At 64.6% G+C, this 55,684-nt stretch carries 58 protein-coding genes (1 of these 58 only partly in view); 17 read left to right on the plus strand and 41 right to left on the minus strand.

The features are described 5' to 3' along the window. On the plus strand, nucleotides 1-958 hold the 3' portion of the coding sequence (locus LB545_RS04385) for a substrate-binding domain-containing protein (RefSeq protein ID WP_140491405.1). Its footprint begins 11 nt before the window's first position; only the last 958 of its 969 coding nucleotides appear in the window; its start codon lies beyond the left edge, outside the window; it ends in the stop codon at nucleotides 956-958. Nucleotides 959-1,196: 238 nt separating this feature from the next. On the opposite strand, the gene LB545_RS04390 is transcribed toward LB545_RS04385, so the two are convergent. From LB545_RS04390 to LB545_RS04415, 6 genes are read right to left on the minus strand one after another with little or no spacing between them, the layout of a single operon-like run. Further along, entirely contained in the window at nucleotides 1,197-1,658 is a 462-nt protein-coding gene (locus LB545_RS04390) for a MarR family winged helix-turn-helix transcriptional regulator (RefSeq protein ID WP_140493433.1), read from the minus strand. Beyond that, nucleotides 1,655-2,239, minus strand: coding sequence for an amino acid synthesis family protein (locus LB545_RS04395; RefSeq protein ID WP_224704494.1), 585 nt, complete (start codon nucleotides 2,237-2,239; stop codon nucleotides 1,655-1,657). The genes LB545_RS04390 and LB545_RS04395 overlap by 4 nt, the downstream gene beginning before the upstream one ends. Next, nucleotides 2,232-3,113, minus strand: coding sequence for a UPF0280 family protein (locus tag LB545_RS04400; protein WP_224704495.1), 882 nt, complete (start codon nucleotides 3,111-3,113; stop codon nucleotides 2,232-2,234). The genes LB545_RS04395 and LB545_RS04400 overlap by 8 nt, the downstream gene beginning before the upstream one ends. Nucleotides 3,114-3,115: 2 nt before the next feature. Next, nucleotides 3,116-4,657, minus strand: a complete 1,542-nt coding sequence (locus tag LB545_RS04405; RefSeq protein ID WP_224704496.1) for a 6-hydroxynicotinate reductase — start codon at nucleotides 4,655-4,657, stop codon at nucleotides 3,116-3,118. After that, on the minus strand, nucleotides 4,654-7,473 hold the full coding sequence (locus LB545_RS04410; protein ID WP_224704497.1) for a molybdopterin-dependent oxidoreductase: 2,820 nt from the start codon (nucleotides 7,471-7,473) through the stop codon (nucleotides 4,654-4,656). The genes LB545_RS04405 and LB545_RS04410 overlap by 4 nt, the downstream gene beginning before the upstream one ends. Next, entirely contained in the window at nucleotides 7,470-8,330 is an 861-nt protein-coding gene (locus LB545_RS04415) for an FAD binding domain-containing protein (protein ID WP_224704498.1), read from the minus strand. Before LB545_RS04415 ends, LB545_RS04410 begins: the two co-directional genes overlap by 4 nt. A gap of 331 nt (nucleotides 8,331-8,661) precedes the next feature. On the opposite strand from LB545_RS04415, the gene pncA reads away from it, so the two are divergent. Next, nucleotides 8,662-9,276 carry a bifunctional nicotinamidase/pyrazinamidase gene (gene pncA / locus LB545_RS04420; RefSeq protein ID WP_140514339.1) on the plus strand — a complete coding sequence of 205 codons (615 nt, stop codon included), beginning with the start codon at nucleotides 8,662-8,664 and terminating at the stop codon, nucleotides 9,274-9,276. Nucleotides 9,277-9,325: 49 nt separating this feature from the next. Then, nucleotides 9,326-10,735, plus strand: a complete 1,410-nt coding sequence (locus LB545_RS04425; protein ID WP_140662407.1) for a sodium:proton antiporter — start codon at nucleotides 9,326-9,328, stop codon at nucleotides 10,733-10,735. Nucleotides 10,736-10,784: 49 nt separating this feature from the next. Here LB545_RS04425 and LB545_RS04430 read toward each other — a convergent pair whose 3' ends face one another. From LB545_RS04430 to pncB, 7 genes are all read right to left on the minus strand, one after another. Beyond that, complete coding sequence (locus LB545_RS04430; protein WP_140582849.1) at nucleotides 10,785-11,507, minus strand: ABC transporter ATP-binding protein; 723 nt, start codon at nucleotides 11,505-11,507, stop codon at nucleotides 10,785-10,787. Beyond that, on the minus strand, nucleotides 11,504-12,229 hold the full coding sequence (locus LB545_RS04435) for an ABC transporter ATP-binding protein (protein ID WP_140582852.1): 726 nt from the start codon (nucleotides 12,227-12,229) through the stop codon (nucleotides 11,504-11,506). The genes LB545_RS04430 and LB545_RS04435 overlap by 4 nt, the downstream gene beginning before the upstream one ends. Next, nucleotides 12,226-13,188, minus strand: a complete 963-nt coding sequence (locus tag LB545_RS04440) for a branched-chain amino acid ABC transporter permease (protein WP_140582854.1) — start codon at nucleotides 13,186-13,188, stop codon at nucleotides 12,226-12,228. Before LB545_RS04440 ends, LB545_RS04435 begins: the two co-directional genes overlap by 4 nt. Further along, nucleotides 13,185-14,066 (minus strand): branched-chain amino acid ABC transporter permease, encoded by an 882-nt coding sequence (locus tag LB545_RS04445; protein ID WP_224704500.1) that lies wholly within the window; start codon nucleotides 14,064-14,066, stop codon nucleotides 13,185-13,187. The genes LB545_RS04440 and LB545_RS04445 overlap by 4 nt, the downstream gene beginning before the upstream one ends. Before the next feature lie 184 nt (nucleotides 14,067-14,250). Then, entirely contained in the window at nucleotides 14,251-15,555 is a 1,305-nt protein-coding gene (locus tag LB545_RS04450) for an ABC transporter substrate-binding protein (RefSeq protein WP_140514345.1), read from the minus strand. A 156-nt stretch (nucleotides 15,556-15,711) separates the two neighbouring features. After that, nucleotides 15,712-17,151 (minus strand): hypothetical protein, encoded by a 1,440-nt coding sequence (locus LB545_RS04455; protein WP_224704502.1) that lies wholly within the window; start codon nucleotides 17,149-17,151, stop codon nucleotides 15,712-15,714. A gap of 200 nt (nucleotides 17,152-17,351) precedes the next feature. Then, complete coding sequence (gene pncB, locus LB545_RS04460; RefSeq protein WP_224704504.1) at nucleotides 17,352-18,656, minus strand: nicotinate phosphoribosyltransferase; 1,305 nt, start codon at nucleotides 18,654-18,656, stop codon at nucleotides 17,352-17,354. Between the two features lie 194 nt (nucleotides 18,657-18,850). On the opposite strand from pncB, the gene speB reads away from it, so the two are divergent. Beyond that, entirely contained in the window at nucleotides 18,851-19,906 is a 1,056-nt protein-coding gene (gene speB, locus LB545_RS04465) for an agmatinase (RefSeq protein WP_224704506.1), read from the plus strand. Between the two features lie 48 nt (nucleotides 19,907-19,954). Here speB and LB545_RS04470 read toward each other — a convergent pair whose 3' ends face one another. Next, nucleotides 19,955-21,358, minus strand: a complete 1,404-nt coding sequence (locus LB545_RS04470; RefSeq protein WP_140524197.1) for an MATE family efflux transporter — start codon at nucleotides 21,356-21,358, stop codon at nucleotides 19,955-19,957. Nucleotides 21,359-21,638: 280 nt separating this feature from the next. On the opposite strand from LB545_RS04470, the gene LB545_RS04475 reads away from it, so the two are divergent. The 6 genes from LB545_RS04475 to LB545_RS04500 all read left to right on the plus strand — a co-directional run bounded on the left by LB545_RS04475 (nucleotide 21,639) and on the right by LB545_RS04500 (nucleotide 28,069). Continuing rightward, nucleotides 21,639-22,556, plus strand: a complete 918-nt coding sequence (locus tag LB545_RS04475) for an AraC family transcriptional regulator (protein WP_140524196.1) — start codon at nucleotides 21,639-21,641, stop codon at nucleotides 22,554-22,556. 242 nt (nucleotides 22,557-22,798) lie between these two features. Then, complete coding sequence (locus LB545_RS04480; RefSeq protein WP_140524194.1) at nucleotides 22,799-24,070, plus strand: ABC transporter substrate-binding protein; 1,272 nt, start codon at nucleotides 22,799-22,801, stop codon at nucleotides 24,068-24,070. A 155-nt stretch (nucleotides 24,071-24,225) separates the two neighbouring features. Then, nucleotides 24,226-25,092, plus strand: a complete 867-nt coding sequence (locus tag LB545_RS04485) for a carbohydrate ABC transporter permease (RefSeq protein WP_140524193.1) — start codon at nucleotides 24,226-24,228, stop codon at nucleotides 25,090-25,092. Between the two features lie 11 nt (nucleotides 25,093-25,103). Continuing rightward, complete coding sequence (locus tag LB545_RS04490; RefSeq protein WP_140491365.1) at nucleotides 25,104-25,916, plus strand: carbohydrate ABC transporter permease; 813 nt, start codon at nucleotides 25,104-25,106, stop codon at nucleotides 25,914-25,916. A gap of 15 nt (nucleotides 25,917-25,931) precedes the next feature. Next, on the plus strand, nucleotides 25,932-26,978 hold the full coding sequence (locus LB545_RS04495; protein WP_140524191.1) for an NAD(P)-dependent alcohol dehydrogenase: 1,047 nt from the start codon (nucleotides 25,932-25,934) through the stop codon (nucleotides 26,976-26,978). Nucleotides 26,979-26,980: 2 nt separating this feature from the next. Further along, nucleotides 26,981-28,069, plus strand: a complete 1,089-nt coding sequence (locus LB545_RS04500; RefSeq protein WP_140524189.1) for an ABC transporter ATP-binding protein — start codon at nucleotides 26,981-26,983, stop codon at nucleotides 28,067-28,069. 8 nt (nucleotides 28,070-28,077) lie between these two features. On the opposite strand, the gene LB545_RS04505 is transcribed toward LB545_RS04500, so the two are convergent. From LB545_RS04505 to gcvA, 9 genes are all read right to left on the minus strand, one after another. Then, on the minus strand, nucleotides 28,078-29,664 hold the full coding sequence (locus LB545_RS04505) for an FGGY-family carbohydrate kinase (RefSeq protein WP_140524187.1): 1,587 nt from the start codon (nucleotides 29,662-29,664) through the stop codon (nucleotides 28,078-28,080). Next, nucleotides 29,661-30,344 carry an HAD family hydrolase gene (locus LB545_RS04510; RefSeq protein ID WP_140491356.1) on the minus strand — a complete coding sequence of 228 codons (684 nt, stop codon included), beginning with the start codon at nucleotides 30,342-30,344 and terminating at the stop codon, nucleotides 29,661-29,663. The genes LB545_RS04505 and LB545_RS04510 overlap by 4 nt, the downstream gene beginning before the upstream one ends. 9 nt (nucleotides 30,345-30,353) lie before the next feature. Then, a complete protein-coding gene (locus LB545_RS04515; protein WP_140514366.1) occupies nucleotides 30,354-31,832 on the minus strand; it encodes a mannitol dehydrogenase family protein in 1,479 nt (492 codons plus the stop codon). A gap of 160 nt (nucleotides 31,833-31,992) precedes the next feature. Beyond that, entirely contained in the window at nucleotides 31,993-32,763 is a 771-nt protein-coding gene (locus LB545_RS04520) for an L-iditol 2-dehydrogenase (protein WP_140524185.1), read from the minus strand. After that, nucleotides 32,760-33,764: an ABC transporter ATP-binding protein gene (locus LB545_RS04525; RefSeq protein ID WP_140491350.1), complete on the minus strand. Its 1,005-nt coding sequence runs from the start codon at nucleotides 33,762-33,764 to the stop codon at nucleotides 32,760-32,762. The genes LB545_RS04520 and LB545_RS04525 overlap by 4 nt, the downstream gene beginning before the upstream one ends. A gap of 60 nt (nucleotides 33,765-33,824) precedes the next feature. Next, on the minus strand, nucleotides 33,825-34,649 hold the full coding sequence (locus tag LB545_RS04530) for a carbohydrate ABC transporter permease (protein ID WP_140491348.1): 825 nt from the start codon (nucleotides 34,647-34,649) through the stop codon (nucleotides 33,825-33,827). 11 nt (nucleotides 34,650-34,660) lie between these two features. Then, a complete protein-coding gene (locus LB545_RS04535) occupies nucleotides 34,661-35,533 on the minus strand; it encodes a carbohydrate ABC transporter permease (protein ID WP_140491346.1) in 873 nt (290 codons plus the stop codon). Nucleotides 35,534-35,658: 125 nt separating this feature from the next. Next, on the minus strand, nucleotides 35,659-36,969 hold the full coding sequence (locus tag LB545_RS04540) for an ABC transporter substrate-binding protein (protein ID WP_140491344.1): 1,311 nt from the start codon (nucleotides 36,967-36,969) through the stop codon (nucleotides 35,659-35,661). A 212-nt stretch (nucleotides 36,970-37,181) separates the two neighbouring features. Further along, entirely contained in the window at nucleotides 37,182-38,087 is a 906-nt protein-coding gene (gene gcvA, locus LB545_RS04545; RefSeq protein WP_140662386.1) for a transcriptional regulator GcvA, read from the minus strand. A gap of 110 nt (nucleotides 38,088-38,197) precedes the next feature. Between gcvA and LB545_RS04550 the strand changes: the two genes are divergently transcribed. Further along, complete coding sequence (locus LB545_RS04550; protein WP_224704579.1) at nucleotides 38,198-38,383, plus strand: hypothetical protein; 186 nt, start codon at nucleotides 38,198-38,200, stop codon at nucleotides 38,381-38,383. 47 nt (nucleotides 38,384-38,430) lie between these two features. Here the strand turns inward: LB545_RS04550 and LB545_RS04555 are convergent, their stop codons facing one another. Beyond that, nucleotides 38,431-39,390 (minus strand): sugar-binding transcriptional regulator, encoded by a 960-nt coding sequence (locus LB545_RS04555; protein WP_224704508.1) that lies wholly within the window; start codon nucleotides 39,388-39,390, stop codon nucleotides 38,431-38,433. Nucleotides 39,391-39,644: 254 nt separating this feature from the next. Between LB545_RS04555 and LB545_RS04560 the strand changes: the two genes are divergently transcribed. Next, a complete protein-coding gene (locus LB545_RS04560) occupies nucleotides 39,645-40,277 on the plus strand; it encodes an HAD family hydrolase (protein ID WP_224704510.1) in 633 nt (210 codons plus the stop codon). Nucleotides 40,278-40,280: 3 nt separating this feature from the next. Here LB545_RS04560 and LB545_RS04565 read toward each other — a convergent pair whose 3' ends face one another. From LB545_RS04565 to ureC, 9 genes are all read right to left on the minus strand, one after another. Next, a complete protein-coding gene (locus LB545_RS04565) occupies nucleotides 40,281-41,048 on the minus strand; it encodes a class II aldolase and adducin N-terminal domain-containing protein (RefSeq protein WP_224704512.1) in 768 nt (255 codons plus the stop codon). A 77-nt stretch (nucleotides 41,049-41,125) separates the two neighbouring features. Further along, nucleotides 41,126-41,767, minus strand: coding sequence for an urease accessory protein UreG (ureG, locus tag LB545_RS04570; RefSeq protein ID WP_140554600.1), 642 nt, complete (start codon nucleotides 41,765-41,767; stop codon nucleotides 41,126-41,128). After that, nucleotides 41,764-42,204, minus strand: a complete 441-nt coding sequence (locus LB545_RS04575) for a DUF3995 domain-containing protein (RefSeq protein ID WP_140491332.1) — start codon at nucleotides 42,202-42,204, stop codon at nucleotides 41,764-41,766. The genes ureG and LB545_RS04575 overlap by 4 nt, the downstream gene beginning before the upstream one ends. Continuing rightward, nucleotides 42,201-42,872, minus strand: a complete 672-nt coding sequence (locus tag LB545_RS04580; RefSeq protein WP_224704514.1) for an urease accessory protein UreF — start codon at nucleotides 42,870-42,872, stop codon at nucleotides 42,201-42,203. The genes LB545_RS04575 and LB545_RS04580 overlap by 4 nt, the downstream gene beginning before the upstream one ends. Next, nucleotides 42,865-43,446, minus strand: a complete 582-nt coding sequence (gene ureE, locus LB545_RS04585; protein ID WP_224704515.1) for an urease accessory protein UreE — start codon at nucleotides 43,444-43,446, stop codon at nucleotides 42,865-42,867. The genes LB545_RS04580 and ureE overlap by 8 nt, the downstream gene beginning before the upstream one ends. After that, nucleotides 43,443-44,048: a glutathione S-transferase family protein gene (locus LB545_RS04590; protein ID WP_224704516.1), complete on the minus strand. Its 606-nt coding sequence runs from the start codon at nucleotides 44,046-44,048 to the stop codon at nucleotides 43,443-43,445. The genes ureE and LB545_RS04590 overlap by 4 nt, the downstream gene beginning before the upstream one ends. A gap of 45 nt (nucleotides 44,049-44,093) precedes the next feature. Further along, nucleotides 44,094-44,687: a hypothetical protein gene (locus LB545_RS04595; protein WP_140563589.1), complete on the minus strand. Its 594-nt coding sequence runs from the start codon at nucleotides 44,685-44,687 to the stop codon at nucleotides 44,094-44,096. Between the two features lie 50 nt (nucleotides 44,688-44,737). Continuing rightward, nucleotides 44,738-45,226, minus strand: coding sequence for a DUF29 domain-containing protein (locus LB545_RS04600; RefSeq protein ID WP_140491324.1), 489 nt, complete (start codon nucleotides 45,224-45,226; stop codon nucleotides 44,738-44,740). Between the two features lie 126 nt (nucleotides 45,227-45,352). Further along, a complete protein-coding gene (gene ureC, locus LB545_RS04605; protein WP_411961460.1) occupies nucleotides 45,353-47,065 on the minus strand; it encodes an urease subunit alpha in 1,713 nt (570 codons plus the stop codon). 167 nt (nucleotides 47,066-47,232) lie between these two features. On the opposite strand from ureC, the gene LB545_RS04610 reads away from it, so the two are divergent. Next, a complete protein-coding gene (locus LB545_RS04610) occupies nucleotides 47,233-47,610 on the plus strand; it encodes a hypothetical protein (protein WP_140514392.1) in 378 nt (125 codons plus the stop codon). A 132-nt stretch (nucleotides 47,611-47,742) separates the two neighbouring features. Beyond that, the gene (locus LB545_RS04615; RefSeq protein WP_140514393.1) at nucleotides 47,743-48,231 is read left to right on the plus strand and encodes a hypothetical protein; all 489 of its coding nucleotides are present in this window, start codon (nucleotides 47,743-47,745) and stop codon (nucleotides 48,229-48,231) included. 80 nt (nucleotides 48,232-48,311) lie between these two features. Here the strand turns inward: LB545_RS04615 and LB545_RS04620 are convergent, their stop codons facing one another. The 5 genes from LB545_RS04620 to LB545_RS04640 are packed head-to-tail and all read right to left on the minus strand — an operon-like array spanning nucleotide 48,312 to nucleotide 50,681. Further along, nucleotides 48,312-48,617, minus strand: a complete 306-nt coding sequence (locus LB545_RS04620; RefSeq protein WP_140491317.1) for an urease subunit beta — start codon at nucleotides 48,615-48,617, stop codon at nucleotides 48,312-48,314. A gap of 6 nt (nucleotides 48,618-48,623) precedes the next feature. Further along, a complete protein-coding gene (locus LB545_RS04625) occupies nucleotides 48,624-49,211 on the minus strand; it encodes a HupE/UreJ family protein (protein ID WP_140816643.1) in 588 nt (195 codons plus the stop codon). Nucleotides 49,212-49,242: 31 nt separating this feature from the next. Next, on the minus strand, nucleotides 49,243-49,497 hold the full coding sequence (locus LB545_RS04630) for a DUF1272 domain-containing protein (RefSeq protein WP_140524172.1): 255 nt from the start codon (nucleotides 49,495-49,497) through the stop codon (nucleotides 49,243-49,245). A gap of 10 nt (nucleotides 49,498-49,507) precedes the next feature. Further along, a complete protein-coding gene (locus LB545_RS04635; RefSeq protein ID WP_140729614.1) occupies nucleotides 49,508-49,810 on the minus strand; it encodes an urease subunit gamma in 303 nt (100 codons plus the stop codon). 28 nt (nucleotides 49,811-49,838) lie between these two features. Beyond that, the gene (locus LB545_RS04640) at nucleotides 49,839-50,681 is read right to left on the minus strand and encodes an urease accessory protein UreD (protein ID WP_140493415.1); all 843 of its coding nucleotides are present in this window, start codon (nucleotides 50,679-50,681) and stop codon (nucleotides 49,839-49,841) included. A gap of 202 nt (nucleotides 50,682-50,883) precedes the next feature. On the opposite strand from LB545_RS04640, the gene LB545_RS04645 reads away from it, so the two are divergent. From LB545_RS04645 to LB545_RS04655, 3 genes are all read left to right on the plus strand, one after another. Continuing rightward, nucleotides 50,884-51,138, plus strand: coding sequence for an acyl carrier protein (locus LB545_RS04645; RefSeq protein WP_140491308.1), 255 nt, complete (start codon nucleotides 50,884-50,886; stop codon nucleotides 51,136-51,138). 4 nt (nucleotides 51,139-51,142) lie between these two features. Beyond that, nucleotides 51,143-52,351 (plus strand): beta-ketoacyl-[acyl-carrier-protein] synthase family protein, encoded by a 1,209-nt coding sequence (locus tag LB545_RS04650; RefSeq protein ID WP_140563585.1) that lies wholly within the window; start codon nucleotides 51,143-51,145, stop codon nucleotides 52,349-52,351. Between the two features lie 192 nt (nucleotides 52,352-52,543). Further along, a complete protein-coding gene (locus LB545_RS04655) occupies nucleotides 52,544-53,248 on the plus strand; it encodes a glutathione S-transferase family protein (protein ID WP_140879313.1) in 705 nt (234 codons plus the stop codon). A gap of 62 nt (nucleotides 53,249-53,310) precedes the next feature. Here the strand turns inward: LB545_RS04655 and LB545_RS04660 are convergent, their stop codons facing one another. The 3 genes from LB545_RS04660 to LB545_RS04670 form a co-directional block, all read right to left on the minus strand. Further along, nucleotides 53,311-53,628, minus strand: a complete 318-nt coding sequence (locus tag LB545_RS04660; RefSeq protein ID WP_140559001.1) for a hypothetical protein — start codon at nucleotides 53,626-53,628, stop codon at nucleotides 53,311-53,313. A 94-nt stretch (nucleotides 53,629-53,722) separates the two neighbouring features. Beyond that, nucleotides 53,723-54,334: a nucleoside triphosphate hydrolase gene (locus tag LB545_RS04665; RefSeq protein WP_140655359.1), complete on the minus strand. Its 612-nt coding sequence runs from the start codon at nucleotides 54,332-54,334 to the stop codon at nucleotides 53,723-53,725. Nucleotides 54,335-54,463: 129 nt separating this feature from the next. Then, entirely contained in the window at nucleotides 54,464-55,567 is a 1,104-nt protein-coding gene (locus LB545_RS04670; protein WP_224704517.1) for a hypothetical protein, read from the minus strand. Between the last annotated feature and the right edge of the window lie 117 nt (nucleotides 55,568-55,684).

Below are 55,684 nucleotides of genomic sequence, written 5' to 3' on the forward strand. Positions count from 1 at the left end.
TGACACGCTGAAGCTTGCCGCCCTTGGCGCGGCATTGCTGACCACCACCGCGCTGCTCTCCACCGGCCACGCCATGGCCCAGGACAAGAAGTGGAAGATCGGCTTCTCGCAGGTGACGACCATCGAGCCTTGGCGCGCGCAGTTCAACAAGGACATACTGGCTGAGGCCGCCAAGCACCCCGAGGTCGAGCTGATCATCACCGACGGCGAGGATAAGACCGAGAAGCAGGTTGCCGATGTCGAGAACCTGATCCGCCAGGAGGTCGATGCGCTCTTGGTGTCGCCGAAGGAATCGGCCGGCCTGACCGGCGTCGTGCAGCAGGCGATCGACGCCAAGATCCCGGTCTTCGTGCTCGACCGCAATGTCGACACCAAGGACTACACCCAGTTCGTCGGCGGCGACAACAAGCTGATCGGCCGCGCGGCCGGCGAATATGCCGTCGAGCTGCTCGGCGGCAAGGGCAAGGCATCGGGCAATGTCGTCGAGATCTGGGGCGGCATGGGCACCCAGCCGGCGCATGACCGCCATGACGGCTTCCATGAGTTCACCGACAAGGAGCCGGGCATCAAGTACCTGCTCGACCAGCAGTCGGGCGACTGGAAGCAGGACCAGGCCTATAATCTGATGGCCAACGCGCTGAAGAGCAACGAGAAGATCGATCTCGTCTACGGCCACAACGACCCGATGGCCTATGGCGCCTATCTTGCCGCCAAGGATGTCGGCCGCGAGAAGGACATCAAGTTCATCGGCATCGACGGCCTGCCCAACGAAGGCGTGCAGATGGTGAACAAGGGCGAGCTGACGGCGACCTTCACCTATGTCACCCCGGGCGCCGAGGGCCTTCGGCAGGCGATCAAGTTCCTCAATGGCGAGAAGGTCGAAAAGACCATCACCTTGCCGACGCAGAAGATCACCAAGGAAAACGCCGCCCAGGTGCTGAAGGACAACGGCCTCTGAGATTTCGCCGGAGATAAGCGCCGGCCCAAGGTCCAGGTTCTTCGTCCCAGGACAGCTTGGCGCCCACCTCTCCCCCGTCGATCGGGGGAGAGGTGTCGAGCGAAGCTCGACGGAGTGGGAGTCGACCCTTGGCGCGGTGCAGGAAGGTTCTTGCGCCCTAGTCCCCTTTCAATATCCGTCGGCGGCGGTGGCCAGGTGGTTCCCGTCCGGAGGGAGAGGAAAGGACCTCGTCGCCGGCCTACGCCAATTTCGCCAGCAGCTTCATGAAGGTGGCGATCTCCCTGGCCGTGAGCGGTGCCAAGGTTTCCTCGGTAATCTCGCGCGCCAGCGGGATCAGGCGTTCGATCGCCTCGCGCCCTTCGGCGGTCAAATTGACCAGCAGCCGCCGCTTGTCGCCCTCGTGCTTGGAGAGCTCGACAAGGCCGCGCGCCTTCAGCCTGTCGATCACGCCCTTCACCGTCGCCGCATCCATGGCGATCAGCGTGCCGAGCTGGTTCTGCGAAGTCTCGCCGACATCGCGCAGCTTGGCCAATGCCGCGAATTGCGGTGGCGTCAGGTCGCCGATATGGGCAGCGAAGATCGAGACGTGGCGCTGATGCGCCTTGCGCAGGATGAAGCCGACCTGCTCCTGCAGGTGGTAGTCCTGATCGTCCGCCTCCTCGACCTCGACCAGCTTCAGCAGATTGTCCTCGCCGCTCACCGCAGCCCGTCCCATGCCTTGATGTCGTCGGCGGCCAGGCCGCCCATGCGATTGTGCACGCGCGGACCGCAGGTCATGGCGAGGCAGAACAGGATCTCGTCGGGACGCGGTCCGTCGCTGACGCCGACTTCCATCGCATCGAAATGGCTGCGCACATAGGCGGCGTTGATGTGGCCGAGAGGCACATCCAGCCGCGAGCCGAAGGCGCCGACCTTCTTGGCCGACGGCACGATCGCCTTGGCGTCGCCGAGCCGCTCGCGCATGGCGTAGCCGCCCGGCACATGCCAAAGCGCGCCATGCTCGAGTTCGCCCGATATGCCGACGATGGCGCCTTTGCCATAGCCGTCGATCTGCTTCACGTCGCCACCCAATGCCGCTATCAGCCGGTCGGCGAGCAGCAGGCCAAGCGGCTTCAGATCGTCCATGGCGCTCTGCAACTCCTCGACATAGCGCCCGGCGAACGGGTTCTTCACCAGTGCCATGGCGGCGGCACGGCGGCGCGACACCTTGGTCGCCGGCCCGCCCTCATGAAAGATCTCTTCGGTCAGCACCACGATCTTGCGGAGCGGAAACTCAGGCATGGGCAACTTCCTTCCCTGGACTTTTGTCGGGCGCGGCAAGCGCCATTGAGCCCTCGATGCGGGTCTGGCCGGCGAGGAACAGCGCCGATGCGGCGACCAGTCCCCTGCGGTGGAAATCTTCGGCGACGGCAAGTCCCCTGTCCAGCGCCGTGGCAATCTCTTCGGCAGAAAGCGGCCCGACCTCCTGCGTCACCAGTCTGTCGCCAAGGTCGTTGTCCGGCGCCAGATCATGCGCGGGCACACGCCGAATAGCGGGATGGTTGGCCAAGTCGACGGCATTGGCGATCAGCGTCGCCGCAGCATCGGCCTCTGCGCCGGTGCTCGCCAGCACGGTGACGGCGTCGGCGATGCCCAGGGAAAACGAGCGCCCGCGCCAGCCACTGGTGGCAACGCCTTGCACGCCGTCCTCGGCGCTGATGACGATGCGGTCGGCAAGGCCATGGCCGGTGCCGGCAATGGCAAGAGTGATCGACTGGCCGGCACCGAGATGAAGCGCGCTGTCGCCACCGTTGTTGACATAGGCGCGATCGAGTTTTCGCCCAGCAATCAGTGCGGCAAGTATTTCGTCGGCTACTGAACCGGCGACGGCTGCCATCGGCGTGATGAAGTCGTCCGCCAATGGGCTAACTGCCGCTTCCATGCGCCGCGCCGTCGAGCCGGCGAAGGCGCGGGGGCGCAACGTGGCCGGCCGGCGCAACTCGGGCAATTCCTCCACCAGTTCCGGCAGGATGGTCTGGAATCGCGCCACGGCCTGCTCATAAGCTCGCCGGCATTCGCCTGGCGTCCCAAAGGCCTCGACGATCAGGTCGATCGGCCCGTGATTGAGGTGCAGCCGCCTGCCATCCCCGAGCCAATGCGCTTGCGGGCCGTTCATCGTCACGCGACCCCGTTCGCGGGCGCGCGCCGCAATTGCGCCAGCGGCGGCCATGGGTTGCCGGCCGACGCACCGTCGCCCCGACGCGCGTTCAGGTACTCGCCACCCTTGGCGACGACATCCTCGACGCTGCGGATCTCGGCTTCGTAGCCGCCGAGCCTGATATAATCGTCGCGGCGCAGCGTGAATTCGATCGGCGCCACCAGCGCCGGCGTCGGCACATAACCGAAGGCGCCTTCCGGCACGCGCGTCACATCCACCATCAGCGTGATGCCGCCGCCCGGCCAGACATAGACCGGCGCGCCGCCGACCGTCACATAGGTGGTCAGGCCCTGCACGGAACGCGTCAGGTTGACGGGATTCTCGGTGACGCCGGCGCGCAGCGAACCGCCGGCGCCGCCGATGAACAGCACGGTGCACAGCGCCGGTTCGCAATTATCCTCGATCAGCCCCACGGATTTCTGCAATCGTTCGGGGAATGGCTTTTCGACTGGCTTCAACTGGTCGTCGAGTTCGTAATAGGCGAACTGCTCGCCGGTGGTCGAAACCATCAGCAGCGACAGGCCGGGCCGCGCGCCCTTCTTGGCGTTCCATTCGCCCAGGATCGACAGCGGGTCGGATATGCTGGTGCCGCCCCAGCCGAGGCCGGGCTCGGAGACCTTGAAATAGCGCCCAGGCGTCGAGCGGCGGCCGATGATCTTTATCCCCGTGTCCTGCCAGCCCAGCACCTTGCCGGCCTGATGCTCCGAGACGACGCCGGTTATGTGGTCGTCGACCACCACCACCTCGTCGACCAGCCCGCGCCATTGGGTGGCGAACATGCCGATGGTCGCCGACCCGCAGCCGACCCGCATGCGGTGCTCCTGCTTGCCGTCGATGACGGGCGGTTTGCCGGCTTCGACTGTTACGGTGGCGCCGCCATCGATGGTCAGTTCCACCGGCTTGCGGTTGCACAGATCGAGCAGCGCATCGCAGGTGGCGCGGCCTTCGGCCTTGGAGCCGCCGGTCAGATGATGCACGCCGCCCAGCGACAGCATCTGCGAGCCATATTCGCCCGTCGTGACATGACCGATCGCCTCGCCTTGCGACCGCACGACAGCCGTTTCGGGTCCGATATGACGGTCGGTGTCGATCTTCACCTTGACGCCGCAATAGGAGAAGATGCCCTCCGTGACGACGGTGACGAGATCGACGCCCTCGACCTGCTGGCTGACGATGAAGGGCGCCGGCTTGTAGTCGGGATAGGTGGTTCCTGCCCCGATCGCCGTGACGAAGCGGAGGCCGGTGTTGACCAGTTCGCCGTCCCAGGCCTCGCCCTCGGCGACGAAGGGCACGACAGCGCCGCCGATCTCGGCGGTATGATCGAGAATGGTCAGCGGGTCCATGCGCACGATCCGGCCGCCGGCATTGCCGTAGCGGTCGCAAGCGCCGGTGCGGCCACCTGATATGTAGCACATCACAGGGCAGGCATCGCAGCGGATCTTCTCCGCCACCAGCTTCTCGCCGGGATCATGGGTTTCGAAGCGTTCGGCAAGCTCGCTCATCGGCATGCCTCCTTCTCGCGGATGGCGGCGCGGATCCGGGCCGGCGTCGCCGGAACTCTGGTGACCAGCACACCAGTGGCATGGCGGATGGCGTTGAGGATCGCCGGCGCCGTCGGGATCAGCACATGTTCGCCCAGGCCCTTGGCGCCGAATGGCCCTTCCGGGTCTGGCACCTCGATCAATATCGTCTCGATCGGCGGCACGTCGCCGATGGTCGGAATGAGATAATCGTGCAAATTCTCGGTGCGGCCGGGAATGTACTCTTCCATCAGCGCCATGCCGATGCCTTGCGCGATGCCGCCCTCGATCTGACCCTCGACCAGCAGCGGGTTGATCGCCTTGCCGACATCGTGCGCGGCTGTGATCTTGACCAGCTTGACCGTGCCGAGCTTGAGGTCGACCTCGAGCTCGGCGATCTGCGCGCCGTAACCATAGACCGCATAGGGCTTGCCCTGGCCCTTGGCGTCGAGCGGCAGCGTCGGCGGGTCGTAGGTCTCCTCGGCGCGGAAGACGAAGCCGTGGATATCCGCTTCGAGTGTGCCAAGATCGACACGGCGGACCGCCTCGCCCTCACGGATGACGATCGCCGGACCTTCGAGCTGAAGCGACGCTTTTTCCGAGACATTGGCAAAGCGCAGGATTTTTTCGCGCAAGGCGCGGCCGGCCTTCTCGGCCGCCTTGCCGGTGACGAAGGTCTGGCGCGAGGCCGAGGTCTTGCCGGCATCGGGAGTGATCGCGGTGTCGGCGTTTTTCAGCCGGAACCTTTCCAAGGGCAGGCCGAGCGCGTCGGCGCAGATTTGCGTGATGACGGTGTTGGAGCCCTGGCCGATGTCGACCGCGCCCTGGTGCAGGATGATCTCGCCTGAAGCCGCGATGCCGACCCGGATGGTCGATGGATTGGGCAGCGAGGTGTTGCCGCAGCCATACCAGCAGGAGGCGATGCCGACGCCGCGCTTTTTATCCACGTTGGCACTGTTGAAGGCATCCGCGTCAGCCACTGCACGCGCCCAATGCGGCCGCAGGGCATCGAGGCATTCGGCAATGCCGACGCCCGATTCCAGTCTCTGTCCGGTGACTGTTTCGGATCCGTTACGAAGGCAGTTTCTCAAGCGGAAGTCGAGCCGGTCGATGCCGAGCTTGCCGGCCAGCTCGTCGTACAAGGTCTCCTGCATGATCGTCGCCTGCGGCACGCCGAAGCCCCGGAAAGCGCCGGAAATCGGCCCATGCGTATGCACGGCGCGGCCTTCGGCGCGGTAGTTCGGGGTGGCATAGGGACCCGAGGCATGCACCGGCACGCGGTTGGCGACGGTCGGTCCCCAGCTCGCGTACGCCCCGGTGTTGAAATCGCCTGAGAAAATCATGCCCGTGACATGGCCCTCGGCGTCGGCGCCGATGGTCGCTTGCATCTGCGCCGGGTGGCGCTTGGTGGTCGACATCATCGATTCATTGCGCGTGTAGGCAAGCGCCGCCGGCCGCCCGGTCCTCATCGCCACCAGGCCGATCAGCGGTTGCAGGGACACGTCGAGTTTGGAACCAAAACCGCCGCCCGTCGCGGTCGGCACGATGCGCACCTTGTCGACGGGCAGGCCCAGCACCTTCGCCGTGTCGTCGCGGTCCATATAGGGCGCCTGCGTGCAGGCGACGACGACCAGCGTGTCGCCATCCATATAGGCATGGCCGGCTTCCGGCTCGATATAGGCATGCTCGACATAGGACGTCTCGATCGCACCGGTCACGGTGACAGCGGCATCGGCAAGCGCCGTCTCGGGATCGCCGCGTTCGACGAAGCCCTTGGTCAGAAGGTTGGCCGGACGGTTCGCATGGATCAGCGCCGCTCCTTCGGCCTGTGCCTCGCAAGGCTGCAACAGGTGTGGCAATTCGGTCCAGCGGATCGGGAAATCCGACAGGTCGAGATCGAGCATCGCCTCGCGCTCGCCGGCAACAAGCGCCACCGCCTCGCCGCGAAACCGCGCCAAGCCTTCGGCGAGAGCCGGCTGGTCGGCAAACGGACCGATGACGCCGAAACAGTTCTTTCCCGGGATATCGGCCGCCGTGAAGACGCCGGCGATGCCGGGACGAGCTTTTGCCCAGCCGTCGAGGTCGCCGAAGGCGAAGCTGGCATGGTAGTGCGGCGAGCGGATTACCAGCACCGCCAGCGCATCGGCTGGGAACGAATCGCCGCCGAATTTCTCACCGCCGGTCACCTTCGGCACGCCATCGAGCCGGATCGGGGAGGAGCCAATGGCGTGACCGGACCGAGGCAGACGGAAATCCAGGCTTGCAGCCTGGGCGGAGGCATCCATCACAGCAGCGACGATCTTCCGGTACCCGGTGCAACGGCAGAGGACACCACCAAGCGCGTCCTGCACTTCGATCTCGCTCGGCCTGGCTTTCTTCTCCAGCAGGGCCGTCGCCGCCACCAGCAGGCCCGGCGTGCAGATGCCGCACTGCGCCGCGCCATGCGCCAGGAAGGAGGCCTGTAGTGCCGACAGCCGGCCATTGGCGAGCCCTTCAACCGTCGTTACCGACGCTCCGGCGGCCGACGCCGCAGGCATCAGGCAGGCGCAGACCGGATCGCCATCGACCAGCACCGTGCAGGCGCCGCAGTCGCCGGCGTCGCAGCCGACCTTGGTCCCGGTCAGCAGCAATTCATCGCGCAGCACCGCAGACAGCCGGCGCAGCGGCGGCACGTTGACCGAGACGGCGGCGCCGTTGACCGCGAAGGTGATCTCCGCGCGTGCCAGGCCAACTGCATCACTGCCGGATAGGGCCACGCCGGGTCGAGCCTGGCTGATGTGAGGCTGAGCTTTGTTCATGCCGCCACCCTGTCACCGCTCATCGGCCCCGCCGCCGCAAGCACGGCGCGGACAACGATTTCGCGCGCCGCGTCCTGCCGGTATTCGGCGCTGCCGCGCACGTCGCCGATCGGCGACAGCTCTTCCATCGGCGCGGCGAGGACCGCTGTGGCCAGCCCATGATCCGCCGCCAGTCCGCGCAGGGCCGCCTCGACCCCGCCGAGCCGCTTTGCAACAGCCGAGCAGGAACCGACGGCGACCGCCGCTTGCTCGACGATGCCGTCCTGCACGACCAGGCGTGCCCCCACCATGGCGATCGAGATGACGAGATAGCGCCGCGCGCCGAGCTTGACGAAAGCCGACATACCCGCGCCGGCCGCTTTCGGCACGCGGATGGCGGTTACCATCTCGCCGGGCCGCAGGTCCGTGCGGCGATTGCCGAGGATGAATTCCCGGAGCGGCAGGTGGCGCACCGCTTGCGCCGAGCGCAGTTCTATCTCGGCGTCGAGCACCAGCAGCGCCGGCACGCCATCCGCGGCCGGCGAAGCGTTGCAGAGATTGCCGGCGATCGAGGCGACATTCTGGATCTGAACGGACCCGACCTCCCGCGCGGCCGCTTTCAGCGCATCGAAGGCCGGCGGCAAGGGATGGCGAACGATATCGGTCCAGCTGGTGCGCGCCCCGATCTGCCAGTGCGTTTCCGTTTCCGCAATGCCGCGCAGCGCGGCCAGCCCGTTGATGTCGAGCACATTGTCGCGGAAAGGCTTGTTGCCTTGCGCCGGGTAGAAGTCGGTGCCGCCGGCAAAGATGCGCCACGAAGCTTCGCCAAGCAGGGCGAGCGCCTCGTCGACCGTGGTGGGTTTCGCGTAACGGATCACGCTTTGCCTTCCCAGAAAAAGGGCCTTTCCGAGGGAACTTGCCGGCGTCCGGGCCCAGCTTAAATTCATTCGTATGCAAATGATATCAAGTCGGCGGAAATTGTCAAAGCCGGAGTTTGCGCAGCACCCGCACGGCTGCCGCCGCCACGCATTTGTTCTCCGCAAAATCTAGGTGCTGGGGCGCCCTTTGCGCGTTCGGGGTTGCGCCCGGCGCTCTAATGGTTGACGCGGCCCGCCATCTGGTCAAGTTTCTCCCTCCGGTCGCGCCAGCGGCTTTCTTTCGCCGGGATCCCCTGGGAGCCCGCGCCCGATACCGACAGGAAGGAACCCCATGGCCGAAGAAGCGCTTGTTGTCATCGACCTGCAGAACGACTTTTGCCCTGGCGGCGCGTTGGCTGTGACCGGCGGCGACGAGATCGTGCCGCTGGTCAACGACCTGATCCGGCGAACCGATCATGTCGTGCTGACGCAGGACTGGCATCCAGCCGGCCATTCGAGCTTTGCCTCAAGCCATCCAGGCGCCCAGCCTTTTGAAACCATCGAGATGCCCTACGGCCAGCAGACATTGTGGCCGGACCATTGTATCCAGGGCAGCCTCGGCTCGGATTTTCACTCGGGTCTTGCCTGGACCAAGGCCGAGCTCGTCATCCGCAAGGGATTTCGGCCTGATATCGACAGCTATTCGGCCTTCTTCGAGAACGACCACACGACGCCGACCGGCCTTGCCGGCTATCTCAGGGAGCGCGGCATCGACACTCTGACCCTGGTCGGCCTGGCGACCGATTTCTGCGTCGCCTTCTCGGCGCTCGACGCGGTCAAGCAGGGGTTCAGGACCACCGTCAGGCTCGATGCCTGCCGCGGGATCGACCTCAACGGTTCGGTCGAGACGATGCTGGCGAGGATGCGCCAAGCAGGCGTGACGCTCGAAGACCACGCGGCGGACTAATCGCATCGTGGGGAAAAAGAGGGGGTTCATACCGGTAGCGACGGCTTTGATGGCAAGCGCCGTGGTGGCTGTCGCGATGCTGTTGCCGGGAACGGCCTTCGCCGCGGAAGAGCACGGCCTGCCAGGCCGGACGATGTCGCTGTGGTGGGCACTGCCCTTTGCCGGGCTGTTGCTGTCGATCGCCACGGGACCGCTGCTTTTCAACCATGTCTGGGAGCATCATTACGGCAAGATTGCTGCATTTTGGGCGGCTCTCGTGGTGGTGCCGCTCGCATCGGCCTTCGGCACGACGGTGGCAACGGAAGCGGTGCTGCATGCGCTGCTCACCGAATACATGTCGTTCATCATTCTCCTGTTCGCGCTGTTCACCATTTCGGGCGGCATTCTCGTGGCCGGCAACATCCACGGCACGCCATTGGTCAATGCCGGGCTGCTGCTCATCGGCGCCCTGCTCGCTTCCGTCATCGGCACTACCGGCGCCTCGATGATCCTTATCCGGCCGCTCATCCGCGCCAATGACAACCGGCCGTTCAACGCCCATGTCATCATCTTCTTCATCTTCCTGGTGTCCAACATCGGCGGTTCGCTGACGCCGCTCGGCGACCCGCCGCTGTTCGTCGGCTTCCTGCGCGGCGTCGATTTCTTCTGGACCACCGCCAACCTCTGGCGCGAGACCCTGTTCGTCAGCGTCGTCGTGCTCGCCGTCTTCCTGGCGATCGACACCACGCTGCATCGCCGCGAAATGGGCGCGCCAAAGATCAAGGACCCGACGCCGGACACGAAAGTGCGCATCCGCGGCCTGCCCAACCTGCCGCTGCTGGCCGGCGTGATCGGCGCGATCCTGCTTTCGGCCACATGGAAGCCCGGCATCGGTCTTTCCATTCAGGGGGTGGACCTCGAGTTGCAGAACCTTGTGCGCGATGTCGTCATCCTGGCGCTTGCCTTCGTTTCGCTGGCCGTCTCGCGCAAGGAGTATCGGCAGGCGAACGGTTTCAACTGGGGGCCGATCGCGGAAGTGGCGAAACTGTTCGCCGGCATCTTCGTCTGCATCGTGCCCGTGGTCGCCATCCTGAGGGCCGGCCACGAAGGCGCGCTTGCGCCGCTGGTCGCGCTCGTCACGTCAGCGCAGGGCATGCCCAACGATCTCGCCTATTTCTGGCTGACCGGAGCGCTGTCGTCCTTCCTGGATAACGCTCCGACCTACCTGGTGTTCTTCGAGCTGGCCGGCGGCGCTCCCCGGCATCTGATGACGGAGCTCGCTTCGACCTTGGCGGCGATCTCGGCGGGTGCGGTGTTCATGGGCGCCAACACCTATATCGGCAACGCGCCGAACTTCATGGTCTACGCCATTGCCCGGCACCGCGGCGTGAACATGCCGGGTTTTTTCGGCTACATGGCATGGTCGGGCGCGGTGCTGATCCCCACGTTCTTGATGGCGGGCTTCCTGTTCTTCGGGTGAGCCGGCGAGGACGCCAGGCCCTTACCTTCCACAAGGGGAGGGCAAATCCTCAGCCTACGCCGACATAGCGCCTGACCGCCGACGGGTCGGCGCGCAACGCCTCTACGTCGACCGTCTCACGGTTGCGGCCATTCTCGATGAAGGCGACGCGGTCGGCGACCGACAGCACGGCATCGACCCGCTGCTCCACCAGGATGGTGGAAACGCCCAGTTCGCGCAGCTTGGCCACCGTCTCGCGGATTTTTGCGATCATCGACGGCATCAGCCCTTCGGTCGGCTCGTCGAGCAGTAGCACCTGCGGTTCCAGGCAGAGCGCGCGTGCCATGGCCAGCATCTGCTGCTCGCCGCCCGACAAGGTGCCCGAGCGCTGCCTGAGCCGCTGGCGCAGCACCGGGAACAGGTTGAGCACGTTTTCGCGCACGGCCTTCCCCTTGCCGCGCGCCATCAGCCCGATCTCGATGTTCTCCGCCACCGTCATTTCGGCGAACAGCCGCCTGCCTTGCGGCACATAGGCAATGCCGGCTTTAGGCACCTCGTGGGCGGCCAGACCGGTCAATTCCTGGCCTGCGAGGCTGATCGAACCGGCACTCGCCCGGACCAGCCCCATGATGGCTTTCAGCGTCGTCGTCTTGCCGGCGCCGTTGCGGCCGAACAGGCACAGCACCTCGCCCTTGTTCAGCGCCAGGTCGAGCCCATAGAGCACCTGAACCTCGCCATAGAAGCAGTCCAGTCCCGCGATCCGCAACGCTTGCGTCTTGCTCGTCTCGGTCATGGGGCGGTCCCGAGATAGGCTTCCTGCACCGCCGCATTTTCGCGGATCGCCTCCGGCGTGCCCTCTGCCAGGATCTTGCCGGCGTTGAAGACGGTGATGCGGTCGGCCAGTTGCATGACGACAGGCATGTTGTGTTCGATCAGCAGCACCGTGGCGCGGTCGGCGATGTCGCGCACGAGTGCGATGAAATTGTCGATCTCGCTGTCGGCCAGCCCCTGCGTCGGCTCGTCGAGGATCAGCAGGCGCGGCTTCAGCGCCAGGCCCATCGCCACCTCCAGCAGCCGCTGGTGGCCGTAGGACAACTGCCCGGCCTGCATATGGGCGCGGTCGGCCAGGCCGGTGCGTTCGAGCGCCGACATGACGCCTGCCTTGATCGCGCCCTTCGAAAGGCCGTCGCTCAGCGTGAGCTGCACCGGCAGCGCGACATTGTCGTAGACGCTGAGATTGGCGAAGACGCTGGTGATCTGGAACGTGTAGGCGATGCCCTGGCGGACCCTGACATAGGCCGGCAGGCCGGTGATGTCGGAGCCGTCGAAAACGATCGATCCGGACGAGGGCGGGATACGGCCGCTGATCAGGCTGACGAAAGTGGTCTTCCCGGCACCGTTGGGGCCGATGACGGCGCAGATTTCGCCCGGCACCAAGGTGAAATCGACGCTGTCGACGGCGCGCAGGCCGCCGAAATTGCGCGACAGGCCTTTGGTGGTCAGAAGCGGCGTCATGGCAGCCATCCGAGCCAGCGCTGCCGGATGCTGCCCAGAATGCCTTTCGGGAAGAACAGCACCAGCAGGATCAACGCGACGCCGACGATCAACAGGTAGGCGGAGGTGAAGCCGCTGGTGACGTCGATGACATAGTACATGAACAGCGTGCCGATCAGCGGTCCGAGCGTGGTGGCGGCGCCGCCGAGCAGCACCCACAGCAGCGGCAGGATCGAGTACTGTACCGAGGCGAAGCTCGAGCCGACATAGCCGAACAGCAGCGCATAGGCAGCGCCCGACGCCGCGCAGATGGCGCCGGAGACGACCACGGCGGCGAGCTTGTTGGAGAAGGTGTCGTACCCCAGCATTTTGGTCCGTTCCTCGTTCTCGCGGATGGCGACCAGCACGCGGCCGTATCGGGAGCGGACGACGGCCAGCGTGACCAGAAGCACGAGCGAGAACAGAGCCAGCGCGCTCATGTAGCGCACCGTCGGATTGGTGAGATCGAGCGACGTCGCGCCGAAATTCAGGACGCGTGCCGGCTGCGGCACCACCATGCCCTGGTCGCCGCCGGTCCACGCGGCAAAATAGAGGATGAGGAGGTAAAAGACCTGCGCGAACATCATGGTGACGATCATGAAGGCGACACCCGTGGTGCGCAGCGCCAGCAGCCCGATCACCAGTGCCAGCACCGCGCCGCAGGCGATACCGCTCAACAAAGCCGCCGGCACGCTCCAGCCAAGCTGGATGACGGCAAGGCCGGCGCCGTAGAGGCCGGCGGCAAAGAACATGGCATGCCCGAGACTGAGCAGTCCGACATAGCCGAACAGCATGTTGTAGCCCATGGCGAAGACCGTCAGCACCATGATACGAGCGACGAGGCCGTGATGATAATCCGGCAGCACGAAGCTCAGGACAAAAAGCAGCGCGATGACGCCGAGATGCAAGCCATAGGCTTTTGCCGGCGAGGTCTCGCTCATCGCGTCGTCGTCCCGAACAGGCCCTGCGGCCGGAACACCAGCACCATGGCGACCAGCAGCGTGGCGATGATCTTGGCCAGCGTCGGCGAGAAGAACATCGAGATGATGCCGTCGGACAGGCCGATCAGCACGGCGGCGATGACGGTTCCGCGCAACGAGCCGAGGCCGCCGATGATGACGACGATGAAGGACAGCAGCAGCGGGTCCTGCCCCATCAGGTAATGCGCCTGGCTGATCGGCACGATCAGCACCGCGGCGATGGCCGCGAGCATGGAGCCGAGCGCGAAGACGCCGCCATAGACTCGATCGACAGGGATGCCGAAGGCCTGCGCCGTCTCGCTGTCATACTGCGTGGCACGCATGACGAGGCCGACCCTGGTGCGCGTCAGCACCAGCCATGTCACCACGAGCAGAAGGACGGATGCCGCGATGATCGACAGCTTGTAGCCCGAATAGCCGAACCACGGCAGAAGGATGCGATAGCTGAAGGGCGGCTCTACCGGGCGCGCTTCCGGACCATAGAAGGTCAGCGCCAGCTGCTGGATGATGTAGAGCATGCCGATGGTGGCGACGATGGTGGCTTCCGGATTGTAGTTCAGCCGGCGCAGCACCAGCCGCTCGGCCACCAGTGCAAGGGCGCCGACGACCAGCGGTGCGATGATAAGTGCCGCCAGGAACCCGAGCGCCGGATGGCCTCCGATCGCAGTCGTGATCGCCCAGGCGAGCACGGCTCCCAGCATGAAGAACTCGCCATGCGCGACGTTGACCACGCGCATCACGCCGAACACCAGCGACAGGCCGAGCGCGGTCAGCGCCAGCACGGCGGATGTGACGAGCCCTTCGAGGGCGGCAAGGAGGAGGTGGGGTCCGAAATGCATGGGTTAGGCACTCACCGATAGCGCAATCGCGCCCCTTGAGGGGGGTGAGAAGTGGTCCGCGCAGCGGACGGAAAGCCAATTGCTTGGCTTTCCGAACGACGAACGCCCGGAGCGACAGCGAAGGGCCGGGTCCGGCAGGACAGAGGGGGGCGGCTTGGCGCTCACGCTTGTTAGATGGCTAAGCCTACAACGCCTGCGTCGTATAATCCCCCTCGGCCTCGTAAAGCCCGTCCTCGATCTTGGTCTTGTGCACCACCTTGAGCTTGCCGCCGTCGACCTTGGAGATGTTCTGGATGCCGAAGCACTGGTGGATCTTGCCGTTGAAGGTTTTTGGCCCCTGCGGATGCTCCGGACCTTCGGCGAATTCGGTCAGCGCCTCGGTCGCCTCGACCAGCTTGGCGCGGTCTTCCGGGCCCTTGTAGCCGGCGTCTTCCATCGCTTTCTTGACGACGTAGAGCGTCTCCCAGCAGCCGAACATGTGCGCGGCGGTGGAGACATCCTTGGGGTCGCCGACGGCCGCGCCATTGTCGTCGATGCCCACGGCGGCGCGATAGGTCTTCTGCGCCTCGGAATCGTCCGCCTGGGCATAACGCGGCGAGCCTTCCCAGAAATGACTGCCGTCCAGGAATTCGAGCCCGGGGCTGTTGATGTCGACGGCTTCGAGCGAATCGATGAAGCCGAACAGCTGCGGCCGGTTGGAGCCGTAGAACTCGCCAAGCTCCTTGACGAAGGTGAGCACCGCCGGGCCGACCATGACGTGGTAGATCACCTCGGTCTCGGCAGGGATCTGCGGGAAGTATTTGGTGAAGGAGCTCTCCGTCGGTGGAATGGCGATTTGCGCGATGACCTCTGCGCCCTGCGCCTTCAACGCCGGCGGGAGGTAGTCGCGGTGGTCGTAGCCGAAAGCAAAATCGGGGAAGATCTGTGTCACCTTCTTGCCGGCATTGGCCGCGATCCACGGCGCCATCGACTGGATCTGGCTCTTTACGTCGGTGATGCCGGGCTGGAAGACATAGCGGTTGAGCTTGGTCGAGGCGACATGGTGGCCTTCGCTGACGACGAAATAGGGCATCTTGGCTTCGCCGGCGGCGGGTGCCGAGCCGATGACGACATGCGAGAACAAGGTGCCGAAGACGATGTCGGTCTTGTGCTGGGTGGCGAACTTGCCGACCACCTCGGCACCGCGGCCGGGATCGGTGCCGTCATCCTCGATGATGACCTCGACCGGCCGGCCATTGATGCCGCCGGCCGCGTTGATCGCCTTGACCGCCGCGGCCGTGGTCTTCTCGTACCAGCGGCCATAGGCGGCGCCGATGCCGGTTCGGTGCGACTGGAAGCCGATCTTGATCGGGGCGGAGCTTTGCGCCTGGGAGTAGCGGACGAAACCGGGCGCGACCGCCAGGCCGGCGCCGGCGGCCAGACCCTTCAGCGCGGTGCGGCGGGTGAGACCGGCCTTGGAGAGATCGAAAAACCCATTCTTGTCAGTCACGGCAGTTCCCCTGTTTTTGAGTTTTGACCAATGGCTGGAATGTAGCAGACCGCGTCCTGCGGACGGCCGAAATTGCATGTGTACAAACTAAATCACCAAAGTCCGGACACGGCAATGCCGTTTCCCCAGGGGGATCCCGGTTTATTTCCACCGCGTCTAGCCAACGGTCGGCGTGGCGAGCAGCCAGAGGCCGAAGACGGTGTAGGCGATCATCAGCAAGGTGAGCGGAAACTGGCTGAGCGCGGCGCGGGCGGGAACCAGATGCAGGCGTGCGGCGAAGCCGTGGGCGACGAGCACGGCAAGCAGATGACCGAGAATGATGGCACCGGCCTGGATGTTCCACAGCCACCATGCCGAGCTCGCGCCGGCGACGATGCCGGCTTCGATCTGCATGTCGGCGGTGCCGAAAAGGTTCCAGCCGAGCGCAAACGGATCGGACAGTGCCGCAAGCGCATACTGGCCGTCGACCAGCAGCGCCGTCAGGTAGTGCGCGATGTGGTAGGCGAGCGCGATCGGCACGATCGACCAGACCAGCAGCCCCGTCGCCTCGCCAAGCCTGTGGCCTTCGCCGGCGAGCTTCTGGCCGACGACCACGGCAAGCAGGAAGACCACCGCAAGCAGCACGAATGTCAGGACGAGGCCGAAACTGCCGCTGCCGTTCACCGCCGTGCGGCCGGGGAATTCAAGCGGATTGATGCCGAACAGGCCCAGCCAGAAGAAGGTCTTCGACAGGCCGTCATAGGAAACCGAGGACAGGGCGAGCAGCAGGAAGGCCACGCCGCTTGCCGGCAAAGGCGCGGCGCTCAGCAGCTTGGCGCCCGGCCAGCATAGCGCAAGCCGGCCGCGCTCGTCGCGCACGAGCGGCGCGAAGCGTGCCACCATCGAGAAGAAGACGGTAAGGAACTCGCCGCTGCGGGCCCACGCCCCATAACCGAACGACAGCATCGCCAGCAAGGTGAACAACCAGTAGAGGCCGGCGGCCCGGGCCAGCCGTGTCGGATCGTCGGGCGCCGGATCGATGAGCTCGAACCAGGCAAAAGCGAAGAACAGGAGGACAGCCGGCCAGTATCCGAGCCATGATGGAAGGCGCCTGGCCGCTTCACCGCCCCTGCCGGCCAGGCGCGACAGGAGACGCACCGGCCCGTACCAGGGATTGAGCCAGGACCAGAGGTCGCCGAGGAAACCTTGCAGGAGCGTGAAGCCGGCCCACAGCAGTGTCCAGATCACCAGAGGCAGCGGGTTGGAGAGCGGATCGCGGCTGCCGAGAAAACCCGCGGCAATGAGACATGCAAAGCCGGCAAAGGATATCAGGCTGGCAGCGGTGCGGGCATCATCACCCAGTGTGAACAGTGGCAGGCGCCGCCGCCAGAAACGATCGAGCCGATGCGCCGGCAGCAGCGCCAGCACGAGGAAGCTGGCGGCCACGGCGAAAGCGCCGCCGACAAGATAATAGCCGGTCGGGAGAAGCAGGACGTGGCCGCGGTCCGAGGCGTGGGCGAAGGCTGGGGTGGGTGAGAGGAGCAATAGAGCGATAGGCAAAGATGCTAATGACCGACGACGGCACTCTACGGCGCCCCCCTCTGTCCTGCCGGACATCTCCCCCTCAAGGGGGGAGATTGGCGGTTTCTCTGTCGGCGCTTCCCTTGCAACGCCGGAGGTTCGCGAAGACGAAGATGACAGCATGATCTCCCCCCTTGAGGGGGAGATGTCCGGCAGGACAGAGGAGGGCGCCAAGGAACTCAGCCTATCCGACTTTGCCGTCTCGTATGGCGATGCCGGAAGCACCGGTGGTGCCCTCACACCTTGATCAACTGCTCCACCCGGTCCTTTTCACCGAAGATGCGCAGATACCGCTGGATCTCCTTGAGGTCGCCCGTCGCCTTGGCCGGATTGTCGGAGAGCTTGACCGCTGGCCGGCCGTTGGCCTCGGTCACCTTGCAGACCAGCGATATGGCGTCGAGGCTGTCGGTCGCCGTAGGCGCGCAGCCCTCGAAATCATTGGTCAGGTTCGTGCCCCAGCCGAAGGACATGCGCACCTTGCCCTTGAAGTGGCGGTAGGTCTCCTCGATGGTCTCGACCTCGAGCCCGTCGGAGAAGATCAGCAGCTTCTGCCTGGGGTCCTTGCCCTTCTCGCGCCACCAGGACAGGATCTTCTCGCCGCCCTCGATCGGCGGCGCGCTGTCGGGGCGAAAGCCCGTCCAGTCGGCCACCCAGTCCGGCGCGTCGCGCAGGAAGGAAGCCGTACCGAAGGCGTCGGGCAGCACGATCAGCAAATTGCCGCCATAGTAGCGCTGCCAATCCTGCAGCACCTTGTAGGGCGCCTGTTTCAATTCCTTTTCCGAATTGGCCAGCGCCCCAAGCACCATCGGCAGTTCATGCGCGTTGGTGCCCAGCGCCTCGAGGTCGTTGTCCATGGCCAGAAGCACGTTGGAGGTGCCGGTGAAAGCCTCGCCGATGCCTTCCTTCAGCGCTTCCACGCACCAGCGCTGCCACAGGAAGGAATGGCGCCGGCGCGTGCCGAAGTCGGAAATACGGATGCCGGGCAGCGCCTTCAGCCGTTCGGTCTTGGCCCACATCTTGGCTTTTGCGCGGGCGTAGAGCACGTCGAGCGTGAAAGGCCCGAACGACCGCAAGGCGGCGCGCGAGCGCAATTCGTTGATGATGGCGAGTGCGGGAATCTCCCACAGCGTGGTGTACATCCACGGGCCGCTGAAGGAGAGTTCATACTGCCCGCCGCGCCTGGAAAGCTCGTAGTCGGGCAACCGGAAATTCTCCAGCCAGGCCAGGAATTCCGGCTCGAAGATCTGCTTGCGGCCATAGAAATTGTTGCCCCCCAGCCAGATCATCTCCTTCTTGGAGAAGCGCAAGGTGCGGGCGTGGTCAAGCTGTTCGCGCAACTCGCCCTCGTCGATCTCCTCGGCCAGCCGCACCGAAGTGGTGCGGTTGATCAGCGAAAAGGTGGCGTCGACCTTGGGGTACATCCCCCAGATCATCTGCAGCATCAGAAGCTTGTAGAAATCCGTGTCCAGCAGGCTGCGCACGATCGGGTCGAGCTTCCAGGTATGGTTGTAGACGCGCCGCGCAATATCGGTCCTGGCCATGTCTCGTTACCGCCTTCGCTGCCTGCCGCCCATGATCGCGACAGGCCTCATAGCATCGAATTGGCAAAAGCGCTGCCCGGTTTCAGGCTGGCCCGACAAAAAGAAAGACCTGCGGCAGCCAACCCGTCCGAACGCAATTGATTTTTCCAAAGCGCTACCGGACACTCCGGAGAGACAGACAGGAGAAAACCGACATGGGTTATGACAGCGGCAAGCTCGACGCGTTGCGCCGCAAATATGGCGAGAGCCATGGCGGCGAGATGTTCGACCCGAAGTTCCGCAAGGTCGCCGACAAGATATTTTCCAAGTCGGGCACGCGGCTGGCGCCCTATTCCGGTATCCCCACCTTCCTCGCCGCGCCCTATCGCGAAATATCGGCCGACAACCCGGATTTCGGCGATTTGCAGGTAGCGATAGCAGGCGTGCCGATGGATCTCGGCGTCACCAACCGGCCGGGCTCCCGCTTCGGGCCGCGGGCGCTGCGCGCCATCGAGCGCATCGGCCCCTACAATCACGTGCTGGAATGCGCACCGACGCATGAGCTCAGGGTCGCCGACATCGGCGACGTGCCGTTCCAGAGTCGCTACCGGCTCGAGACCTGCCATGAGGACATCGAGCGCCGCACCAACCAGATCGTCGATGCCGGCGTCATTCCATTGTCGGTCGGCGGCGACCATTCGATCAGCCATCCGATCCTGAAGGCCGTCGGCAAGAAGGCCCCGGTCGGCCTCATCCACATCGACGCCCATTGCGATACAAGCGGCTTGTTCGACATGACCAAGTTTCACCATGGCGGCCCGTTCCGCAACGCGGTGCTCGATGGCGTGCTCGACCCGACGCGCACCATCCAGATCGGCATCCGTGGCTCGGCCGAATATCTGTGGGAGTTCACCTACGAATCCGGCATGACCGTGATCCATGCCGAGGAGGTGACCGGCCTCGGTATCCCCGCCATTATCGGGAAGGCGCGCAGAATAGTCGGCGACGGACCGACCTATGTCTCCTTCGACATCGACAGCGTCGATCCGGCCTTCGCGCCGGGCACCGGCACGCCGGAAGTCGGCGGCCTGACGACTCGGGAAGTGCTCGAACTGCTGCGCGGCCTCAAAGGCCTCAACATCGTCGGCGGCGACGTGGTCGAGGTGGCGCCGCAATATGATGCGACCACCAACACCGCGCATGCCGGCGCCCAGGTGCTGTTCGAAATACTGAGCCTGATGGTGTTCAGCCCGGCGCTCAAAAACAGCTGACGCCGACAATGACGGAAAGGCCACCGGACAACCCGGCGGCCCTCTGCATCAGTGTTCGAACACCAGCGGCGGCGCGAGGCGATCCCGCCGTAGCCAGCGCGCCAGAAGCAACGCCGCCACCACCGCCAGTCCGCTGGACAGCCCGATCCAGATGCCGACGCCATGGAAGCCGAAAGGGAAGGCGAGCAGCACGCCCAGCGGCAGGCCGACGCCCCAATAGCCGATCGCGGCATAGATCATCGGCACCTTGGTGTCGTGCAGGCCGCGCAGCATGCCGGCGGCAACCGCTTGCGCGCCATCGAAGACCTGGAACAGGGCCGCGAAGACCAGGAACGATACGGCAAGCGTGATCACCCTGGCATTGGCCGGATTGGCCAGGTCGATGAAGGCGCTGATCAGGAGATGCGGCCACAGGATCATTATCAGACCCATCAGGGCCATGAACGAGACGCCGATGACGAAGGCGGTCCAGCCGGCGCGCGAGACGCCTTCCGGATTGCCGGCGCCATGCGCAAGCCCGACGCGCACCGTCACCGCTTGGTTGAGGCCGAGCGGCACCATGAAGGAGATCGACGCGATCTGGATGGCGATGGCGTGCGCGGCAAGCGAATCCGCGTCGATAAGGCCCATCAGCAGCGCCGCGGCATTGAAGATCGTCACCTCGAAAGCAAGGATGCCGGCGATCGGCAGGCCAAGCCGTAGCAGGCCCTTGAAGCGCGGCCAGTCGGACCGCCAGAAGCGGCCGAACAGATGATAGCGCCTGAATTTCTTCTCCCACATCACCACGGCGGCCATGCCGACGAACATCAGCGTTGAGGACAGCGAGGTGGCAAGGCCCGAGCCTGATATGCCCATGGCCGGGACGCCGAGATTGCCGAACATGAACACCCAGTTGAAGAGCGCGTTGCAGGCGACGGCGACGAAGACGATGATCAGCGCCCAGCCCGGCCGCTCCAGCGCCGAGATGAAGGAACGCAGCACGATATAGCCGTAGAAGGGCAGCACCGCCCATTCCAGCCAGCGCAGATAGATGCCGGCGCTGTGCGCCAGAGCCGGTTCCTGGCCCATGGCGAGCAGCACGTTCTCGCCGTGCCAGAGGAAGATCCAGATCGGGATGCAGATGAGGATCGCCAGCCACAGGCCCTGGCGCACGGTGCGGCGCAGGTCGCGCACCGAATGACGGCGGCGGCCGAGCTCGGTCGCCATCATCGGCGAGGTCGCCAGCATCAGGCCGAGGCCGAAGATCAGCGGCATGAAATAGAGATTGGCGCCAAGCGCGCCGCTGGCCAGCGTGTCCGCCCCCAGCCTGCCCATCATCATGACGTCGGTGGCCGTCATGGCGGTCTGGCCGAGATTGGTCAGCACCATCGGCCAGGCGAGCGCCAAAGTCGCCCTGATTTCCTGACGCCAAAGATTTTCCGGCGCGCGAGCGCCGGCTTCGATCGCAGACATTATTCCGCTCTTTCAAGGTTGCGGCGCATCGGCAAAAAAGCCGGAAGCCGCATTGCAAACGGCGAGACCCTCGGTTTCGCGGCGTTTACGTCAGCTTTTGTACGAAACGCGACATGAAGGCAAGGGAGGAGGGGCGGGAACAGATTGATCCAGTCGGATCGCCGACGACGCTGAAGGCGACCGACGCTCTCCGACGGCCCATTTCACACATGCTCCCAAGGCTGCTACGCATTGCAAGGACGAGCGAGGTGCCACGGAACCCAAATTTGCAGGAGGCAGGATGCAGTTCAGGCGCAGAAGGAATCCGGTTGCGACGCTTCGCACGGCGCCGGCCTTCGAACATATCGTCACCGAGGCGAGCGACAGTTTCCTGTGGCGGCTGGACGACTATCCCTGGGAGCGCAATGTCTGGAATTTCCATCCGGAGTACGAAATCCACCTCTTGCGAAAATCTTCCGGCGTCGTGCTGGTCGGCGACCACATCGGCGAGTTCGGGCCGGGTTACCTGACCATTGTCGGCGGCGGGCTGCCGCATGATTGGGTGACGGCGGTGCAGCCGGGCGAGCTGATCGAAGGCCGCGACATCGTCCTCCAGTTCGATGCCGAGAGGCTGCGCGGGTCGGCTGGCCTGTTGCCCGAACTACGCGAACTGGAGCCGTTCCTGGAGCGGTCGCTGCGCGGCATGGTTTTTCATGGCCGCACGGCACTGGAAGGCGCCGAGTTGATGGAACGGATGGGGGACGTCAGCGGGCTAACCAGGTTCTGCCTGTTCCTGAATCTCGTCGATCTCCTCGCCAGGACCGACGAATACGAGCTGTTGTCTTCGCCGGATTTCTCCCCTGTTCTGGATGCCGCCTCGCTCGACATCATCCAGCGCACGCTGACCTATCTGTTTCAGCATTTCGCCGAAGATCTGAAGCTGCCTGATGTGGCGGCGCTCGCGGGAATGACCGAGAGCACATTCTCGCGCTTCTTCCAGAAGAACACCGGCAATTCCTTCAGTGACCACCTTGCCAAGCTGAGGCTGTGGCAGGCCTGCAAGCTGCTGGCCGATACCGATATTCCGATCACCGACATCTGTTTCCAGGTCGGCTATATGAACATCTCCAATTTCAACCGCGCCTTCATGCGCAAGCACAAGATGACGCCGTCATCCTATCGCAAGCTGTCGCGGCAGCGGCTGGCGATGCGCGCGTAAGCACGCCCTAAAAACCACCGCCTCCGAGTCCGATCGATACTCATGTGAGATTGGCCGCAACCGGATGCCGGTTTTTGCGCCGCACAATGCATAAAAGTACAGGTCTTCTGCAACGGGGCTTCTAGCGCGAGCCGCTGCAACTCCGCATTTTGGCGATGGGTGGCAAGTCGCTCGGGCGATGGTGAGGATCGCGCAACCCGAGGACGTCCGCTTCCTGCGACGTGTTCCTGGAGGAGAAAATAATGAAACCAATTCGGCTCGCTGCCAGCCTTGGTGCAGCTTTCATGCTTTCCGCTACCGTTTCAACCATCGCTTTAGCGCAGGCGCCGGTCTGCTCGGCGCCGGTCAAGGTGCTGGCGCAACCACGTGACGGCCTGACGCTTCTGGAGGACTCCAAGGCCGAGTTCGAGAAGCTTGCCGGCGCCGGCTTCCAGATCGATTACCTCAACGAGAACGACCGCCGCGCAAAATCGCGCGCCGATGCGTCCACGGTCGGCAACTACAACGTCTACTATGTCGACGAAGCCAATGTCGCGCTGTTCGCGTCCTCGAAATGGATCGTGCCGCTGAGCGATTATTATCCGGCCGACTACGACTATGCCGATTTCGATCCGGGCCGCCAGAAGGTCGCCACCTATGATGGCAAGGTCTGGTTCGCGCCGCTGACCGGCGGCGGCGACCTGATGGTCTATCGCAAGGACGTGCTGGAGGCAGCCGGCATCCAGCCGCCGAAGACGCTCGACGAGCTGATCGCCGACGTGCCGAAGCTGACCAATCCGGACAAGGGCATGTATGGCATCGCGCTGCGCGGCGCGCGCGGTTCGGGCGCCAATGTCTGGCGCTGGATGCCGTTCTTCAAGGCCTATGGCGGCCAGTGGTTCGACGGCGACAAGCCGGTCTTCAATTCCGACGCCGCGGTCAAGGCGACCGAGACCTACCTGAAACTGTTCAAGGATTCGGCGCCCGGCACGCAGACCGGCAGCTGGGATGAATCGACCGGCGCCTTCCTGTCGGGCCAGGTCGCGATCCTGGTCGAATCGACGCCGCTGTCGGGCATGGCGGTCGACCCGAAGACCTCGCAGGTCGTCGGCAACATAGGTTTCCTGCCGCCCCCGTCGCCACTGCCCGGCGGCGGTTACGGCCATGGCCTCGCCATCGCAGCGAAGGCCAATGCCGACGACGCCTCGAAGAAATGCGCCGGCCTGTTCATCGCCTGGGCAACATCGAAGGAAAACGAGAAGCGCCGGCTCGACGCCCACCAGTTCGGCGAGCTGAACCGCACCAGCATTCTGGCCAGCAAGGAATTCGCCGATATTTACGGCGCCGATCTCGGCCAGGCACTGGCCGAAACCGGCAAGGTCACGGCGGTCAATTTCTGGCAGGACCCGCGTTGGCCCGATCTCGGCGACCGCTGGGGTATCATCCTCGAGGAATTGGTCACCGGTACCCGCACCGACATCAAGGGCGGCCTCAACGAACTCGAGGCCTATGCCAACGAGCTGGTGAAGAAATAAGCCATCCTCCCCCTGCGGCGCGCGGTCCACGGCATTCGGTGGAGCGCCGGAACCTGTGCGCCGCAGGTCCTGGTTTCATCATTGCGGTTTGAGCCAGCCTTCGCGCGAAAGGTCAGTCATGCTCAATCATTCGAGACGCAGCAGAGGTTAGACAGATGCCGCGACGCTCATCCCTGCCGGTCACCTTCGTCGTGCCGACACTCGCCATCCTTCTGGTGCTGTCGATGGTGCCGACGCTCTACGCGGTCGTCATCGCCCTGCAGAACCGTGAACTCAGCTCGACAGCCTATTCCTATGTCTGGTTCTCGAACTTCGCCGACCTGTTCGCCGACCGCCGCTTTCTCAACGCCGTCTGGGTGTCGGTGAAATGGGAATTCGTCACGGTTATCGCGACGATGACGGTCGCCATCGGACTGGGCGTCCTGATGTTCGAGGTCGCCTCGCCGCGCCTTCGCAACGTCTATTGCCTGCTGTTCATCATCCCGGTCCTGCTGCCGCGCGTCTCGGCGGCCTTCGTCTGGAAGTTCGCCTACCATCCGCTCTACGGCATCGCCACTTACCCCTACCGGCTGCTGACCGGTGGGCTGATCTTCGATCCGCTGTCCAAGCCGTCGACGGCGTTGTTCGCGGTCGCATCGGTCGATGTCTGGCAATGGGGCCTGTTCTTCGCCGTCATCGTGCTGAAGCTCCTGGAAACGCTGCCGCCGCAGCCGATCGAGGCGGCCCGGCTCGACCATGCCAAACGCTGGCAGATCCACGCCTATGTGACCTTGCCGATGCTGAAGGCGCCGCTGGTCAGCCTGATGTTCGTCAAGATGATCGAATCGCTGCGCTCCTTCGATCTGATCTATGTGATGACCCGCGGCGGTCCGGGCGTGGCAACCGAGACGCTCGACATGTACGCCTTCTCGCAAGGCTTCATCGAGTCCGGCAAGGTCTCCTACGCCTCGGCGATGGCGGTGCTGATGATGATCGCCACGGTCATCACCTTCACCATGCTGTGGAGGCGGGTGCAGGCATGAGGTCATATCGCATGAGACCTGGCCGCCTGATCGGCAAGACCGTGCTGGCGTTTGCCGGTTTCATGGCCGTGTTTCCGTTGCTCTGGACGGCGCTCAATTCGCTGAAGAACAATGTCGACATCATCACCCGCGTCCCGCGCCTGGTGTTCACGCCGACGCTGGCCAACATCAGCTATATCGTCGGCCGCGACAGCGTCATGACCGGCCTCTACAATTCGGTCGTCGCCTGCGGTTGCGCGGTGCTGATCGGCGTGGTGCTCGGCCTGCCGGCGGCCTACGCGGTAGCGCGCTACCCGAACCGCTGGGCCGGCGACATCCAGTTCTTCGTTTTGTCGCTTCGCTTCCTGCCGCCGGTGGCGGTCGCCATTCCGCTGATGGTGATCTGGCTGCAGCTCGGGCTTTACGACACGCTCGCCGCGCTGATCGTCACCTATTGCCTGCTCACCATCTCGGTGATCATGTGGCTCGCCATTCCCGCCTTCCAGGCCGTGCCGAAGGAGGTCGAGGAAGCGGCCTTCGTCGATGGCTACGGCGCCTATTCGGTGTTCTGGAGGATTGCGCTGCCGGTCGCGGCGCGTTCGCTGATCGGTGCGGTGGCTTTCAGTTTCGTGCTGGTCTGGAACGAGTTCCTGATCGCGCTGATGCTGTCGAGCTCCAACGCCAAGACCTTGCCGATCGTCGCCTCGGAACTCTCCCAACAAGGCATGAACGTGCCGTGGGGAATCCTGAACGCCTCGGTCGTGCTTCTGTCGCTGCCGCCGCTGTTGTTTCTCGGCGTGCTCAGCGGCTTCCTGAATTCCGTTTTCCGGCAAAAAAAGACTTGAAGCGAGGACGACACGATGCGGGCACTGGTGCTTGAGAAAAAGGGCGAGCTGGCCCTGCGCGAGATCGCGTTGCCGCTCGACGTCGGCCCGGACGACGTCAGGATCGCCATCCACACGGTCGGCGTCTGCGGCAGCGACGTGCACTACTACACCCATGGCGCCATCGGCAGCTATGTCGTGCGCGCGCCGATGGTGCTCGGCCACGAGGCGTCCGGAACGATCGTCGAGATCGGCGCCAATGTCAGGACGCTGAAAGTCGGCGATCGCGTCTGCATGGAACCGGGCGTGCCGAACCTGTCGTCGCGGGCCACAAAACTCGGCATCTACAATGTCGACCCGGACGTCACCTTCTGGGCGACGCCGCCGGTGCACGGCATTCTGGCGCCGCAAGCCGTGCATCCGGCGGCGTTCACCTACAGGCTGCCCGACAACGTCTCCTTCGCCGAAGGCGCGATGGTCGAACCTTTCGCCATCGGCATGCAAGCGGCGGCGCGCGCGCGCATCGTTCCGGGTGACGTGGCGGCTGTCGTCGGCTGTGGCCCGATCGGCATCATGATAGCGCTGGCCGCCCTGGCCGGTGGTTGCTCGAAAGTGCTGATTTCCGACTTCTCCGCGCCCAAGCTCGAAATTGCCGGGCGCTATCCCGGCGTCGTTCCGGTCAACATCGGCGAGCAGTCATTGGCCGAGGCGGTGGCGGAGGCGACCGACAATTGGGGCGCGGACATCGTCTTCGAGGCCAGCGGCAGCCCCAAGGCGTTCGCCAATCTGTTCGATGTCGTGCGCCCTGGCGGCGCGGTGGTGCTCGTCGGGCTGCCGGTGGAGCCGGTGTCGCTCAACGTGCCGGCGGCCATATCGAAGGAAGTGCGCATCGAAACCGTGTTCCGCTATGCCAACATTTTCGACCGCGCTTTGCAGCTCATCGCTTCCGGCAAGGTCGATCTCAAGCCGCTGATCACCGGCACCTATCCCTTCTCCGACAGCATCGAGGCTTTCGAGCGGGCGGCGGCAGCGCACCCGCAGGACGTCAAGCTGCAGATCCTGCTCAGCGGCAAAAAGGGCTGACCATGTCCGCGATCACCTGTTCCCATGTCGACAAGGCCTATGGCACCACGACGGTCATCCGCGACCTCAATCTCTCGATCGAGGAGCACGAGTTCGTCGTGTTCCTCGGCCCGTCCGGCTGTGGCAAGTCGACCTTGCTGCGCATGTTGGCGGGGCTGGAGGACATCAGCGGCGGCGAGGTCTCGATCGGCGGCAAGGTGGTTAACGATCTCGATCCGGGCGACCGCGGCATCGCCATGGTGTTCCAGAACTATGCCCTTTACCCGCACATGACGATCTTCGACAACATCGCCTTCGGGCTGCGGCGCCAGAAAGTGCCGGCGGCCGAGATCCAGAAGCGGGTCGAAGCGGTGTCGAGGACGCTCGGGCTGGAACCCTATCTCGGCCGCAAGCCGGCCGAGCTTTCCGGCGGCCAGCAGCAGCGCGTGGCGATCGCGCGCGCCATGATCAAGACGCCGAAAGTCTTCCTGTTCGACGAGCCGCTGTCCAATCTCGACGCCAAGCTGCGCAACCACATGCGCGTCGAGATCGCGCGGCTGCACCAGTCGCTGAAGACCACCACCGTCTATGTCACCCATGACCAGCTCGAAGCGATGACGCTCGCCGACCGCATCGTGCTGCTCAAGGACGGCGTCATCGAGCAGGTCGGCTCGCCGGCGGAAATCTACGAGCGGCCGGGCAATCTGTTCGTTGCCGGCTTCATCGGCACGCCGAACATGAATTTCATCGATTTGACGGTGGCCCGGAAAGAAAATGGCTGGATGCTGACCAATGGCGGAACTGTCTTCACCGTCAACGGCTCGCGCTTCAAGCTCCAACATGGCGAGCAGGCGGTGCTTGGCATCAGGCCCCCGGATCTCAAGCCCGCGACCCCCGGCAGCGCCGGAAATTTCCTGGCGGGAACGGCCGATCTCATCGAGTTTCATGGCAACGATGCACTGGTGACATTCGCTCTTGGCGGCAAGGAGATCAGCGCACTCGTTCCCAGCCGCGTCTGCCCAACTATCCGCAGCGATGTCCGCTATACGTTTGACGAATCGGATATGCATCTGTTCGATGCCAAGTCCGGCCTATCCTTGTTGACACGGTAAGGCGCGTTCTACTGGATCGCGTCGAGCGCCTGGCGTTGCCGGTGCATCTCCAGGAAAATCCGGTAGTCGCGATCGAAGCGGGCGCCGGCGGCCGGGTTGGCGGCGCGCGTCCTGCCGCCCTGCTGCATGGCAAGACAGGCCGCGTTGAGGTCGGGGAAAAGCCCGGCGGCGGTCGCCGCCACCATGCCTGTGCCGAGCAGCACCGCCTCGTCGGCCAGCGGCTCGACCACCGTGCAGCCGGTGGCGTCGGCATAGAGTTCCATCAAGAGCGGATTTTTGGTGTGGCCGCCGGTGACATGCAGCGTGTCGATGAGATAGCCGTTCTCGTTCAGCGCTTCCAGCACATGGCGCACGCCGAGCGCGATGCCCACGGCGGTGCGCCAGTAAAGTCGGCACAGGCTGTCGAAGGAGGAATCCAGCGTAAGGCCGCTGACCACGCCGACCGCATGCGGGTCGGCGAGCGGCGAGCGGTTGCCGTGAAAGTCGGGCAGCACATGCAGCCGGCCGGCAAGGGCATCGCCCTCCGCCGCGCGCAGCTCGGCGACGCGGCTTGCAATCGTGGCATGCATGGCTGCGTTCGGCTCGCCGCCGGCGCCGTGCCAGCGGATGATGTGGTCGAGCAGGGCGCCGGTGGCCGACTGGCCGCCCTCCGACAGCCACAGCTTCGGCAGCGCGGCGCCGTAGTATGGCCCCCAGACCCCGGCGAAGGGCTGCGGATCGGGTGACATCGCCATGACGCAGGAGGATGTGCCGGCGATCAGCGCCAAATGACGGCCGATATTCCGCTCGTCGCCGGCAAACCCGCCGAGCACGCCAAGCGCACCGGCATAGGCATCGATCACCCCGGCGCCGACCCGGCATGTCTCCGTCAGGCCGAGCTCCGCCGCTGCTTGCGCGCTCAAAGAGCCGATGTAAGCGCCGACCGGACTGGCTCTTTCGGGCAGATTGCCGTGCTCGAAGAGGTCGCCGAGGCCGACGAGTTCGAAGAAATCGCGCTGCCATGCGGGTTCCCGGTGCGCCAGATAGGTCCATTTGGCGGTCAGCGTGCACTGCGAGCGGGCCAGCGACCCCGTCGCCTGCCAGGTCAGGAAGTCGGTAAGGTCGAATAGATAGCCGGCTTCATTCCAGGTCTTCGGCAGGTTTCGCTTCAGCCACATCAGCTTCGGCGTCGCCATTTCCGGCGACATGACGCCGCCGATATAGTTGAGCACCTCATGGCCGCTCGCCGTGCATTCGTCGGCCTCGGCGATGGCGCGGTGATCGAGCCAGACGATGGTGTCCCAGCGCTCCTCTCCGGTCACCGAAACGCTGAGCTGGCCGCCTTGCCTGTCGCGCACGACCAGCGAGCAGGTGGCATCGAAGGAAATGCCGGCAATGTCCTCGGCGGCAACACCGGATTTTTCGCGGGCCGCACGCACCGCGGCGCACACGGCTGACCAGATATCGCGCGAATCATGCTCGGCGTGATCGGCTTTCGGCTGGTGCATGGCGATCGGGTGCTCGGCGCGGCCGAGCAAGGTGCCACTGGTGTCGAGAATGCCCGCGCGGGCGCTCCCGGTGCCGACATCGACCGCGCAAACGAACTGTTTCGTCAAGATGCTCTGTCTCTCGCTCCCAGGCCTGCAATCAGATCTGGCAATTGCAGCATGTCAGCGAATATAAAGTCCGGCTCACTCGACGCAAGCCGCGCTTTCAGGGCAGGGTTGCCGGCATGCGCGCCGCCGGTGAAGGCGAACACGCGCATATCAGCCGCCCGCGCCGCCGCGACCCCGGCGGGGCTGTCCTCGATCACAAGGCATTTGCGCGGATGCGCCCGCATCGAGGCGGCGGCATGAAGGAACAGGTCGGGCGCCGGCTTGCCCCTGGCCACCATGCCGGCACTGAACAGATGCGGCTCCATCAATCCGAGCAATCCGGTGACGTCGAGCGCGTAGCGGATGCGGTCGAGCGTGCCCGAGGAGGCGACGCAGAACGGCAAGCCAAGCCTCGGCAGCACTTCCTTGACGCCGGCGATCGGCTTCAGCTCCTCGCGGAATTTGCGCATCAATTCGACACGCATCGTGGTCAGGTGCTGATCGGTGATGGGCAGGCCGAAGTCGCGGGCGAGGATCTCGCGCACGCTTTTCATGCTCTTACCGAGGAAATGCTCGTAGGCCGTATCCTCGCCGATACTGCCGCCGGCAAGCGCGATCATGCCGAGCAGTGCCGAGACCGACAGCGCCTCGCTGTCCACCAGCACGCCGTCGCAGTCGAAAATGACCAGTTCCGGCGCCATGGTCCCGTTTCAGAGCTTGCCGGCGAGGTAGCGCGTCAGCGTGGCGCGCGTGCCATCCGTCCACAGCAGGTTCAATGCATGCGCGAAAGCCTCGACGAACGCGGTGGCGCGCCCGACATCGCCATAGATGTCTTCCATCGCAAGCCAGGCGGCGGGCGCGTCCTTTGCCGCCTTTGCCGTCGCCTGCACGCGGTCCCAGTTCGGATCGTTGGGCTCGATGACCGCGCCGCTGTCCGTCGTGCCGAAGCAGTAGCGGCACCACAGCGCCGATTCAAGTGCCAGGCCGGCGACGCTCTTTCCCGCCTTCAAGCGGTCGGCGATGGTCGGGATGATGAATTTCGGCTGGCGATTGGAACCGTCGAGACAGAGCCGGCGCACCGTGTCGCCGATCTTGGGGTTGGAAAAGCGCTTTTCGATGAGCTGGTAATAATCCTCCAGGACCGTGTCTGGCACCGGCGGTACGGTCGGAATGATTTCGTCATGCTCGAGCTTGTCGAGAAAGCCGCGCACCAGCGGCTCCTGCATCGCCTCATGCACGAAATGGATGTCCATCAGCCCGGCCGGATAGGCGATGGTGGCATGGCCGCCATTGAGGATGCGGATCTTCATCAGCTCGTAGGGCGCGACGTCTTTGACGAACTGCACGCCGACCTTTTCAAGCGGCGGCCGGCCGTCGGTGAAATGGTCTTCCAGCACCCATTGCCGGAAGGGTTCGCAAAAGACAGGCCAATTGTCCTCGACGCCGAAATCCTTGGCCAGGATCGCGCGTTCGCGGTCCGACGTGGCCGGCGTGATGCGGTCGACCATCGCGTTCGGGAAAGCGACATTGCCGCCGACCCAGGCCGCCAGATCCTCGTCGATCAGGCGGGCCAACCCGATGACGCCATCCGACGTGACATGGCCGTTGTGGGGAATGTTGTCGCAGGACATCACCGTGAACGGTGCGATGCCATCGCCGCGCCGCCGCACCAGGCCGGCGAGGATGATGCCGAACACGGTCTTCGGCGTCGCGCCCGGCTGCGCATCGGCGACGATATCGGGATGCGTCGGGTTGAACACGCCGGAGGCAGGATCGATGAAATAGCCGCCTTCGGTGATGGTCAGCGACACGATCTTGATCGCCGGATCGGCCAGCCGTTCGATGATGGCGGCGGCATCGCCCGGCGTCAGGAAGTCGATCATGGCGCCGGTGACGCGGGCGCTCATATGACCCTCGTCCTGCTCGACCACCGTCGTCAGCCAGTCCTGCTCTTCCAGTTTGCCGCGGCCGATCTTCTCGCCCTCGAACACGCCGGCGCCGACCAGCGCCCAGTCGTGGCCGACGCCCGAATTGAACAGCTCGTCGAGATAGACGGCCTGGTGCGAGCGATGGAAGTTGCCGACGCCGAAATGCACGATGCCGGCCTTCAGCGCTGCGCGGTCGTATTTCGGACCTGCGACCCTGGCGGGCAGGTTGGCGAGATTGGCGGAAGAGAGTTTCACGGTCATCTGTTTACCCTTTGGCCGGGTTGCGGCCTTCGTTACCCTTCTCTCCCCTTCACCGGGAGAGGGTAGGAAGCGGCACATGCCTTCCGAGGCGATGCGGCCGCCACCTTGATGTTGGCCTCTTCTCCCCGCGGAGGCACGGGGAGAAGAGGCCGCCCCCGCCTCAACTCATCCACTGGCCGCCATCGACATTGTAGGTCTGGGCGACGATATATTCGGCTTCGTCGCTGGCCAGGAACACGGCCATGCCGGCGAGGTCCTCCGGTCTGCCCATGCGGCCGTAAGGCACGCCTTCACCGACCAGTCTTTTCTTCTCGCCTTTCGGCCGGTTCTCATATTTGGCGAACAGCGCGTCGACCTGGTCCCACATGTCGCTGTCGACGACGCCAGGCGCGATGCCGTTGACGTTGATGCCGTGCTTGATCAGGTCGAGCCCGGCCGACTGGGTCAGCGAAATGACCGCCGCCTTGCTGGCGCAGTAGACCGCGACCAGCGCTTCGCCGCGCCGTCCGGCCTGGCTCGCCATGTTGATGATCCTGCCGCCCTTTCCCTGCGCGATCATCGAGCGCGCGGCCGCCTGCAGCATGAACAGCGTGCCGGCGACATTGACGGAAAACAGTTTGTCGTAGCTCGCTTTGGTGATGTCGACGATCGGAGCCAGGTCGAACAAAGCGGCGTTGTTGATCAGTATGTCCGGGCCGCCGGTCCTGGTTTCCACCGCCTGCACCGCGGCATCGATGGAGGCCTGGTCCGTGACGTCGAGCTTCACCGCATAGGCCTTGCCGCCGATCTCGGCGGCCGTCTTTTGCGCCGCCTCGAGATCGATGTCGGCAATCGCCACGATGGCGCCCTCACGGGCATAGGCTTCGGCGAAGGCCTTGCCGATGCCGCGCGCCGACCCGGTGATCAGCGCCGATTTGCCTTTCAGCCTCATGCCGCCAACGCCTTGCCGTCGGGGCCGAAGCGATGCAGCTTGGCCTTGTCGGGCGTGAGATAAATGCTGTCGCCATGGTGGACGCTGAGTTCGCCGTCGGCGCGCACCGTCAGCGGGCCGACACCGTCGGCCTGGACATGCAGGAAGGTGTCGGATCCCAGGTGTTCGGCGACGCCGACTGTTGCCTTCCAATCGCCCGCCGTGGTCGAGATCGCCATGTGCTCGGGCCGGATGCCGATGGTCTTGGAGCCGTACTTCGCCGCTGGGGCGCCTTCGATCAGATTCATTTTCGGCGAGCCGATGAAGCCGGCGACGAACAGGTTTTTCGGCGTCTTGTAGAGCTCCATCGGCGAGCCGACCTGCTCGACATTTCCGGCATTCAGCACGACGATCTTGTCGGCCATGGTCATCGCCTCGACTTGGTCGTGGGTGACGTAGATCATCGTCGTCTTGAGCTGGTGGTGCAGTTCGCTGATCTCCAGCCGCATCGTGCCGCGCAGTGCCGCGTCGAGGTTGGACAAGGGTTCATCGAACAGGAAGGCCGAAGGCTGGCGCACGATGGCGCGGCCGATGGCGACGCGCTGGCGCTGGCCGCCGGAAAGCTGGCCGGGGCGGCGCTCCAGATAGTTGGTGAGGTTGAGTACGCGCGCGGCGTCCTTCACCTTCCTGTCAATGGTCGCCTGGTTCTCGCCCGCCATCTTCAGTGGGAAGGCGATGTTCTTGGCCACCGTCATGTGCGGGTAAAGCGCATAGGACTGGAACACCATGGCAAGCTTGCGCTTGGCCGGCGCCTCGCCGGTGACGTCGCGGCCGTCAATGTTGATGGTGCCGCCGCTGGTGTCCTCCAGGCCGGCGATCAGGCGCAGCAGCGTGGACTTGCCGCAGCCCGACGGGCCGACGAAGACGACGAACTCGCCGTCCTCGATGACGAGATCGATGTTAGGAATGATCGAAGTCGAGCCGAAGGATTTCGAGACGTTCTTGAGCGTGATATTTCCCATGCTTTCCTCCCGGTGGATTTCCGTCCGCCGCCTGGCGCACGCTGCTACTTCACGGCGCCCCTACTTCACCGCACCGAAGGTCAGGCCGCGCACCAGTTGCTTCTGGCTGAACCAGCCCATGATCAGGATTGGCGCGATCGCCAGCGTCGAGGCGGCCGAGAGCTTCGCCCAGAACAGGCCTTGCGGGCTGGAGAAGGAGCTGATGAAGGCGGTCAAGGGTGCTGCTTCCGTCGTGGTCAGCCGGATCGTCCAGAACGCTTCGTTCCAGGCCAGGATGATGTTGAGCAGCATGGTCGAGGCGATGCCCGGCACCGCCATGGGTGTTAGCACATAGATGATCTCGTTCCACAGCGAGGCGCCGTCCATGCGCGCCGCTTCCAGGATCTCGCCGGGGATTTCGCGGAAATAGGTGTAGAGCATCCACACCACGATCGGCAGGTTGATCAGCATCAGCATCACCATCAGGCCGATGCGGCTGTCGAGCAGGCCGGTGTCGCGGAAGATCAGGTAGATCGGAAACAGCACGGCCACCGCCGGCATCATCTTGGTGGACAGCATCCACATCAAAATGTCCTTGGTCCGCTTGGTCGGCGAGAACGCCATCGACCAGGCCGCCGGAATGGCGACCAGCAGGGCCAGGATGGTCGAGCCGACCGAGAGCAGCACCGAGTTCAGGAAGAACTTGAAATAGCCGTTCTGCGCCTGGACCTCGGAATAGCTCTCGAAGGTCCCGGACGGGATCAGGTTGAAGCCTTGGATCGCCTCCTGTTCCGACTTGAACGAGGTGATGATGGTGTAGAGGATCGGGAAGAAGATCAGCAGGGCGACGATCCAGGCGGCAGCCGTCGCGATCGTCTTGTGCCGGGTTGTGACTGCGCGTGCCATCTTTTCCTCCCTTATCTGTCCAGGTTCTTGCCGACGGCGCGCATGGCGAAGAAGGCGACGATGTTGGCGAGAATGACCGCGATGATGCCGCCGGCGGAGGCCTGGCCGATTTTGAATTCGAGCAGCGCCTTCTGGTAGACCAGGAAGGGCAGGTTGGTGGAGGCGTATCCCGGGCCGCCATTGGTGGTGACGAGGATCTCGGCATAGACCGAAAGCAGGAAGATCGTCTGGATCAGGATCACGACGGTGATCGCGCGCGACATGTGCGGCAGCGTCAGGTAGATGAAGCGGCTGATGAAGCCGGCGCCGTCCATCTCGGCGGCTTCCTTCTGCTCGCCGTCCAGCGACTGAAGCGAAGTCAAAAGAATGAGCGTCGCGAAAGGCAGCCACTGCCAGGCGACGATGATGATGATGGCGGTCAGCGGATATTGTCCGAACCAGTCTATGGGCTGGAGGCCAAAGAACCGCGCTATGTCGGCGAAGACGCCGTATTGCGGATGCATGATCATGTTCTTCCAGACCAGTGCCGCCACCGGCGGCATGACGAAGAACGGCGAGATGACGAGGATGCGCACGATGCCCTGGCCCCACATCGGCTGGTCGATCAAAAGCGCCAGCAGGATGCCGCCGACCACGGTGATCACAAGCACGCTGACGACGATCAGCAGCGTATTGAGGATCGATTGCAGGAAGGCCGGGTTGGAATAGAACAACGCGTAATTGGAGAAGCCGACGAAGCCGTCGCGGATCGGATTGAGCGGATTGTACTGCTGGAAGGAGAACCAGAGCGTGAGCGCCAGCGGAACGACCATCCAGACGAGCAGCAGGACGACGGATGGCGCCATCATGAAACGGGCAAGCGAACGGGTCTGCTGAGTAGCCATGACGGTCACCCTTCAAGGATCGGACGGAATTTTCTCGAGCTGTCGGAAGTGGCCGCCCGAACTGGGTTTCGGGCGGCCGTTGTCCGGCCATGGTCGGCGACCGGCCTTAGGCACCGGGAGGAGCCTTACTGGATGTAGCCGCCCTCGGTCATCGCCGCGGTTGCGGCGTCCTGGGCCTGCTTAAGCGCGTCGTCGACGCTCGACTGGCCGGCAAGGGCTGCCGAGAACAGCTGGCCGACGGTGGTGCCGAGGCCCTGGAACTCAGGGATGGCGACGAACTGCACGCCGACATAGGGCACCGGCTTGACGGTCGGATGCGTCGGGTCGGCAGCATTGATGGAGTCCAGCGTCATCTTGGCGAACGGAGCCGCCTTCTGGTACTCTGGATTGGCGTAGAGCGAGGAGCGCGTTCCCGGCGGAACGTTGGCCCAGCCTTCCTTCGAGGCGACCAGTTCTGCATAGTGCTTGCTGGTTGCCCATGACACGAACTTCTCGGCGGCATCGGCCTTCTGCGTGCCGGCGGGAATGGCCAGCGACCACGCCCACAGCCAGTTGCCGCGCTTGCCGAGCCCATTGTCAGGCGCCAGTGCGTAACCGACCTTGTCGGCGACCTGCGAGGCCTTGGGATCGGAGACGAAGGAGGCGGCGACGGTGGCGTCGATCCACATGCCGCACTTGCCCTGCTGGAACAGCGCCAAATTCTCGTTGAAGCCGTTGGAAGACGCGCCCTCCGGCCCGTCGGCCTTCATCAGGTCGACATAGAACTGCAAGGTGTTCTTCCATTCGGGCTGGTCGAATTGCGGCTTCCAGTTCTCGTCGAACCAGCGCGCGCCGAAGGAGTTCGACATGGCGGTCAGGAAGGCCATGTTCTCGCCCCAGCCGGCCTTGCCGCGCAGGCAAACGCCGTTCACGCCATTGGCGCGGTCGGTCATCTTGTCGGCGGCCTGCTTGATGAAGTCCCAGGTCGGCGCGTCGGGCATCTTCAGCCCTGCCTTCTCCATCAGGTCCTTGCGGTACATGACGAAGGAGCTTTCGCCGTAGAAGGGCGCGGCATAGAGCTTGCCGTCGACCGAGAGGCCGCCGGCGATCGCCGGGATGATGTCCTTGGCGTCGTAGTCGTCGCCGAGCTTGTCGAGCGGCAACAGCCAGCTCTGCTTGGCCCAGATCGGGACCTCGTAGGTGCCGATGGTCATCACGTCATACTGGCCGCCCTTGGTGGCGATGTCGGTGGTCACGCGCTCGCGCAGCACGTTCTCTTCCAGCGTCACCCAGTTGAGCTGGATGTCGGGGTTCGCCTTGGTGAAGTCGTCGGTCAGCTTCTGCATGCGGACCATATCGCCATTGTTGACGGTGGCGATGGTGATGGATTCGGCATGTGCCGCGAACGCGAGCGCGCTGGCCGAGCACAAGCCCAGGATGAGCGTACGAAGTTTCATCAAATTCCTCCCATGGACCAAGATGAGCATTTGCCTTGGCTGTGAGCAATTACTCACTAAGAATGAATTATGTCAAGCCAGATTCGATGGTGCAGCGCACACTCGATGGAGGAGCGCCGACCTGGCGCGTTGCAAATGGCCGTCCCGCAGGCGCGGACCGGGCGACAACGGCGATCTGGATGGAGCGCGGTTTTGATCCTGGAGTTAGCCGGTCAGCAGGCGATCTCGGCCAGGATCCAGTCGCGGAAAGCGCGGATCTTCGGCACGTTGCGGCGCGCCTCCGGATAGACCAGCCAGTAGGCGTGGCCGTCGTCGCCGACCAGGTCGAAGGGCTGGATCAGGCGGCCGTCGGCGAGTTCCGCCTTGAACAGCGCCCTGGTCAGGATCGCCACGCCATGGCCTGCGATGGCCGCATTGGCCTCATAAGCCTGCGCGCCCATGCTGCTGCCGGGGCGCTTGGCAAGGTCATGGCTTTGCACTCCCGCGGCCTCGAACCATTGCGTCCACCAGATGTCGCCGGGATCAAGGATCGGCAGCTTGAGCAGATCGGCCGGTTCCTTGACGCCGCCGATGCTCGCGGCGAGCTTGGGGCTGAGCATCGGCGTGAAATCGGCGTCGAGCAGCTTGTAGGCCTCCAGTCCCGGCCATTTGCCGCCGCCCGAGCGGATGGCAAGGTCGACATCCTCGCGGGCGAAATCGGTCAGGCGGCTGGATGTGTCGAGCCGCACGGCAAGGGCGGGATGCGCGATCTGGAACGAACCCAGATGATGCGCCAGCCAGTTGGAGGCAAAGGTCAGCACCGTGGTGACGCACAGCAGACCGTCCGCCCCGCCGCGGGCCGCCGCATAGGCCTGCCCGAGTAAGGCGAAGGCTTCGCTGACCGCCGGCGCCAGGCGCTGTCCGGCTTCGGTGAGTTCGATCTGCCGCGGCCGGCGCAGGAAAAGCGGCGCGCCGACCCGCTCCTCCAGCACTTTGATCTGATAGCTGACCGCTGCCTGCGTCATCGCCAGTTCCTCGGCCGCTTTGGTGAAGGACAGATGCCGCGCCACCGCTTCGAACACCCGGATCGCCTGCAGCGGCGGAAGCTGCGCAACCTGTCGCGAGCTGAGATCCGGCATAAAGCCTCCTTATGGGTCCTTATCGACGTTCGATTGGCAAAGGCGGCCGGCAAGACCGACATTCATCCTCAGCCCGTCACTCGGGTTGAAGATAGCGAAGGTTGACGATCATGACCATGGCGCAGCAAAAATGCACTCCCGCTCCGGATCGTCGCTGGATTTCATGGCTTGCGGACGGATTCGGCTGGTTCGCGACCAGGAAAAAGGCGCATCTCGACATCAGGGACCTGTCGCCGCACCTGCAGCGGGACCTTGGCTTCCTCGACGGCAACGATCCTTTCGGACGGCATGGATAGCAGGCCCGGATTTTATCGCAAATCGATGTTGCCTCGAGGCTTTTGGCTCACCCGCTCGCCAGCAGGGCGGCGGCGGTTCGTTCGTCGGTGATGAGGCCGTTGACCAGCCGGCGGTTCACGGCCGCCAGGATGCCCGCCAGCTTGCGTTCACCCATGGCGAGCGCGATGACCAGCGACTTCTCGCGTGACGGCAGGGCCGCCGACGACACCCGGTCGTTGGTGATGCCCTCGATCATGCGGCCGTCGCGATCGAACACCCAGCCGACAATTTCGGCGACGCCGCCGGCCTTCTGTAGCGCCTTCAGCTCGGCGTCGGAGATGAAGCCGTCCTCATAGAGCGGCGCCTTCGGGCCGAGGTCGCCGATGCCGACGAAGGTGACGTCGGCCTCCGCGGCCAGCGCCAGCGTCGGCTGGATCATCGGCTGGCTGAGCAGCATCTCGCGCTCCTGCGGCGAGGAGGCGATGACCGGCAACGGCATCGGGAACGACCGCGCCTTGACCCTGTCGGCCATGGTGAAGATGACGTTGTAGAAAGCGGCCGAACCGTCCGGCGAGATATTGCCGGTCAGGGACACCACCTTGTGCTGCGGGCACTCCATCGGCGGCAGTTGCTCGATCGCCGCCTTCAGCGTACGGCCGGTGCCGATCGCCAGCACGATCGGCGCCGGCGATCTCAGCCGCCTCTCGATTTCCGCTGCCGCCGCCTCGGCGATACCGATCGTCGTCGACGACGAGGTCGGGTCGCTCGGCACCACCTCCACCAGGTCGAGCGCGAAGCGCGACTTCAGGCGGGCGGCGAGGTCGAGGCAGTTGGCGATCGGATGGTCGACGCGCACCTTGATCAGGCCTTCCGACACTGCCAGCGACACCAGCCGCTGCGCGGTCTGCCTGGAGATGCCGAGCGTGGCGGCGATCTGGTCCTGCGTGTTACCGGCGACGTAATAAAGCCAGCCCGCGCGCGCGGCATCGTCCAACCTGTTGCTGCCGCCTTCCTGCCGGTTATTCACGTTCTGCCTCCCGAAACCGCCGGTCATGGAGGCGGTCGCGCCTACTTTCGCAGGGAACCGCGCGCTGCGCAATTGTCAATCGCCAGGGCAATTGCTTGCGCCAGCGGGCGTGGGATCGGCCGGATCATCGTCGGCCGGGGGATTCCACGGCAGGCAAAAGGAGGATTTCCGTTCCGACAGGTGGCACGTTCTGCCGTTCGGATGGTTTATCTCGCGGGGTAAACCCTTTAAGGGAACGCCAAAAGGAGCGTTGCATGACACCGAAAGCGGTTTTCTGGGACATGGACGGCACGCTGGTCGACAGCGAACCGCTGCACGAAGCAGCCCTGGTGGCGGCGATGCGCAATGTCGGCCTTCAGCCTCCGCCCGACCTGCATGAGCGCGTTCTCGGGGTCGCTGCCTGGCCGGTCTACCTGATGATGCGCGACGAGTTCGGCCTGGATCTGCCCTTCGACGAGTGGATCGTCCATAAATACGAGCATTATCTGCCGCTTGTCGCGACATTGAAGCCGCGCCCCGGTGCGATCGAGATATTCAACGAATTGCGCGCGCTTGGCGTGCAGCAAGCCGTGGTCTCGAATTCCGACCGCATGATCGTCGACGCCAATCTGCACATGGTCGGCCTGATCTATCCAGGCATGAAGACCATCAGCCGCAACGACGTGCGCGAAGGCAAGCCGCAAGCCGAGCCGTTCCTGCGCGCCGCCTATCTGGCCGATGTCGATCCCGCGGACGCGGTGGCGGTCGACGACAGCTGGCCGGGCGCCATGGCGGGGCTGGCGGCAGGCATGAAGACGATCTTCTGGCCGGAAAAACCGATGGACGGCCCGCCCAGTGCGGTGGTCATCAACAGCGCCGAGGAATTGCGGGCTGAACTGGGGCTTTAAACCTCAGTTCCGGTAGACCGGCTCCTGCTCGTCGAGGATCGCCTTCAGCTCGCTGAGATGCCGCTCGGCCTGGCCGGGATAGTCGTCCATTTCGCGTGCCGCCTTCTCGGCGATGGCGTCGGAAAGCGTGCGCAGCGGCCGCCCGGTCCACAGCGCCTTGATGTAGGTCTCGGCGGCGCGTTCGAAATAGAACATGCGGTTGAAAGCGTCGGCCACCGTGTCGCCGATGACCAGCACGCCGTGATTGCCCATCACCATTACCTTGACCTTGGGGTCGGTCAGGAGCTGCGAGCAGCGCTCGCCCTCTTCCTCGAAGGCCAGACCGCCATAATGGGCGTCGACCACATGGCGGTTGAAGAACATCGCCGAATTCTGGTCGATCGGCGGCAGCCTCGAATCGGCGAGCGAGGCCAGCACGGTGGCGTGGATGGAATGCACATGCATGACGCAGCGCGCATGGCGGACATTGCGGTGGATGGCGCCGTGCAGGCCCCATGCCGTCGGGTCCGGCGCATTCGGGCCGGACAGCGTCTCGGGATCGTTGGCGTCGATCATCAAAAGGTCGCTCGCCTTGATGCGCGAGAAGTGCACCTGATTGGGGTTCATCAGGAATTTTGTGCCGTCTTCGTTGACCGCCAGCGAGAAATGGTTGGCCACCGCCTCATGCATGTTGAGCCGCGCCGTCCAGCGGAAAGCGCAGGCGAGATCGACGCGCTCCTCGTAGAAGGGCAGGTTGGTCAGCTGTTCCTTTTGCAGGCGGGCGATGCTCATCGAAAAATCCTCCGGGTTTTAGGAACAATGCCGTGCCCTGCTTGTGCCCGCAACCGGTTTCGGTTGGTGCAGCCGGCTCACGCCGCCGTGCTTGCGGCGGCCCCGACCTTCAAGCCGCCATGCTCGACGATGAAATCGATCACCTCCCGCAACCCCTTGCCGCGCGACAGGTCGGTGAAGCCAAACGGCCGTTTGCCGCGCATGCGGGCGGCGTCGCTCTCCATCACGTCGAGATTGACGTTCACATAGGGCGCCAGGTCGCTCTTGTTGATGATCAGGAAATCGGAACGGGTGATCGCCGGACCGCCTTTCCGCGGGATCTCCTCGCCCTGGCAGACGGAGATGACATAGAGCGTGAGGTCGGCGAGATCCGGCGAGAAGGTGGCGGCAAGGTTGTCGCCGCCGGATTCGATGAAGATGATGTCGAGATCGGGGAATTTGCGGTTGAGCTCCGCGATCGCCTGCAGATTGATCGAGGCGTCCTCGCGGATGGCGGTGTGCGGGCAGCCGCCGGTCTCGACGCCGACGATGCGCTCCTCCGGCAGCGCCTGCAGCCGCGCCAGCATCATGGCGTCTTCCCTTGTGTAGATGTCGTTGGTGACGACGGCGATGGAGAATTCCTCACGCAGCGCCTTGCACAGTTTCTCGGTGAGCGTCGTCTTGCCCGAACCGACGGGGCCGCCAATGCCGATGCGAAGGGGACCGTTGGGCTGCGTCATGTCGGGAACTCCGTGATGGCGAGAACTGCAAAGCCGAGCCCGATCAGCAGGCACAGCGGCGAATAAAGGCTCCTATCGAGCCGCGCGAAAGGCTGTTCCGGTGCCAGCCGGCGCCACCGGGGCGTGAAGCCGGCAATGCCGCGTCCGAGAAACACCAGCCCGATCAGCAGCGCGGTGGCGGCGAGGCCTTGCCCAGGAAAGGGCGAGGCAAACACACCCTCCAGAGCCATCGGCCAGAGCGTTGCCAGCGCCAAGCAGGCGGCGACGGCAAAGCAGGCGAACGGCGCCGGCATCTCGTCGACGCCGCGAAAGCCGACGACCGCATGCGCGCAGGACGCCGCATCCTTGCCCGGCCATATCCCGCCAATGCCCCAATAAACGTGCAACGCGGTGATTACCAGCAGGACGAATGAGAGGACGAAGGCAAGGACGATCATGAGCGGAACAATCGCGAATACTGGGTTTCGTGCTGCATCGCCACGATATCAGAGACAAAGGCGCAACCGCCGAGATCATCCAATGTCGAGCGGGATGCGCGGGCGGCGGTCGCAAGGGCCAGCGGCTCGAAGCCGGCGAGCAAACTGGTCGCGCCGCTTTGTCCGATGACGCCCAGCCGGATCGCGGCCTGGACGAGGTTGGAGAAGAAGGCCTGCAGGAAGGCGGACAGCGCGTCCTGAAGCGCGATACCATTGCCGCCGGCAACAGCGCCGACGGCGACGCAGTACGCACAATCGGCGGGCAAGCGCTCCAGCACGGGGGAGGGCCAGGCGGCGGCCGCTTTGAGGAAAGCCACACCTTGCAGCATGGTCTCGGCATGGCGTTCGCGCGACCCGGCCAACGCCTCGGCCAGTGCGGCGACTTCGGCCGGATCGCCGCCTTCGCGGGCTTTGCGCCAGCTCTCGGCGAACAGCACGGCATCGTTCCAGGCGGAGCCCATCTCGACCAGCGTTTCAAGCCATGCGGCGAGGCCCGCCGCATCGGTCACCAGCCCATCATGCACGGCGCGTTCGAGGCCATGGCTGTAGGAAAAGCCGCCGACCGGAAAGACCGGCGACAGCCATGCCATCAATCGTAGCAGGGCGATGCCGGAGGGCTGGTCAGTCATGATGATCATCGTGATGATCGTGATGATCGTGATGGTCGTGCGAATGCGAATGGCTGTGCGAATGCGCTTCGGCGTGGCTGTGGGCGTGCGCATGGCCGTGGTCATGGCCGCCGGAATAGGCGCCGCGCACCGGTTTGAACGGCTCGGAGACCTCGCGCACCGTGGCCCCGAGCCCCTCCAGCATCGCCTTGATGACATGATCGCGCAGGATGAGGATGCGCTCCGCCTCTATCGCCGCCGCGAGATGGCGGTTGCCGATATGCCAGGCCAGTTCCGCCAGATGCACGGCGTCGCGGGCGCGGATATCATAGACCTCCTCCGGCGCCGCGATGATCTCGACGTGGCGGCCGTCTTCCAGCACCAGCCGGTCGCAGTCGTTGAGCGCGACGGGCTCCGGCAGGTCGACCAGCACCTTGCTGCCGTCGGACAATTCGATCGCCCGGCGGCGCAGATGCCGCTCGTCATGGGCAAGAACGGCACGACCGGATGGCGCCGTGGTGCCGGCATTGCCGGAGGTCAGCACCGAGATGGCGCGCGGAAATTTCGTGAAGTCGGTGTTGAGGTTGAGCTTCATTTCATGGCTCCGCCATTGGCTTGCGCCCGGGCACGGGCAGGGCGTGAAAGCACGCGGTCGAAATAGGCGTTGACGCGGTCGGATTCGACCGGGAACCGGCCGGCGCGCGCCCAGCCGCCCATGTCGCCGAGCAGCACGTCGACAGCCGAGAACCGGTCGCCGAGCGCGAAAGGCTTGTCGCCAAGCCGGCGCTCCAGCGCCTTGACCTCGGAGGCGAAATCGTAAGCGGCTGCGGGGCCGACATCGACCCGGACTTCCCTGGGCAGCAGGAAGCGGTGGCGCAATTTGTTCCACAACGGCGCTTCCAGCTCGGACTGGGCGAAATGCATCCAGGAATCCATCTCGGCGCGGCCGGCGAGGCCGGGATTGGCGCCCATGCCCTTGTCCGCGTGCTTATCGGCGAGATAGACGCAGATCGCCGCCGAATCCGTCAGCGTCAGCTCGCCGTCGATCAGGATCGGCACCTTGCCCGAGGGGTTGAGCGCATAGGCTTCGGGCGAGCGCAGGGGAATTTCGACGAATTCATAGGCCTGTCCGAGTTCTTCGAGCATCCACAGAACACGGCTGACCCGGGATCCACGCGATCCGACGACCTTGTACATGGTTGAACCCTGCCTTTCCCGGTCAGCTTAGAGCATCCGCGGCCGTCATACGATCGTGTCGAACAGCCGCAGGATGAACGATATCTGGTAGATCAGCGCCGCGGCGACGAAGGCGATGTGGAAGCGGCGGTCGCGCACCAGGATCGCGGCGATGCACAGCGCGACGAAGACCGGCGTGCGGAACAGATATTCGTTGCCGAAGCGGGCAAAATGCTCTGGTCCCTTCAGCAGCGTGTCGATCACGTCGAGCAGGTAGGTCGCGGCCAGCAGGCCGAAGAACCAGGCGCGGCGCGAATAGAAGAAATCCTCATAGCTGGTGTAGTCGAGCATCGAATCCGGAAACAGCAGCGCGCAGAGCAGGAACAGGGTGATGGCGTAGAAGATGATGAACAGGTACTTGCCGAAGGTCCATGTTTCGATGGCGTAGAGGCCGAACTCCCACCACCAGAAATGCACCAGCATCAACAGCACCGAAGCGACCCAGGCCAGATGCACCGCATAGAGCCGGTACTGGCCGGGATGCTGGACGATGCGCGCCACCCCCGACAACAGGCGCGCGACGCCGAGCCCGATCACCATGCCCATGACGATGCGGATATGCGGGAAGATGTCGTGGGGCGAAGCTATTTCGGTGGCCATGCCGAATGCTCGCCAGGTGATGGAACGTCCGTCAACACACCACTATCAGTCTATTCGCGCATAAGGTTGTCTGAAGACCACGGTGATCCTGGGAAATAATCATCGTCCAAGATTTCCTTGATCCCATAGGGGCAATGGACAGGGAAATCCCGATCTCTCAGGCCTGTTTCGTCCAATGCCTTTAATCTTGCTATCTTGAACTCTCGATCGAGCACCTGCGCAGGATATTTTTTGAGGCTCGGACTTTCATCAAGCAGGCCCTCAATCCGAAGCCGTTGCTCCCGAATTGTCAGCAACCAGCCCGTTTTGCGCTGCTCAGACTGAAACTCCCATTTCAGCAAGTGAAGGACCAAAGTGCCAAGCCTGCTCGCAATTTCCCTTTTGTCGCTCCGCCCCAAGCTCTCGATCTCCTCGGCAACATTCTCACGATCGAGGTCGGAAAGACGACCTTCGCGCAGCAACGCGCCCTGCTCGGCGCACCACTGAGCATAGTCGGCCTCGTAGGGCGTCAATTGCTGTTTGCGAAATATCTTGTTCATTGAGGAGATATTGCTCCCAAAGTGCACAATTTCCAAGTCCGCGGAGAACGAGTGGGCCCATTCGGGCAGTCGGCACAACCCACTCACCGCCGCATTTAACGAGGGCAATGACTCGCGGCGATCTTATCAAAACAGAAAATATCGCTGCGCCATCGGCAGCACCGTCGCTGGTTCGCAGGTCAAGAGTTCGCCGTCGGCACGAACCTCGTAAGTCTCGGGATCGACTTCGATATGCGGCGTGGCGTCGTTGAGCACCATCGAATGCTTGCCGATGCCGCCACGCGTGTTTTCGACCGCGACGAACTGCTTGTCGACGCCGAGCCGGCCGTGCAGACCGGACTCCAGTGCCGCCTTCGAGACGAAGGTTACCGACGAGTTGGTGCGCGCCTTGCCATAGGCGCCGAACATCGGCCGATAGTGCATCGGCTGCGGCGTCGGGATCGAGGCGTTGGGGTCGCCCATCGGCGCCGCCGCGATCATGCCCCCGATCAGCACCATATCAGGCTTGACGCCGAAGAAGGCCGGGTTCCACAGCACCAGGTCGGCGCGTTTGCCGACGGCGATCGAACCAATCTCCTTCGACAGCCCGTGCGCGATGGCCGGGTTGATCGTGTATTTGGCGATATAGCGGCGGACGCGGAAATTGTCGTTGTTGCCGGTCTCCTGCGGCAGCGAACCGCGCTGGCGCTTCATCTTGTCGGCGGTCTGCCAGGTCCGGATCGCCACCTCGCCGACGCGGCCCATCGCTTGTGAGTCCGAGGAGATGATCGAGAAGGCACCGATGTCGTGCAGAATGTCCTCCGCCGCGATGGTTTCCTTGCGGATGCGGCTTTCGGCGAAGGCGATGTCTTCCGGGATCGACGGCGACAGATGGTGGCAGACCATCAGCATGTCGAGATGCTCGGCCAGCGTGTTGACCGTGTAGGGCCGCGTCGGGTTGGTCGAGGACGGGATGACGTTGGGCAGGCCGCAGACCTTGATGATGTCGGGCGCATGCCCGCCGCCCGCGCCTTCGGTGTGGAAGGCGTGGATGGTGCGGCCCCCGATCGCCGCCACCGTGTTCTCGACGAAGCCGCTCTCGTTGAGCGTATCGGTATGGATCATCACCTGCACGTCATGGTCGTCGGCCACCGACAGGCAGCAGTCGATCGCGGCCGGCGTCGTGCCCCAGTCCTCGTGCAGCTTCAGCGAGCAGGCGCCGCCCAGCACCATCTCCTCGAGCGCCGCGGGCAGGGAAGCGTTGCCCTTGCCCGACAGGCCGATATTCATCGGGAAGGCGTCGAAGGACTGGATCATGCGCGCCATGTGCCATGGCCCGGGCGTGCAGGTGGTGGCGAGCGTGCCGTGCGCCGGGCCGGTGCCGCCGCCCAGCATCGTGGTGATGCCCGACATCAGCGCTTCCTCGATCTGCTGCGGGCAGATGAAATGGATATGCGCGTCGAAGCCGCCCGCGGTAAGGATCTTGCCTTCGCCGGCGATGATCTCGGTGCCGGGGCCGATGATGATGGTGACGCCATCCTGTGTGTCCGGGTTGCCGGCCTTGCCGATTGCCGCGATGCGGCCGTCCCTGAGGCCGATATCGGCCTTGAAGATGCCGGCGCTGGCGTCGATCACCAGCGCATTGGTGATGACGGTGTCGACCGCTCCTTCAGCGCGGGAAACCTGGCTCTGGCCCATGCCGTCGCGGATGACCTTGCCGCCGCCGAATTTCACCTCCTCGCCATGAATGGTGAAATCCCTCTCGACCTCGACGAAGAGTTCGGTATCGGCAAGCCTCACCCTGTCGCCGACCGTCGGCCCGTACATCTGCGCATAGGCGGCGCGGGTTATTCTGGCCATCAGTGATTGCTCCCGAATTGCGGTGCTGGTGAAACCGGGCTGCACATTGCTGCCATCCAATGGTCACGCAATGACCCGCTGGTCGACACCTTCTGATCCCATTTGGCGGTTGAGGTTGGAGGGTCACCCCAAAACGACCGTTTGCCAAATCGATGGAAGGAAAATCCATGCGCAAAACGATAGTTCTCGCCGCTGCCGCCACCCTGATGCTGGCGGGTGCCGCCAGTGCCCAGCAGCAGCCCGCGCAGCAGCCCGCTCCGGCAGCGCCGGCCGCGCCCGCCCCCGGCGGGCAGCAGGCCGCGCCGACGATCCAGAGCGTCAACATCGTCGACATCACCGAACTGCCGAAGGACACCCAGACGCAGGTCAACCAGGTGATCGCCCAGCGCGGCGATGCCGGCCTGCAGAAGCTGCGCAGCTCGATCGATGCCACGCCCAAGGTCAAATCCGCCCTCGAGGCCAAGGGAATGACCTCGGCGCAGGTGGTCGCGGCCAGCATGGAGCCCAACGGCGCCCTGACCCTGATCACCAAGAAGGCGAGCTGACGGCGCGCCTGCGCGGCGGGCCGTCGTCCGGTCCGCCCGCGCTATCTGGAAGGGAACCTTGGCCGGGCAGGAGCCGTTTCGTTTCATCGGCGCTGAACGGCGCCGCGAAACGAACCCGTCCAGGAGCGAGCGATGGCGACCAACCCCGGCAAGAGACGGCTCTATGCCTTCGCCTCCATGGCATTCCTGGCGGCGGGCAGCCCCGGAGCCTCTCTTCACGCACAAGGGCTCGAAAGTCCCGAGACCGTCAATCGGATCATCGGCTCGGACGTCAAGCAGGAAGAAACCAGGAGCGATGCCGAAGCGGGCAAAGTTGCCAGGGCGATCGACCGGACGCGTGAAAACATCGGCACGGTGCGCAAGACCTCCAAGCTCGACAAGGTCGACATCGTGTTCCTGACCGATGCCGCGCGCACCGAAGGCGGTCCGCCGCCGGCGATCGAAACCAAGGTCAAGCAGCATCAGGACGACATTGCGGAGCTGCGCAAGGAGATCGAGGCCAACGCGCTGCTGTTCAATGCCATCGACTCGCGACGCGTGCTTGCGCAGGACGTTCTCGCCGTGGAATTCGACGACCCCGGAAAAATCGTCATCTATGCGGCGGCCAAGCCGTCCGATTGAGCCGAGGGCACAACTCGCTTTCGTGCTCGCCCGAAAGCCCTTTGCCCTCTTTGCACGCCGCGCATGAGACGCCCTCGGCCTCACAGCCTGCCCATCACCTTCTGCTGAAAGCCATAGACCTCGCGCTTGCCGCCCAGCGGCACCAGCGTAACGTCGCGCTCCTGTCCGGGCTCGAAGCGCATGGCGGTGCCGGCGGCGATGTCGAGGCGCATGCCGCGCGCCTGTTCGCGGTCGAATTTCAAGCCCTCATTGGTCTCGAAGAAATGATAGTGGCTGCCGACCTGGATTGGCCGGTCGCCGCTGTTGGCCACTTTGAGCGTAACCGTCGGCAGGCCTTTGTTCAGGTCGATGTCGCCGTCGGCGGGAATGATTTCACCCGGGATCATCGTTCGTCACACGGCGCCGAGGACGAGGCCGAGCCCGATCGCCGTGCAGGCGGCACCAGCGGCCCGCATGAGCACGCGAAACCGCCTGCCGAGGCCAAGCCCGGCGGCGATGCCGGCGGCGTGCAGCAGCGCCGTGGCGACGGCAAAGCCGGCCATATATTCAAGCCCTGCGGCATTTTCCGGTACCTCGGTGCCATGGGCGTGACCATGAAACAGCGCGAACGCGCCGATGATGGCGACGCCGGCCGTGACAGGAAGATCGACGGCCAGCGCCACGAACAATCCGAGCGCCACCACCGACGCCAATATGCCCGGCTCGACGAAGGGCAGCGGCACATGCAGCATGCCGAGCGCGCCACCGGCCAGCATGACGCCCACAAAGGCCGCCGGCCATGCCCACACCGCCTTGCCGCCTTTCTGTGCCGCCCACAGGCCGACCGCGACCATCACCGTCATGTGGTCGAGGCCGGAGAGCGGATGCATGAAGCCGGCCGCGAAGGAGGAGGTCGTGCCGGCCCCGACATGGGCGTAGGCGGGCATTGCGGCTGCCATGAGCAGAATCGCAGAGAGGCACAGGCGTTTGGCGGGGATCATTCTACTTGCCTTTCGTTGGTGAGCGCAGAGGTCACGCGGCCTCGCGCGGACCGCAGCTCTCGGCTTTGAGGACGCGCTTGGTCGAAGCGGGATACTTCTTCAGCATTGCCGGCGGACGGATCGGCCGTGCCGAAAAATTGCCGCCGCAATTGGGGCAGACGCCGCCGAGCACGTCTTCCACGCAATCGGCGCAGAAGGTGCATTCGAAGGTGCAGATTAGCGCATCCGTCGCCTCCGGCGGCAGGTCCTTGTCGCAGCATTCGCAGTTCGGGCGCAGCTCAAGCATATCTGTCTCCTCACCGTATCGGCTCATGCACGGTCACCAGCTTGGTGCCGTCGGGGAATGTCGCCTCCACCTGCACGTCATGGATCATCTCGGCGATGCCTTCCATCACCTGGGCGCGGCTGACGACGTGGGCGCCGGCTTCCATCAGCTCGGCGACGGGACGGCCGTCGCGGGCGCCTTCGACGACGAAGTCGGTGATCAGCGCGATCGCCTCCGGATGATTGAGCTTGACCCCGCGCTCCAGACGCTTGCGCGCCACGACCGCCGCCATGGCTATCAGCAGCTTGTCCTTTTCCCTCGGCGTCAGGTTCATGCGTTTCCCTGAAATGATGCGGACACGATCACAGTGACCATATTTTGGGCAGCCCCGCCTTTCCGTTGAGCAAGCCGACGAGCGGAACCAGATGCTGGCGCAGCCGGTAGCCGTCGCCGGCATACAGCCTCGCAAGAAGCTTGCCAGATTCCTGCACGCTCCAGGTGCTGGCGCCGCCCTGGCCGCCGATGATCTCCCGAACCGGATCGAGAAGCGCTTCCGCCCGCGGCGAGATCAATAGCACCGTCGCCATGGCGACGGCGCCGCCGGCAATCGGTGGGCGCGCCAGGGTCGCGGCGATGTCGGGCCCGATGCGGAAATCCTCGGCATGGATGAGAGCCCCGCCCCGGCGGACGCGCCAGCGGTCGTGAAAGCCGCCCTGGACCGCGCGTTCGCCCATCGCCGTCCGGCCGAAGACGGTGGCTTCCAGCACCAGCGCCTCGGCGCCGGCGGCAAGATCAAGGTCGAGCGTGCGGGCAAAGGCCGATCGGTCGAAAACGATGGTCTCCTGCGGCAGCCAGGCGACGCGGCCGTTTTCGCCGACCGTTAGCCGGACGCTGACTTCGGCCCGGTCGGAAGCGGCGCGATAGATTTTCTCGCAGGCCTGCGTCGTTATCGTGGCGCTGGCATGCGCGCCGACGTCGATCTCCCAGCCGAGGCGGTCGCCTCCGGTCAGCCCGCCCGCGGTGTTGATCAGCACGGCTTCCAGCGGGCCGCCGGAAACGGCCGGCATCCTTATCTTGGCGGAACCGTCCTGATAGAGGCGGCGCAGCCGTGTGCGGCCGTCTTGACTGGCGCAGACGAGCTGCGCCAGTCCGGCCGCCCGCTGCGCCGGCGGGGCCGAAAATCCGGTATGTTCGATCGTATCCACGCCGTCAGGTTAAGCACCGCGGCGGTTTTGTCGATATATAGCTTGTTGCTTGATGGCGTTTCCGTTTCTATAGAGGGAGCCACCTTGGTACGCTCATGCGACGCCTGGCGGGGGTCCAAGGCGACGGTCGCGGCCTGATATCGAGGACAAAAAGGCGCTGTTCAGTTGGCGTCGGGAAACGACAAAGTGGGGAAGAAACCGAATGGCTGACCAACTGGCGACCGAAATCATCGAAAAGATCAAGGCTCATGCCGAGCCGGGCGGCGAGGAGATCACCACCAGCACCGAATTGACGGCGCTCGGCATCCATTCGCTGGAACTGACCGAGATCATCTTCGATCTCGAGGAGCAGTATGGCATCGAGATCGAGATGAACACGGTCGATGCCTGGAGCAACCTGAAGAATGTTGGCGACATGGTCGAGGCCGTTCGCGCGCTGATCGCGAAAAAAGCCTGACCGGATGCACAAGCGCGTCGTCATTACCGGCATCGGCGGTTTGTGCGGGCTTGGCACCGACGTGCCGGCGATCTGGACCGAGATGCGCGCCGGCCGCTCGGCGATCGGCCCCATCGATAACCCGTTCCTGCACGATTTGAAGGTCAAGATCGGCTGCGAGATCAAGGGGCTGCCCGACCATGGCATCGAGCGCAAGCAGCTGGTCTCGATGGACCGTTTCAGCCTGTTGGCGGTGATTGCCGCCCGCGAAGCCTTACAGCAGTCCGGTTTGGCCGCCCATGCGGACAATACCTACCGCATGGGTGCCGTTATCGGCATCGGCGTCTGCGGCTTCGAGACGGTCGAGGAGAACTATCGCGCCATCCTGATCGAGGGCAAGAATCGCGCCGGCATCTTCACGGTGCCGAAGGTCATGCCGGGCGCCGCCGCCGGCCAGGTCAGCATGCATCTCGGCCTGCGCGGACCGGTGTTCGGCGTCACTTCGGCCTGCTCGTCGGCCAACCACGCCATCGCATCGGCGGTCGACCAGATCAGGCTCGGCCGCGCCGACGTCATGGTCGCCGGCGGCACCGAGGCGCCGCTGGTCTGGGGCGTGCTGAAGGGGTGGGAGGCGCTGCGCGTGCTGTCGCCCGATACCTGCCGGCCGTTTTCGGCCGATCGTCAGGGTCTGGTGCTCGGCGAAGGCGCCGGCATGGCGGTTCTGGAAAGCTACGATCACGCGGTGGCGCGCGGCGCAAACATCCTCGCCGAAATCGTCGGCGCCGGCCTCTCGGCCGATGCCTCCGACATCGTTGCGCCGACCATAGAAGGGCCGGAAGCGGCGATGCGCTTCTGCCTGGCGGACGCCGGGTTGAATCCCGAGGACATCGATTACCTCAATGCGCACGGCACCGGCACCAAGGCCAATGACCAGATCGAGACCGCCGCGATCAAGCGCGTCTTCGGCGAGCACGCGCGCTCGCTTTCCGTCTCCTCGACCAAGTCGATGCATGCCCATTGCCTTGGCGCCTCGGGCGGGCTGGAGATGATCGCCTGCGTGATGGCGATTCGCGAGGGCGTGGTGCCGCCCACGGCGAATTTCCGCGAGGCCGACCCCGATTGCGATCTCGACGTGACGCCGAACGTCGCGCGCGAGCGTAAGGTGCGCGCCGCCATCAGCAACGGCTTCGCCTTCGGCGGCACCAATGCGGTGCTGGCGTTCAAGGCGATCTGATCCCGGCGATCATGCACTGCTCGGCAGGTCAATCTGCCGGCTCCCGATGCCGGCATCATTCGATTTGTTGACTGTGCGTGCACGGCCAAACGCCTGACGCCGCATTGATCGTGCCGGGGCGTGCGCCTAATTCTTTGCCGACCCCACCCAGACCGCGCCGCTCGGTGCGAAATCCCCGCCCAGGAGTTCTCGATGGCCGACCTGTCCGCCTTTCCAATCACCGCCCGCTGGCCGGCCAGGCATCCGGACCGGATCCAGCTCTATTCGGCGACGACCCCGAACGGGGTGAAGATATCGATCGCCCTGGAAGAGATCGGCCTGGCCTACGAGCCGCATTATGTGGACATCGGCAAAAACGAAAGCTGGACGCCGGAATTCCTGTCGCTCAATCCCAACGGCAAGATACCGGCGATCATCGATCCGAACGGTCCCGACGGCAAGCCGATCGGCCTGTTCGAGTCCGGCGCCATCCTGCTCTACCTCGCCGACAAGACCGGCCTGCTCTTCCCGGCGGACGCGGCGCGGCGCTACGAGACGATCCAGTGGGTGTTCTTCCAGATGGCGGCCGTCGGCCCGATCTTCGGCCAGGTCGGCTTTTTCCACAAATTCGCCGGCCGTGAGATTGCCGACAAGCGGCCGCTGGAGCGCTACCGCGATGAATCGCGCCGCCTGCTCGGCGTTCTCGACGGCAGGCTGAAGGGTCGCAGATGGATCATGGACAATGACTACACCATCGCCGACATCTCGCTCATCGGCTGGGTGCGCAACCTGATCGGCTTTTATGAAGCGTGCGACCTCGTCGGCTTCGATGATTTCGCGCATGTGGCGGCATGGCTGGAGCGCGGCCTGGCGCGGCCGGCGGTGCAGAAGGGCCTGACAATCCCGGCAAAGGGCTGAAGCTGCCTGACCGCCTGGGGCGGCGGAGACGTCACCGCCTCAGCCGATGTAACTCGGCTGGGCTATTTCGCCTTGGCTTTCGGGCCGCCCTTGCCCATCACGGAAGCCGCCAGCGAAGCGGCGCCGCGCGCCGTCGCCACCACCGCGCCGGCCGCGACGCTTGCCACGGTGCGGACGGCGCCGGATTTCTCTGGCGCCGGCTTGCGCGCGCTGGCCGGCTTTGCGGCCGCGGCCGCGACCTTCCGAGGCGCGGCCTTGCCGAAGCTGGGCTTGGCGTCCTTCGAACGTTCGGCGATCGCCGGACCAGCGCCGGCTTTCGCCTGCGTCGTCTTCGTCGTCCTGGTCTTGGCGGTCGCGGGTTTTCTTGCCTTGGTTGCCATTGCAAAATCCCCTTACGCAGGACAATCGGTTCCCCGCCATAACGGTGCGAAACCCCTTAAGGTTCCCGTCGAAAAATACCGACAATTAAGCAGGTTAACCAATCACCAGGTCGGCCGCCCGGCGCCGCGCCAGCACGCGTTCGATGTTGGGCATGTCGTTGGAGGCGATCCAGGCGCGCGCATCCTCCTCGGAGCGGCCATGTTCGTGCCAGCGCTCCATCAGCCGGCGCTCGAGTTCGTTGCGCGGCACCTCGACGAAGATGGAGAAATCGAACAGTGGCGCCAGCCGCGACCACGGCTCCTCGTCGAGCAGCAGATAATTGCCCTCGACCAGGATGAATTTGGTCTCCGCGCCGATGATCGCGGCCGCGGCGCGCGACAGTTCCATGGTGCGGTCGAACACCGGGATGGCGATGTCGGGCTCTCCCGCCCGGATGCGCTTCAGAAGCGTCTCGAAGCCGCCGAAGTCGAACGTATCCGGCGCCCCCTTTCGCGTGCGCAGCCCGCGCCGGTTGAGGACGACGTCGTCATAGTGGAAGCCGTCCATCGGCACGACCTCCACGGCGCCTTCCGGCAACAGATCGTGCAGGCTCGCCGACAATGTCGACTTGCCGGCCCCCGGGGGCCCGGCAATGGCGACGACGAAGCGCTTTGCCTTGCCGGCGCGCTTGAAGATGGTGGCCGCGAGATGGGCGATTTCGGACATGGCGGCCTCGCTTGCCCCTGATGGTTGGAGCGACCGTTATTCTGGCCGCACTCGGCGGAAATTTCAAACCGGCATTTTGGGTAAGGTGCGGTGGTCAAGTGTCGAAAAGCCGACGTTCGAAGCATCCACTCAACCAGCCGCAGCCTGCCCGATGCGCAGGAAACCGCTGTCGAACGGCACCTCCCGCGCCGAGCCTCCGCCCAAGAGCCGCATGCGGCCCTCCGCCGTGGTGACCTCTTGCGGCGGCTCGCCGCCCGCCAGCGGCAGTGCGCCGATGACATGGCGGAAGGAGACGCTGGCGCCTTCGCCGAGCGCGAACGCCGTCGCCACGCCTTCGCGCGTCAGCCAGTTGTCGCCGATCGAGGCGGCATGGCCTATCGCCGTGCGCCCGTCCTCGATGCCGAGCACGCCCAGATGCCGGCCGCTCCAGGGCGCGTAGTCGCGGCCGCCATTGCTGAACCACAGCATGGTGACCGGCAGCTCCGCCGGGTTCTTCAGCACCAGAATTAAGTCGTCCTCGGCCCGGCGCGCCAGGGCCGTCCAGCCCGGCCCGCCATGATCGGCCTCGACCAGCGTGACAAAATCCTCGCGCCAGTCATCCATGCGGTAATCCGTCAGGTCGAGCGTGCCGCCGTCGGCGGCGGGAAAATGGCCGAGATCGCTGGTGCGCCCGGGATAGGCGAGCAGGAAGCGGCCGCGCTTGGGATCGGGCTCCAGCGGATCGGCGGGCGAGGCCGCGAAGCGTTTTGGCGAAAAGGCCAGCCGGCCGCCATCCGTCATCGCCGTCATCGGATGATGGGCGACCGAGATCGCGCCGTGGCCGCCGGAAAACACATGTTCCTGATAAAGGAAGGCATGGCCGTCGCGCAGCGTCAGGATCTTGTCGACGGTCGCGCCCATGACCTTGCGGCGCAGCCGGAAAACGGCTCGCCAGCCGCCGTCCACGGCGCTGCTCTGGGTGACGTCCCAGGCGCTGTTGGCCGGCCAGCCATGCAGCGGCGCTTCCTCGACGTCGCTGCGCGAAAACGGCGCGCACAGGAAATCGCCGGACAGTCGCACCGTGCCCTCGGGCAAGTCGGCCGGCAGCGTGTCGCGTGGCGCGCCGACCCAGGGCGCGCGGTGCAGCGGCCGCAATTGGCGCCCGCCATTCTCGATCACCATGTCGGCGACATGGCCGACCGTGGTGTCCAGCGAAACCGAAATGCCGCGTGCCTTGAGGGTGACCGTATCCATAGCGCTCTCATCGAATCCCGAAGGCGCAACAAGAACCGTTCGCCACCGGTTGCGCAAGCGTCGCGACCGGCATTTTGCATCACCTTGGAACGCAAGCTTGCGAAAGCAGACAAAGCT

The organism is Mesorhizobium sp. BR1-1-6 (genome assembly GCF_020165355.1).
In the GTDB taxonomy this organism is placed as follows: Bacteria; Pseudomonadota; Alphaproteobacteria; order Rhizobiales; family Rhizobiaceae; genus Mesorhizobium.

Coding starts and splice junctions, on each gene's coding strand:
- LB545_RS04395 (WP_224704494.1), bottom strand. CDS start 2,239: ATGCCTGAGTTTCCGCTCCGCAAGATCGTGGTGCTGACCGAAGAGATC.
- LB545_RS04400 (WP_224704495.1), bottom strand. CDS start 3,113: ATGAACGGCCCGCAAGCGCATTGGCTCGGGGATGGCAGGCGGCTGCAC.
- LB545_RS04405 (WP_224704496.1), bottom strand. CDS start 4,657: ATGAGCGAGCTTGCCGAACGCTTCGAAACCCATGATCCCGGCGAGAAG.
- LB545_RS04410 (WP_224704497.1), bottom strand. CDS start 7,473: ATGAACAAAGCTCAGCCTCACATCAGCCAGGCTCGACCCGGCGTGGCC.
- pncA (WP_140514339.1), top strand. CDS start 8,662: ATGGCCGAAGAAGCGCTTGTTGTCATCGACCTGCAGAACGACTTTTGC.
- LB545_RS04425 (WP_140662407.1), top strand. CDS start 9,326: ATGGCAAGCGCCGTGGTGGCTGTCGCGATGCTGTTGCCGGGAACGGCC.
- LB545_RS04430 (WP_140582849.1), bottom strand. CDS start 11,507: ATGACCGAGACGAGCAAGACGCAAGCGTTGCGGATCGCGGGACTGGAC.
- LB545_RS04435 (WP_140582852.1), bottom strand. CDS start 12,229: ATGACGCCGCTTCTGACCACCAAAGGCCTGTCGCGCAATTTCGGCGGC.
- LB545_RS04440 (WP_140582854.1), bottom strand. CDS start 13,188: ATGAGCGAGACCTCGCCGGCAAAAGCCTATGGCTTGCATCTCGGCGTC.
- LB545_RS04445 (WP_224704500.1), bottom strand. CDS start 14,066: ATGCATTTCGGACCCCACCTCCTCCTTGCCGCCCTCGAAGGGCTCGTC.
- LB545_RS04455 (WP_224704502.1), bottom strand. CDS start 17,151: ATGTCCGGCAGGACAGAGGGGGGCGCCGTAGAGTGCCGTCGTCGGTCA.
- pncB (WP_224704504.1), bottom strand. CDS start 18,656: ATGGCCAGGACCGATATTGCGCGGCGCGTCTACAACCATACCTGGAAG.
- speB (WP_224704506.1), top strand. CDS start 18,851: ATGGGTTATGACAGCGGCAAGCTCGACGCGTTGCGCCGCAAATATGGC.
- LB545_RS04470 (WP_140524197.1), bottom strand. CDS start 21,358: ATGTCTGCGATCGAAGCCGGCGCTCGCGCGCCGGAAAATCTTTGGCGT.
- LB545_RS04475 (WP_140524196.1), top strand. CDS start 21,639: ATGCAGTTCAGGCGCAGAAGGAATCCGGTTGCGACGCTTCGCACGGCG.
- LB545_RS04480 (WP_140524194.1), top strand. CDS start 22,799: ATGAAACCAATTCGGCTCGCTGCCAGCCTTGGTGCAGCTTTCATGCTT.
- LB545_RS04485 (WP_140524193.1), top strand. CDS start 24,226: ATGCCGCGACGCTCATCCCTGCCGGTCACCTTCGTCGTGCCGACACTC.
- LB545_RS04490 (WP_140491365.1), top strand. CDS start 25,104: ATGAGACCTGGCCGCCTGATCGGCAAGACCGTGCTGGCGTTTGCCGGT.
- LB545_RS04495 (WP_140524191.1), top strand. CDS start 25,932: ATGCGGGCACTGGTGCTTGAGAAAAAGGGCGAGCTGGCCCTGCGCGAG.
- LB545_RS04500 (WP_140524189.1), top strand. CDS start 26,981: ATGTCCGCGATCACCTGTTCCCATGTCGACAAGGCCTATGGCACCACG.
- LB545_RS04510 (WP_140491356.1), bottom strand. CDS start 30,344: ATGGCGCCGGAACTGGTCATTTTCGACTGCGACGGCGTGCTGGTGGAC.
- LB545_RS04515 (WP_140514366.1), bottom strand. CDS start 31,832: ATGACCGTGAAACTCTCTTCCGCCAATCTCGCCAACCTGCCCGCCAGG.
- LB545_RS04520 (WP_140524185.1), bottom strand. CDS start 32,763: ATGAGGCTGAAAGGCAAATCGGCGCTGATCACCGGGTCGGCGCGCGGC.
- LB545_RS04525 (WP_140491350.1), bottom strand. CDS start 33,764: ATGGGAAATATCACGCTCAAGAACGTCTCGAAATCCTTCGGCTCGACT.
- LB545_RS04530 (WP_140491348.1), bottom strand. CDS start 34,649: ATGGCACGCGCAGTCACAACCCGGCACAAGACGATCGCGACGGCTGCC.
- LB545_RS04535 (WP_140491346.1), bottom strand. CDS start 35,533: ATGGCTACTCAGCAGACCCGTTCGCTTGCCCGTTTCATGATGGCGCCA.
- LB545_RS04540 (WP_140491344.1), bottom strand. CDS start 36,969: ATGAAACTTCGTACGCTCATCCTGGGCTTGTGCTCGGCCAGCGCGCTC.
- gcvA (WP_140662386.1), bottom strand. CDS start 38,087: ATGCCGGATCTCAGCTCGCGACAGGTTGCGCAGCTTCCGCCGCTGCAG.
- LB545_RS04550 (WP_224704579.1), top strand. CDS start 38,198: ATGACCATGGCGCAGCAAAAATGCACTCCCGCTCCGGATCGTCGCTGG.
- LB545_RS04560 (WP_224704510.1), top strand. CDS start 39,645: ATGACACCGAAAGCGGTTTTCTGGGACATGGACGGCACGCTGGTCGAC.
- LB545_RS04565 (WP_224704512.1), bottom strand. CDS start 41,048: ATGAGCATCGCCCGCCTGCAAAAGGAACAGCTGACCAACCTGCCCTTC.
- ureG (WP_140554600.1), bottom strand. CDS start 41,767: ATGACGCAGCCCAACGGTCCCCTTCGCATCGGCATTGGCGGCCCCGTC.
- LB545_RS04575 (WP_140491332.1), bottom strand. CDS start 42,204: ATGATCGTCCTTGCCTTCGTCCTCTCATTCGTCCTGCTGGTAATCACC.
- LB545_RS04580 (WP_224704514.1), bottom strand. CDS start 42,872: ATGACTGACCAGCCCTCCGGCATCGCCCTGCTACGATTGATGGCATGG.
- ureE (WP_224704515.1), bottom strand. CDS start 43,446: ATGAAGCTCAACCTCAACACCGACTTCACGAAATTTCCGCGCGCCATC.
- LB545_RS04590 (WP_224704516.1), bottom strand. CDS start 44,048: ATGTACAAGGTCGTCGGATCGCGTGGATCCCGGGTCAGCCGTGTTCTG.
- LB545_RS04595 (WP_140563589.1), bottom strand. CDS start 44,687: ATGGCCACCGAAATAGCTTCGCCCCACGACATCTTCCCGCATATCCGC.
- LB545_RS04600 (WP_140491324.1), bottom strand. CDS start 45,226: ATGAACAAGATATTTCGCAAACAGCAATTGACGCCCTACGAGGCCGAC.
- ureC (WP_411961460.1), bottom strand. CDS start 47,065: ATGGCCAGAATAACCCGCGCCGCCTATGCGCAGATGTACGGGCCGACG.
- LB545_RS04610 (WP_140514392.1), top strand. CDS start 47,233: ATGCGCAAAACGATAGTTCTCGCCGCTGCCGCCACCCTGATGCTGGCG.
- LB545_RS04615 (WP_140514393.1), top strand. CDS start 47,743: ATGGCGACCAACCCCGGCAAGAGACGGCTCTATGCCTTCGCCTCCATG.
- LB545_RS04620 (WP_140491317.1), bottom strand. CDS start 48,617: ATGATCCCGGGTGAAATCATTCCCGCCGACGGCGACATCGACCTGAAC.
- LB545_RS04625 (WP_140816643.1), bottom strand. CDS start 49,211: ATGATCCCCGCCAAACGCCTGTGCCTCTCTGCGATTCTGCTCATGGCA.
- LB545_RS04630 (WP_140524172.1), bottom strand. CDS start 49,497: ATGCTTGAGCTGCGCCCGAACTGCGAATGCTGCGACAAGGACCTGCCG.
- LB545_RS04635 (WP_140729614.1), bottom strand. CDS start 49,810: ATGAACCTGACGCCGAGGGAAAAGGACAAGCTGCTGATAGCCATGGCG.
- LB545_RS04645 (WP_140491308.1), top strand. CDS start 50,884: ATGGCTGACCAACTGGCGACCGAAATCATCGAAAAGATCAAGGCTCAT.
- LB545_RS04650 (WP_140563585.1), top strand. CDS start 51,143: ATGCACAAGCGCGTCGTCATTACCGGCATCGGCGGTTTGTGCGGGCTT.
- LB545_RS04655 (WP_140879313.1), top strand. CDS start 52,544: ATGGCCGACCTGTCCGCCTTTCCAATCACCGCCCGCTGGCCGGCCAGG.
- LB545_RS04660 (WP_140559001.1), bottom strand. CDS start 53,628: ATGGCAACCAAGGCAAGAAAACCCGCGACCGCCAAGACCAGGACGACG.
- LB545_RS04665 (WP_140655359.1), bottom strand. CDS start 54,334: ATGTCCGAAATCGCCCATCTCGCGGCCACCATCTTCAAGCGCGCCGGC.
- LB545_RS04670 (WP_224704517.1), bottom strand. CDS start 55,567: ATGGATACGGTCACCCTCAAGGCACGCGGCATTTCGGTTTCGCTGGAC.